General features: G+C 36.8%; 57 protein-coding genes, 1 tRNA gene and 2 pseudogenes (1 of these 60 running past the window's edge). 8 read left to right on the forward strand and 52 right to left on the reverse strand.

The features are described 5' to 3' along the window. The first annotated feature begins 295 nt into the window (after positions 1-295). Positions 296-655, forward strand: a complete 360-nt coding sequence (locus tag OCV57_RS12325) for a WCX domain-containing protein (protein ID WP_449555729.1) — start codon at positions 296-298, stop codon at positions 653-655. 438 nt (positions 656-1,093) lie between these two features. Here the strand turns inward: OCV57_RS12325 and OCV57_RS12330 are convergent, their stop codons facing one another. The 12 genes from OCV57_RS12330 to OCV57_RS12385 all read right to left on the reverse strand — a co-directional run bounded on the left by OCV57_RS12330 (position 1,094) and on the right by OCV57_RS12385 (position 11,634). Then, positions 1,094-2,212, reverse strand: coding sequence for an iron-containing alcohol dehydrogenase family protein (locus OCV57_RS12330; RefSeq protein WP_267301798.1), 1,119 nt, complete (start codon positions 2,210-2,212; stop codon positions 1,094-1,096). Positions 2,213-2,366: 154 nt separating this feature from the next. Continuing rightward, entirely contained in the window at positions 2,367-2,597 is a 231-nt protein-coding gene (locus tag OCV57_RS12335) for a hypothetical protein (RefSeq protein WP_267301849.1), read from the reverse strand. A 787-nt stretch (positions 2,598-3,384) separates the two neighbouring features. Next, positions 3,385-3,846 carry a hypothetical protein gene (locus OCV57_RS12340; protein WP_267301799.1) on the reverse strand — a complete coding sequence of 154 codons (462 nt, stop codon included), beginning with the start codon at positions 3,844-3,846 and terminating at the stop codon, positions 3,385-3,387. Positions 3,847-3,926: 80 nt separating this feature from the next. Further along, a complete protein-coding gene (locus OCV57_RS12345) occupies positions 3,927-4,385 on the reverse strand; it encodes a DUF6557 family protein (RefSeq protein WP_267301800.1) in 459 nt (152 codons plus the stop codon). Between the two features lie 13 nt (positions 4,386-4,398). Then, a complete protein-coding gene (locus OCV57_RS12350) occupies positions 4,399-4,653 on the reverse strand; it encodes a hypothetical protein (RefSeq protein ID WP_267301801.1) in 255 nt (84 codons plus the stop codon). A gap of 32 nt (positions 4,654-4,685) precedes the next feature. After that, a complete protein-coding gene (locus OCV57_RS12355; RefSeq protein WP_267301803.1) occupies positions 4,686-5,039 on the reverse strand; it encodes a hypothetical protein in 354 nt (117 codons plus the stop codon). Positions 5,040-5,220: 181 nt separating this feature from the next. Then, positions 5,221-5,463: a hypothetical protein gene (locus tag OCV57_RS12360; RefSeq protein WP_147340424.1), complete on the reverse strand. Its 243-nt coding sequence runs from the start codon at positions 5,461-5,463 to the stop codon at positions 5,221-5,223. Beyond that, the gene (locus tag OCV57_RS12365) at positions 5,429-5,653 is read right to left on the reverse strand and encodes a hypothetical protein (RefSeq protein ID WP_022287758.1); all 225 of its coding nucleotides are present in this window, start codon (positions 5,651-5,653) and stop codon (positions 5,429-5,431) included. Before OCV57_RS12365 ends, OCV57_RS12360 begins: the two co-directional genes overlap by 35 nt. Positions 5,654-5,709: 56 nt before the next feature. Further along, complete coding sequence (locus tag OCV57_RS12370) at positions 5,710-6,816, reverse strand: hypothetical protein (protein ID WP_267301805.1); 1,107 nt, start codon at positions 6,814-6,816, stop codon at positions 5,710-5,712. A 124-nt stretch (positions 6,817-6,940) separates the two neighbouring features. Then, entirely contained in the window at positions 6,941-7,636 is a 696-nt protein-coding gene (locus OCV57_RS12375) for a PspC-like choline-binding domain-containing protein (protein ID WP_117923216.1), read from the reverse strand. A gap of 329 nt (positions 7,637-7,965) precedes the next feature. Continuing rightward, positions 7,966-9,309 carry a hypothetical protein gene (locus OCV57_RS12380; protein WP_267301807.1) on the reverse strand — a complete coding sequence of 448 codons (1,344 nt, stop codon included), beginning with the start codon at positions 9,307-9,309 and terminating at the stop codon, positions 7,966-7,968. 147 nt (positions 9,310-9,456) lie between these two features. After that, complete coding sequence (locus OCV57_RS12385) at positions 9,457-11,634, reverse strand: transglutaminase domain-containing protein (protein WP_267301808.1); 2,178 nt, start codon at positions 11,632-11,634, stop codon at positions 9,457-9,459. A 589-nt stretch (positions 11,635-12,223) separates the two neighbouring features. Here OCV57_RS12385 and OCV57_RS12390 point away from each other — a divergent pair. Further along, positions 12,224-14,137: a cellulase family glycosylhydrolase gene (locus tag OCV57_RS12390; protein WP_267301809.1), complete on the forward strand. Its 1,914-nt coding sequence runs from the start codon at positions 12,224-12,226 to the stop codon at positions 14,135-14,137. 319 nt (positions 14,138-14,456) lie between these two features. On the opposite strand, the gene OCV57_RS12395 is transcribed toward OCV57_RS12390, so the two are convergent. Both OCV57_RS12395 and OCV57_RS12400 read right to left on the reverse strand, forming a co-directional pair. Beyond that, positions 14,457-15,785, reverse strand: a complete 1,329-nt coding sequence (locus tag OCV57_RS12395; RefSeq protein WP_267301811.1) for an NYN domain-containing protein — start codon at positions 15,783-15,785, stop codon at positions 14,457-14,459. A gap of 31 nt (positions 15,786-15,816) precedes the next feature. Beyond that, a complete protein-coding gene (locus OCV57_RS12400) occupies positions 15,817-15,945 on the reverse strand; it encodes a hypothetical protein (RefSeq protein ID WP_267301812.1) in 129 nt (42 codons plus the stop codon). 174 nt (positions 15,946-16,119) lie between these two features. Here OCV57_RS12400 and OCV57_RS12405 point away from each other — a divergent pair, with 174 nt between their 5' ends. Continuing rightward, positions 16,120-16,722, forward strand: a complete 603-nt coding sequence (locus tag OCV57_RS12405) for a hypothetical protein (RefSeq protein WP_267301813.1) — start codon at positions 16,120-16,122, stop codon at positions 16,720-16,722. 139 nt (positions 16,723-16,861) lie between these two features. On the opposite strand, the gene OCV57_RS12410 is transcribed toward OCV57_RS12405, so the two are convergent. The 4 genes from OCV57_RS12410 to OCV57_RS12425 form a co-directional block, all read right to left on the reverse strand. Beyond that, entirely contained in the window at positions 16,862-17,287 is a 426-nt protein-coding gene (locus tag OCV57_RS12410; RefSeq protein WP_267301814.1) for a hypothetical protein, read from the reverse strand. Positions 17,288-17,302: 15 nt separating this feature from the next. Continuing rightward, a complete protein-coding gene (locus OCV57_RS12415) occupies positions 17,303-18,784 on the reverse strand; it encodes a Y-family DNA polymerase (protein WP_267301815.1) in 1,482 nt (493 codons plus the stop codon). 190 nt (positions 18,785-18,974) lie between these two features. After that, positions 18,975-19,661 carry a metallophosphoesterase gene (locus OCV57_RS12420; protein WP_117865389.1) on the reverse strand — a complete coding sequence of 229 codons (687 nt, stop codon included), beginning with the start codon at positions 19,659-19,661 and terminating at the stop codon, positions 18,975-18,977. A 217-nt stretch (positions 19,662-19,878) separates the two neighbouring features. Beyond that, positions 19,879-20,295, reverse strand: coding sequence for a hypothetical protein (locus tag OCV57_RS12425; RefSeq protein WP_022286817.1), 417 nt, complete (start codon positions 20,293-20,295; stop codon positions 19,879-19,881). Positions 20,296-20,802: 507 nt separating this feature from the next. Here OCV57_RS12425 and OCV57_RS12430 point away from each other — a divergent pair. Continuing rightward, positions 20,803-21,012 carry a DUF7675 family protein gene (locus OCV57_RS12430; RefSeq protein WP_267301817.1) on the forward strand — a complete coding sequence of 70 codons (210 nt, stop codon included), beginning with the start codon at positions 20,803-20,805 and terminating at the stop codon, positions 21,010-21,012. Between the two features lie 107 nt (positions 21,013-21,119). Here OCV57_RS12430 and OCV57_RS12435 read toward each other — a convergent pair whose 3' ends face one another. Further along, positions 21,120-21,953 (reverse strand): transglutaminase-like domain-containing protein, encoded by an 834-nt coding sequence (locus OCV57_RS12435; protein ID WP_267301819.1) that lies wholly within the window; start codon positions 21,951-21,953, stop codon positions 21,120-21,122. 328 nt (positions 21,954-22,281) lie between these two features. Further along, positions 22,282-23,175, reverse strand: coding sequence for a hypothetical protein (locus OCV57_RS12440; RefSeq protein ID WP_267301820.1), 894 nt, complete (start codon positions 23,173-23,175; stop codon positions 22,282-22,284). A gap of 2,006 nt (positions 23,176-25,181) precedes the next feature. Between OCV57_RS12440 and OCV57_RS12445 the strand changes: the two genes are divergently transcribed. Then, positions 25,182-26,276, forward strand: coding sequence for a site-specific integrase (locus OCV57_RS12445; protein WP_267301822.1), 1,095 nt, complete (start codon positions 25,182-25,184; stop codon positions 26,274-26,276). Positions 26,277-26,363: 87 nt separating this feature from the next. On the opposite strand, the gene OCV57_RS12450 is transcribed toward OCV57_RS12445, so the two are convergent. Further along, the gene (locus tag OCV57_RS12450; protein WP_117958501.1) at positions 26,364-27,440 is read right to left on the reverse strand and encodes a hypothetical protein; all 1,077 of its coding nucleotides are present in this window, start codon (positions 27,438-27,440) and stop codon (positions 26,364-26,366) included. Positions 27,441-27,456: 16 nt separating this feature from the next. Continuing rightward, positions 27,457-29,067, reverse strand: coding sequence for a hypothetical protein (locus tag OCV57_RS12455; RefSeq protein WP_117958500.1), 1,611 nt, complete (start codon positions 29,065-29,067; stop codon positions 27,457-27,459). 313 nt (positions 29,068-29,380) lie between these two features. On the opposite strand from OCV57_RS12455, the gene OCV57_RS12460 reads away from it, so the two are divergent. Further along, a complete protein-coding gene (locus tag OCV57_RS12460) occupies positions 29,381-29,791 on the forward strand; it encodes a hypothetical protein (RefSeq protein ID WP_267301823.1) in 411 nt (136 codons plus the stop codon). Positions 29,792-29,795: 4 nt separating this feature from the next. Here OCV57_RS12460 and OCV57_RS12465 read toward each other — a convergent pair whose 3' ends face one another. From OCV57_RS12465 to OCV57_RS12610, 30 genes and pseudogenes are all read right to left on the reverse strand, one after another. Beyond that, on the reverse strand, positions 29,796-30,344 hold the full coding sequence (locus tag OCV57_RS12465; RefSeq protein WP_267301824.1) for an HINT domain-containing protein: 549 nt from the start codon (positions 30,342-30,344) through the stop codon (positions 29,796-29,798). Positions 30,345-30,446: 102 nt separating this feature from the next. Continuing rightward, positions 30,447-31,049, reverse strand: coding sequence for an Imm26 family immunity protein (locus OCV57_RS12470; RefSeq protein WP_117928289.1), 603 nt, complete (start codon positions 31,047-31,049; stop codon positions 30,447-30,449). A gap of 2 nt (positions 31,050-31,051) precedes the next feature. Beyond that, positions 31,052-32,179, reverse strand: coding sequence for a polymorphic toxin-type HINT domain-containing protein (locus tag OCV57_RS12475; RefSeq protein ID WP_267301825.1), 1,128 nt, complete (start codon positions 32,177-32,179; stop codon positions 31,052-31,054). A 168-nt stretch (positions 32,180-32,347) separates the two neighbouring features. Further along, complete coding sequence (locus tag OCV57_RS12480; protein ID WP_171028840.1) at positions 32,348-32,749, reverse strand: Imm44 family immunity protein; 402 nt, start codon at positions 32,747-32,749, stop codon at positions 32,348-32,350. A 13-nt stretch (positions 32,750-32,762) separates the two neighbouring features. Next, positions 32,763-33,242, reverse strand: coding sequence for a polymorphic toxin-type HINT domain-containing protein (locus tag OCV57_RS12485; protein WP_117938533.1), 480 nt, complete (start codon positions 33,240-33,242; stop codon positions 32,763-32,765). Between the two features lie 87 nt (positions 33,243-33,329). Further along, positions 33,330-33,674 carry a DUF7668 domain-containing protein gene (locus tag OCV57_RS12490; protein ID WP_038670967.1) on the reverse strand — a complete coding sequence of 115 codons (345 nt, stop codon included), beginning with the start codon at positions 33,672-33,674 and terminating at the stop codon, positions 33,330-33,332. 5 nt (positions 33,675-33,679) lie between these two features. Beyond that, a complete protein-coding gene (locus OCV57_RS12495) occupies positions 33,680-34,216 on the reverse strand; it encodes a polymorphic toxin-type HINT domain-containing protein (RefSeq protein WP_267301827.1) in 537 nt (178 codons plus the stop codon). Positions 34,217-34,336: 120 nt separating this feature from the next. Continuing rightward, positions 34,337-34,411: transfer RNA gene (locus OCV57_RS12500), tRNA-Gly, on the reverse strand. An 89-nt stretch (positions 34,412-34,500) separates the two neighbouring features. After that, on the reverse strand, positions 34,501-34,941 hold the full coding sequence (locus OCV57_RS12505; RefSeq protein ID WP_267301828.1) for a VanZ family protein: 441 nt from the start codon (positions 34,939-34,941) through the stop codon (positions 34,501-34,503). Next, positions 34,892-36,730: a glutamine--fructose-6-phosphate transaminase (isomerizing) gene (gene glmS, locus OCV57_RS12510; RefSeq protein ID WP_267301829.1), complete on the reverse strand. Its 1,839-nt coding sequence runs from the start codon at positions 36,728-36,730 to the stop codon at positions 34,892-34,894. The genes OCV57_RS12505 and glmS overlap by 50 nt, the downstream gene beginning before the upstream one ends. Before the next feature lie 14 nt (positions 36,731-36,744). After that, a complete protein-coding gene (locus tag OCV57_RS12515; protein ID WP_267301830.1) occupies positions 36,745-37,977 on the reverse strand; it encodes a nucleotide sugar dehydrogenase in 1,233 nt (410 codons plus the stop codon). Positions 37,978-38,019: 42 nt separating this feature from the next. Continuing rightward, positions 38,020-39,162 carry a UDP-N-acetylglucosamine 2-epimerase gene (neuC, locus tag OCV57_RS12520; RefSeq protein WP_117957588.1) on the reverse strand — a complete coding sequence of 381 codons (1,143 nt, stop codon included), beginning with the start codon at positions 39,160-39,162 and terminating at the stop codon, positions 38,020-38,022. 12 nt (positions 39,163-39,174) lie between these two features. Further along, complete coding sequence (locus tag OCV57_RS12525) at positions 39,175-39,855, reverse strand: acylneuraminate cytidylyltransferase family protein (RefSeq protein ID WP_117928081.1); 681 nt, start codon at positions 39,853-39,855, stop codon at positions 39,175-39,177. Then, entirely contained in the window at positions 39,848-40,879 is a 1,032-nt protein-coding gene (gene neuB / locus OCV57_RS12530; protein WP_117957590.1) for an N-acetylneuraminate synthase, read from the reverse strand. Before neuB ends, OCV57_RS12525 begins: the two co-directional genes overlap by 8 nt. Positions 40,880-40,881: 2 nt before the next feature. Beyond that, positions 40,882-41,502 carry an acetyltransferase gene (locus OCV57_RS12535; protein WP_117957592.1) on the reverse strand — a complete coding sequence of 207 codons (621 nt, stop codon included), beginning with the start codon at positions 41,500-41,502 and terminating at the stop codon, positions 40,882-40,884. Positions 41,503-41,520: 18 nt separating this feature from the next. After that, positions 41,521-42,015, reverse strand: a complete 495-nt coding sequence (locus OCV57_RS12540) for a hypothetical protein (protein WP_242989254.1) — start codon at positions 42,013-42,015, stop codon at positions 41,521-41,523. After that, positions 42,012-42,167, reverse strand: coding sequence for a hypothetical protein (locus tag OCV57_RS12545; protein WP_242989253.1), 156 nt, complete (start codon positions 42,165-42,167; stop codon positions 42,012-42,014). Before OCV57_RS12545 ends, OCV57_RS12540 begins: the two co-directional genes overlap by 4 nt. A 154-nt stretch (positions 42,168-42,321) precedes the next feature. After that, positions 42,322-43,785 carry a lipopolysaccharide biosynthesis protein gene (locus tag OCV57_RS12550; protein WP_117957594.1) on the reverse strand — a complete coding sequence of 488 codons (1,464 nt, stop codon included), beginning with the start codon at positions 43,783-43,785 and terminating at the stop codon, positions 42,322-42,324. Between the two features lie 131 nt (positions 43,786-43,916). Next, positions 43,917-44,318: pseudogene (locus OCV57_RS12555) on the reverse strand (IS1595 family transposase); the annotation flags it as partial. Between the two features lie 15 nt (positions 44,319-44,333). After that, positions 44,334-44,729: a glycerol-3-phosphate cytidylyltransferase gene (tagD, locus tag OCV57_RS12560; protein ID WP_117928076.1), complete on the reverse strand. Its 396-nt coding sequence runs from the start codon at positions 44,727-44,729 to the stop codon at positions 44,334-44,336. A 1-nt stretch (position 44,730) separates the two neighbouring features. Further along, positions 44,731-45,912 carry a CDP-glycerol glycerophosphotransferase family protein gene (locus OCV57_RS12565; protein ID WP_117957598.1) on the reverse strand — a complete coding sequence of 394 codons (1,182 nt, stop codon included), beginning with the start codon at positions 45,910-45,912 and terminating at the stop codon, positions 44,731-44,733. Between the two features lie 3 nt (positions 45,913-45,915). Continuing rightward, positions 45,916-47,115 (reverse strand): hypothetical protein, encoded by a 1,200-nt coding sequence (locus OCV57_RS12570; RefSeq protein WP_117957600.1) that lies wholly within the window; start codon positions 47,113-47,115, stop codon positions 45,916-45,918. Between the two features lie 85 nt (positions 47,116-47,200). Then, positions 47,201-48,505: a glycosyltransferase family 4 protein gene (locus OCV57_RS12575; protein ID WP_117957602.1), complete on the reverse strand. Its 1,305-nt coding sequence runs from the start codon at positions 48,503-48,505 to the stop codon at positions 47,201-47,203. 12 nt (positions 48,506-48,517) lie between these two features. After that, a complete protein-coding gene (locus OCV57_RS12580) occupies positions 48,518-49,015 on the reverse strand; it encodes an acyltransferase (RefSeq protein ID WP_117957604.1) in 498 nt (165 codons plus the stop codon). Further along, positions 49,012-50,169, reverse strand: a complete 1,158-nt coding sequence (locus tag OCV57_RS12585) for a hypothetical protein (RefSeq protein WP_267301835.1) — start codon at positions 50,167-50,169, stop codon at positions 49,012-49,014. Before OCV57_RS12585 ends, OCV57_RS12580 begins: the two co-directional genes overlap by 4 nt. Before the next feature lie 2 nt (positions 50,170-50,171). Beyond that, positions 50,172-50,936, reverse strand: a complete 765-nt coding sequence (locus tag OCV57_RS12590; RefSeq protein ID WP_117957607.1) for a glycosyltransferase family 2 protein — start codon at positions 50,934-50,936, stop codon at positions 50,172-50,174. 2 nt (positions 50,937-50,938) lie between these two features. After that, positions 50,939-51,685 carry a sugar transferase gene (locus OCV57_RS12595; protein ID WP_117957609.1) on the reverse strand — a complete coding sequence of 249 codons (747 nt, stop codon included), beginning with the start codon at positions 51,683-51,685 and terminating at the stop codon, positions 50,939-50,941. A gap of 22 nt (positions 51,686-51,707) precedes the next feature. After that, positions 51,708-52,874 (reverse strand): annotated as a pseudogene (locus OCV57_RS12600) (DegT/DnrJ/EryC1/StrS family aminotransferase). 117 nt (positions 52,875-52,991) lie between these two features. Continuing rightward, entirely contained in the window at positions 52,992-54,935 is a 1,944-nt protein-coding gene (locus tag OCV57_RS12605) for a polysaccharide biosynthesis protein (protein WP_267301836.1), read from the reverse strand. Between the two features lie 480 nt (positions 54,936-55,415). Further along, entirely contained in the window at positions 55,416-56,675 is a 1,260-nt protein-coding gene (locus OCV57_RS12610; RefSeq protein WP_449555730.1) for a DegT/DnrJ/EryC1/StrS family aminotransferase, read from the reverse strand. 416 nt (positions 56,676-57,091) lie between these two features. On the opposite strand from OCV57_RS12610, the gene OCV57_RS12615 reads away from it, so the two are divergent. Then, entirely contained in the window at positions 57,092-57,274 is a 183-nt protein-coding gene (locus OCV57_RS12615) for a hypothetical protein (RefSeq protein ID WP_267301838.1), read from the forward strand. A 196-nt stretch (positions 57,275-57,470) separates the two neighbouring features. Beyond that, positions 57,471-57,671, forward strand: partial view of a sugar O-acetyltransferase gene (locus OCV57_RS12620; RefSeq protein WP_195220699.1) — the 5' portion only. 414 nt of this gene lie beyond the right edge of the window; only the first 201 of its 615 coding nucleotides appear in the window; its start codon is at positions 57,471-57,473; the stop codon falls past the right edge of the window.

Here is a 57,671-nt window from a genome sequence, read left to right on the forward strand (position 1 = left end):
TGGATATTTGTTCCATTTCGGAGAGCTGATTCCATACTTATTTTGCATTTTGGGTAGAAAATGTGTCAAGGGATATTGACAATATCATTCTGACGGCGATGATTTTCATGACCCACAATACATACAGCATTTTCGGGATATACTCTCGGCTATCCATGGCAAAAAGCTTATCAGAATAAGCTTTCAGACAAGAAAAGGCAACCGCATCACACACTATTTTCTGCCCACAAAGATAGAATACTCTGCCAAAAACAACAAGTTCAGGGTATATGTGAACCGATACCAAAAGCGCAGAATGGTTGACAGAGGAATTATAAATCTGTCGCAGGTAACACTCACTAAGCTGACAGATATAACGCCTGAGAGTTTTTTAGCAGTCACAGACAAGAAAAAGCAGGCAAAAATAAAGATACTCAACGAGCGAAATGCAGTAAATCGTTTTATGCTTGAATTTGCAGAGCTTGAAAAAGAGTCGGTCTTTGATGAGGACAGCGGTGAATGTATGGTATCTATTAAATATGACGAGCAGAATGAAAATGAGATAATAATACGTTTATTGTCATTCGGACCTGTGGTGGAGGTGCTTTCGCCATATGATTTTCGCAGGAAAATCAAGGAGAGGGTGGACAGGCAGTTGGCTTTGATGAAAGAATAAAACAAAGGCTCTCTGCCGTTTATATGGCAGAGAGCCTTGCTTTTTATCGTTTAAAAGATTTGCCCGTCAAGCAACATCACAAAGTCAAGCTTCGGCACAAAATCAGCGTCATTTCTAAGCTGACTAAGCACATAATGTTCAAGACAGCCGGGACGGTAAACGTTCCAAAAACTCTCCCTTACAAGGTTTTCGACTTCATAGTATTCTTCTTTTTTTCTCTAAACGAATCACAATATTTTTATTCATTGTTTTACCTCCTGAATGTTGTAAATGTCAACTGCTTCTCAGCGGGAGGTTTTAAAAATCGCCGTAAACCTCCCGTCTACGCTGCAATCTCCATTGTGTTGTACTTGTTCAAAAAGCACTCTCCTATTTTTATTATTTATAACAAAGCCATACGGCTCAGTCACCATTTATATATGCTGTTGTTCTTTGTTATTATGCCTTTGCTAGAAATTCCTTTCCTGCCTTATCGGTATCAAGTATCGCCTTGATAAACTTTTCTTCCGAAGGTTCGCCAGGAACATAAGTCCACTCAACAACGCTTGCCGCCTTATGTGCAATGGCTGGGACATCTTCTTCTGTCAGAGCTATCTCTCCTAATGTGCATGGCAGACCTATACTGTGGTTGAACTCAAAAATGTGCTGACGTTCTTCAAACTGCTCGTCATATGTAAGCAGGCAAAGCACGCCGAATGAAACTATCTCTCCGTGGAGGTGATCATGCTCGCACTTTGGAAACAGCGAAGCGCCATAGTAAACGCAATGGGCAAGAGATGAATTATAATAGTAATCGTCCTTTGGATCGGGGTTGTTCTGATGAACAGTAAAATTTGAAACGAGACCTGTTGTAATGATAATATCAAGAGCTATCTGCTCGATATTCTTTGAAGAAACGTTATTTCTGCAATCCTCAAGTGCTTTTTTTCCGTAGGATATAAGCGGTTTTGTGCATGCCTCTGCAAGAACTCTACCAAGCAAAGGCGTATGGGTCATATCCTTATCACGGCAGGCAAAGACCACCTCGTACTCTTTGCTGAGAGCGTCACCGATACCAGCCCAGAAAAGCTTTTCAGGTGATTCTGCGATTATTTTTGTGTTGATGAAAGTATGGAGCGCTGGGGCTTTGAGGTAAGCATATTCCTTGAAAGTGCCGTCAGCGTTGTAGATAACAGATATTGCCGTGCAGGAAGCGCAGTTTGAAGCAAGGGTCGGAAAAGTGAAAAACGGCTTGTCAATTCTGTCGCAAAGTGTCTTTACAGTATCAACGGCACGTCCGCCGCCAACGCCAAAGACCATATCTGCATTTTGCACTTCCGGCATAGCTTTAAGCATTTCAATGTTCTCATAATTTGAGTCGCCGCCATACCATATGAAGTCGGTTATCTCAAGGTCAGAGCCTTTGAGAGCCGCAAGCAGTTCAGGCTTAGCCTTTTCCATAGCGGTCTTTCCACCGATAACAACAGCGGTTTTTCCATAACGTCGGGTAACATAAGGTATTTCTTTGTAGCAATCGTCGCCAATAGAGTAGCTTGGTAAAAATTCGTTGTAAGACATATTCTTTCCTCCGTTATTTTTAACGGCATTTTCTACCGTCATAATTATATGATTTAATAATACAACTATTTATAGAGTAATTTTACGACATTTTGTTAATAATTATTAAAAATATATCAAAAAGCGGCACTCCCACTGAGAGTACCGCCATATATTATTCTTCCTCGCGGATAATCTTAACGCCAAAAACAAAATATACCACATGGCACACCCAAACCACTTCCACTGTTCTGCCTGCGCCCTCGTCACGAAGCACTTTGAGTATCACCGCTTCGTTAAGGCTGTCATGATTGCCTATCGACTCGTCAAGTATAGCGAACATCTTGTCGCTTGCCTCCATGTCGTTCATTGCAACGTGAAAAAGAAAGCTGCCTAACCTTCTCATTTGTATGAAATAAACAGCCGAGAGCATCAAATTACACGGAGCGTCATTGCCCTTAAATTATTACCTGAAAATTATATCATATTTTTGCAGTTTGTCAACTATTGTGAAATTCAGGCTATTTCAACTTTGCTTGTGATAAATTAAAATCTTTGCTTAAGAAAAGACTTAACGAGAAAAGAACAAGAATATGGGAAGGTATAGACATCACTGTCATGCCCAATATTTCCATGCTTTAACTTTATACCAAAACTTATATCATCATATTTATCGGAGAATATAAGTGTTTTCATTGATTTCATTTTTCCATTTTTAGATTTCACTTCAACGGGGACAAGATTATTTGCAGTGCGCAGGAAAAAGTCTTGTTCCAATTAGCAATTATCTTTTCCGTCATTTCATCAAGTGAACTGAACGGTCTGTGATCAAAACCTATTATGTTCTTGTGTCCGATATGCAGGTCTGACGTATAAAATTTTTTGGGTGCTAAAATATTCGACGATTCTGACAAAATATCCACCTGCTTTGGGTCATTATACTGCCCCATTTTCTTCGTGTTCAGCGAAATAAGTATTTATACACTTTCTGAACGTCCCCCAGGTCAATTTCCAAATCACTGGTATATGTACGACATCATCCTTAAATGTAACACTGCCGGGCAAGACCACATAGTCCACCGTCGGGTATCTGTCGTCAGATAGTGCAGCCGACACTCTGCATCTCCTAACAGGTTCATTTTCACACGTTATCTCTACTATACAATTAATGTCAAAACAATCTAAAAATTCTTCTAATCGCATTTTATATTTTCTTTTTTCTTTTCAGCCGTTAGATTTTTTATTGCGTTTATTATTTTTTCAGTTCTTTTATACCAATTTACAAGCTCATTCTTTTCTATAAGATCTCTTATGATCGGCTCGACCACAGGATAATAATCTTTACGTATACATATGTGATTTCCAAAACCTTCATACAGGTGCGTATAATTTTTCGGAGGCTTTGTGTGCTTGAAGTTCCTTTCGTCCTTACTGAGGTAGAACACGAACTCAGTTCTGCAGGATTCATCTGATTCAGGACCATTCCAATAGCAATCATCTAACGCAGGAAAATACTCCTTGACCTTTGAATATGGCATTTCTTCAGAAAAGAAAAGCGAGAACTTCTCACCTTCGGCTGTGATAAATTCCATAAGATTGCCGACCCCCATAGCACCAGGCTCGGCAAGAGTAAAGAACGCTATGTCTTTAAACATTTCCTTTGTATATTCTTGATTTTTTTACGTTTGCCAATTTCATATCCACCTTTCATATCACTATTCATAATCATATGGTTCTAATGGTATTTGCCAGTTCTTGGATAGAGTGCCTCCTCATCATTGAAAGCTTTGATAGTATTCTGTATCTGTTTCTCAGAAAAGCCAAAATACGTCATCTCATATAAAACCAACGCTGTGAATTTAACATCACCATACTTTGCAATGCTTGCTTCATCGACTGCATAACCTAAAACCTCATCCCAAGGAACTGCCTCGATACTGTAGGTTTTTTTATCTGATCTGTCGAGTAAATAAACGTTGTAAAGATTTTCACCTTCGTCCTGTCGGTCTTTCAGTTGTTCAATGAATAAAACTTCATTGTCAGACTTCTTTGGAGTCTTCTGAGATAAAGTCTTTAAAGCATCTCTTATATTTTTATTAACTGAACACTTGTCTTGACATTTGATAATCTCTAATAATTCGCAAACAAGCTTGATTTCATCGCATCTTTTAAGCACTTGTTGAAAATACATCATATCTCCCCAAATATCAATCTGAATCATTCATGTCAATAACATAATCATTTATCGAAAGCCACGCCACTATTTTTTCTTTACCCATATAGAAACACCCCTGCTTGAAATATCCTCTTTCCTCCCCTAGTCTGTATGCGTCCGAATGCCAAGTTGCTACGTCTAACCCGCCATTCTTATATAGCACGACACAGCCTGTCATATCCTCTGGTTTTTTCTCCTTTAAATTTATAAACTCCGACAATGGAATATTCAATTTCTTCTTTGACATAAAAATAACCTCTCCTCTTATAATCACATATCCTACAACTCATTCATATAGTTTTGTGTGTATTTACCCCAACAGCTTAGCATTTCATCATCTGAAAACTTCCCGTCATATAGATAGTCCTTCAGCTTCCTTTCCGCCTTTACAATCTCATCCAGGTTCGTTATATTCTTTGGGTCGCTCTTTATTACTTCAAATATTCTTTTCAAAGCGTGTGTGTAGCCCTTTTGACCATAGGCTTTCCTGCCTTCTGCCCTTATCTTTGGTTGTAAATTATGTGTAACTATATGTGAGACAGTTTCATCTATCCAGGACATCTGGTGATTAAAAGACATTCCAAAAAAGCTATCCTGAACACGACCGCTTTCCACGTTGCCCACTCCTTTCATACTCATCTTCTCTATATTTATAGTATAACACGCTTTCACCGTTACGTCTAGTAAGTTATTTGTCGCATACCAAACTATTTATAATTCAACAAACGACACTTATAGTGCCGTAATAATGATCACGGTATAATCAAAACAAGCGTATACCAAATCGGTATACGCTCGTTTTGTCAAAAAGCTATTACTCTGAAATATATTTTTCAGCCTTTTCCTTGAATCTCTCGTGAATTTCTTGATTTCTTTCTTCGACAACTTCGTCAATAAGCTGTGAAAATGTATTATTGATATTTACCTTGAGAAGTTCCTGCGTCTTTGTTGACAGAAAATAATCAAAGCATATCTCGGAAATGCATTTGAAAATATGTTCGTATTTTTCTTCAGGCTTCATACTATCCCAGCCTTTTTCCGCACACTGCGAAATCATAGCTCATATCGTCCCTGTCAGGAGAACTGTAGCCAAGCTCCTCCGGAACATCAGGCACGCCCTGCTGTGCTTCGCTTTCAAAAGGGGGTGGAACAAACTCTGCTTTGGGCTTTGTCTGCGGTCTGCAAAGTGCATATATCATAACAAGCAGCGTCACCGCAAAGCAAACCGCCAGCACAGATACTATCAATTTGCCGTCATCTTTTTTGCTTATTCATCATGAGACCCCTGAATCGTCAAAACTTATTATCTTCTCTGCGATTTTTCCGCAACTATCCAGTTTTCACCGCTCTGAGTTATAGTAAACTTCTCGCTGTCAACAAAGTCGGTCGGGTCAAAATTATATGTGCCTGCAAGAACGTGAGGAAGATATTTGCTGTTTGGATTTTTGTAGATCGTACTTGAAATATTTGTAGTACCGCTGATATTTACTGTACCTGTATTATTGATAACTACGCTTTTATTCGCATCTTCATTTGTAAGAGTGCAGTCAGTTATATTTGCAGTACCCCTCGAAACATAAACAGGAGTATATTTTGTGGATATCTTACAGCCTATAAGATTTGTTGTGCCGCCCTGCACCATTATCGGACCTTCGTCGCCGTTAAGAGTGCCGTTTTTGATAGTACAATCTGCGCCATTGTTCATTATCTGACCTGTGATAGTGTGACCGTTAAGGTCGAGTTCGATAACAGTGTTCTTTTTGCAGTTTATGCGGCTTTTCAGTGTGATATCATCATCAAGCTTTATCTTTCCGCCTGCTGCCATTGCGCTTACAAGGTCGTTATATGATGAAACTGTTTTTACATCTGTATCTGCATTTTCCGAAGCTTCTGCAATATTTACCGCTACGTTTCCTACTTTTGTAAGAGCGGTAACATTTGATGAAAGCTCGCCGCTTAGGGTAAGAGCCGTGCTTACTGTAAGGCTTTCATCATTAACAGCCTTGCCCTCGGCTGTGGGTATGGTAAATTCGTCATTTGTGAAAGTGCCTTTTACAACGCTGTATTCATCAAGAGGCTGGTATGTAAAATCAACGTCGATTGCCGCATTGGAATGGTTTGTAACGCTTATATCATTGCCCTTTGCAGACCATTCGCACTTGGTATCAATGTCATATTCGTGGGTTTTAGCGTTCCAAGTCTTTGTTCCGTTCACGCTGTATGTGAACTCCATTTCGCCCCACACAACGTCAGCCTGGATAGTTTTTGAGGCTTTGATATCCTCCACATACTTTGCCTTTACTCTGATATTCTTTTTGATGTTTCCGTCATCAGCCTCCGCTGCAAACGCAGCCGTACTGAGTATTGCCGCAAGTGCTAATGCCATTATGATCGAGATCGTCTTTTTCATAAGTAATTAGTCCTTTACAAATTATCATTATTTATGTATTTGGTGCGTCGCCTATTCCGTCCCACCTGCCGTCAAGTTCAATATATCGTCCGTCAATAGTGGTGTTCCTTGCTATTGAACCGTCTCAGTCAAAATAGTACCAATCGTCATTCACTTTGACCCAATCTGAGTGCAATTTTCCGTCATCACCAGAATAACGCCCATCATTTCCACCGTCATTGAACCAACCTCTGACAAGCTTGCCGTCTTCATCGGCATAATACCATTCATTTCCGCCGTCCTTAAACCAACCTGTGACCAATTTGCCGTTCTTATCATAATAGTACCAATCGCCGGTTTCCTCATCCTTATACCAGCCTGTTATCGTACTGTCGCCTGCATCTCCCGAATCATCAGTAGTGACATTCACTGTAATAGTGCCAACGGTCATGCTTTCAAAATGCTCTGTCGGTTTACCTGACAAAGTAAGTTTGCTGTTTCGGCTTTCTGAGATAGGCACTATTAGCTCACTGCTTGAAAATCTGCCTTTTATCTCCTCCATGCCCGTTGCGTTGGCATACGAGAATTTTGCTTCAACGCATACATTACCATTGTTTTTAACAGTAAAATTTCCGCCGCTGTCAGACCAACCGCCACCTTTATATGAGTGGGTCTCAGGATCCCACTGCCCGTCTGTATAGGTAAACTCCAAAGAGTCCCAAGTGATGTCGATGCTCACCTGCACTTTTGAGTCAGAATTATCCGCAGATGCAGAAACAGGCACTAACAACGCCGTGGCAATTCCCATAGCTGCAAAAAAAGCTTTTATCTTTTTATCCATATTTCACCTCTCTTCATCTGACACTATGAAAGCCGCCATAGTGTCCGCCATTGCTCACTCAACTGTTTCAGTATCATAACTCATCGTCTGCACAAGCACTTTTGCTGAGTTTTTCTATTATTCTCATTTTCATTGTTTAACAAGCATCTCTAATTAACAGCATGAATATTTATAATAATTATCTATGATTCTTAACAAAAAGTCAATAATATTTGCACAAACGGCAAAAAAGTTGCACAAGCGGTAGGTGATTTGGTGTACGGAAAGCAAAGCCTCCCACAGAAACAATTCCGTGGGAGGCTTGTTTATTATATCAAATACTTATTATCTCACTCATCGTCCTCTCCCACAGCCGAAAGCTTTTTATATCGGCGGTGTTCGATTATCTGCTGTTTGTGCTGTTCAAAATACTCGTCATATCTGTTTCTGCCAAACTTTGCTATCAGCTTATGATTATAATTCATAAGTTTGGCTGTAAATTCATCACTATCAGCGTAATACAAATTAAGAAAATCATTATGATCATATCTTTGACCCTTTCGGTCAAAGTCAAGCAAGTCAAGAAGCATAGCGGCATTAAAATCTATTTTCAGATCTTTATGGCTAAGGTTTTCTGCCTTTTCATCACCCACCATATAAACATGGTACAATTCCGGTTCAGCAATAAATCTGTATTCATAACCGCCCTCTTTGTTCTTTAATGAAGCGGTGATAATTGCTTTTTTACTCTTGATATCATTATTGAAAAGACCCTTTATACGGCTGAGCAAACGATATGTTTCATAAAACTTCTTCTCTTTTATATCTCCACGAAGAATGTTTTCCTCAGAATCCTCCTTGCTGAAAGACTTATTTCCGGCTTCGCTTTCAAACAATGCCTTTGCCGCAACAGCGTTCCAATAATTTTTCACATATACGCCCTGACCATTGTCCTGATCCTGTTCTACTCTGAAATATCCGCCCTCAGGATAAATAGAAAAGGTCGTTTTGTCAAGCTTTTGCGAGAGGCTGTGCCTTTTTGCATCGGCGGCAGCACCACGGACGCTGACGATAATAACATTTCCAACTATTCTTATAATACCTATGGCAAGATTGGCGGCTATCACAAAAGGCAGGATAAAGCCCCATGTAATAGCAAAGGTCGCACGCAGAGCGATAAGGATTATCCACAAAGGTCCCCATATGGTCATACCTAGATCGACCTCATATTCCTCACGGGTCATCTCATCTTCAAGGAGGACAACTTTTGAAAAGTTATTATACACAGAACCAAACACATTGAAGCCCTTTCTCCCTATCCTAAAAGGAAAGCCTGCCGCAAATATCCAGCAAAGCACGCCTGAGATAAGTGCAGTGAGCCAATAATATTCAAAATATTTTGCCTGCTTGAAGCTTATTTGCCTGTTCAGAATTTTATTCACAGGCTTTTGCAGCGGAGTCACTTTACTAAAGATATTTTTAAGACTGTTGTCAATATCAGTATACGAAGCCTTTTCACCGTCTTTGACAACGCCAAAGGCACTTCCCACAGTGACGGTTTGCTTTGAGTTTTCAGCTATGTACTTATCATATCTGTCATCGTTTCCTGCGATCTTAGGTATAGCAAAGGTCACAATGACAAGTGCGACCACAAGTATCACAAACTGCATCAGGGCTGTAACAATGTTTTTCATTTTCCATATGTTCCTTTCAAATATGATCTTCTAAATACATTATAATATATTGAAAGGGATTTGGCAAGAAGTATCATAAGATTTTTTCGCCATTATAAAACTAAAAAAATGCTCTGCGGAATCACACTCTCCGCAGAGCATTTTGTTTTAGTATAACTTTCCGTTTTTCTTGTAACCACCGTCAGCCTCAGAATATTTAAGGCACATAAACTGCCACTTGTAATTCCATTGTGGACTGTCATAGACCTTTTCTCCGACTTCCAGCAGATAAGTCACTCCGTCTATCTTTATCTCGCCCCAGAAGTGCTGTCCTCCGCCCTGGCGGTTGCCCATAACAAGGTTTGCGTCATAGCCGAGATAAACCATCATTTCCACCAGTGCGCCATTGTAATCAGAACATTGACCTTCTTTGTAAACAAAGATATTCTTGCTATGCGAGCCTGTCGGTATCCTGCCATATTTCAAATTCTTTCTTATCCAATCCGCAGTATATTCGACCTTCTTTGCCGCCGACCAATCTTTCTTGAAATGCTTTGAGGAAAAGTTTTTAAGTATCTTCTTCTCCTCTGCTGTAAGAGTGTGCGTCGAGGTCTTTGTTTTCTTGCCCTGAACGTTGTAGATCTTATAAGTGCTGTGGCTCTTTTTTGTTGCCGCATTAAGTCTTGAAACAGTGTTTATCTTGCATTGGATACCCGTCCAGTTGCTGTAAACCACCTTTCCGTTTATGGTCTTATAAGCCCTCATTTTGAAGTGATAATTCTTTGAACCTGAAAGGTTTGATTTTGTATAAGAGGTCGTGCTGTTCTTTGTTATCTTCTTGAGCTGAACATAATCGTTATAGCAATCCTTTGGCATACTATAGTAATCGTTATGTGGGATAGTCCACTCATCGCCCTTGCACCAGTATATCTGATATCCATCAGCCTTTGTGTTCTTCTTCCAGCTTATTGTGACTTTCTTATTATAAGCCTTTACTGTCATTTTCGGAGTGGATAACTTTGTGTTGCCTTTTACTGTTATATAAGGGCCGGTCTTAGAGTTGTATTCAAGCTTTACGGCATAAGTATAACTCGTTGCCTCTGAAAGCTTCTTGTCAGTATAGCTTGTGGAACTCGTGACCGTCAGACGCTTGTAGGTCTTTTTCTTTGGATCATAGCGATAAACCCTGTATTTGCAATTTCCGATCTTGTTCCAGCTAAGCTTTACAGAAGTGGTAGAGTCAGCGGTAGCCTTAAATCCCTTTGGCTTTCCTAGAACGATCTTGAATGTTGTCGAAACAGGGTACCTGCTTTCGTAGTTTTCACCAAGAGTAACAACAGCGGTCGCTGTGCCTACATTTGTGTTATTGTAATATGTTACAGTATAGTCAGAACTCTTGATCATATTTCCATCCGCCTTGACAAAAAGGCTCGGTCTGACAACTTTGCCAGTATAATCCACATCAGCTATTTTTAGTATCTCGACCTCAGAAACAGCTTTCGGGCTGATAGTGAAAGGCACTGTCACATATCCCGTATAGCCGTTCATGCCTTCTATGGTCATATAGCCTGTTCCGGCATTCACATTGTTTGTGTATGATACATTATAATCAACGTCACGTCTTAGCACCTCACCACTAACTGTAACAACAGGTGCAGGAGTCTGAGCGTAGCCCGTGTAGGTGCAGCTAGTATCCACAGAAATATTCTCGCTGGATATTTCAGCCTCTACAACGCTATACTCAAAGGAATCGGTTCCATTAAAGTTGCCGATACCTTTAATATAAGCATAATGCCAGCCAAGCTCGCCACAGTCGTCCTCATATTCAATCTCATAGTCAACGCCCTCAGCAAGCACAATATCATTGTATGTAACAATAGGTTTTGGCTGAACAGGTTTACCGGCACAATAGCTCTGCTCATACTCGTAGTTAATATTCGCACGGTAAATATCAGTTGGCACGATATTGAAATTCTTTGTAAAGCTTCCTGTGTAATTACCTATACCAGTGAAAGTAGCCGTCGCTGTACCTACGTTTATGTTGTTCTCATAAGTAACAACATAGTCCTCGTCCTCAGTGAGCTGGTAATAGTTGTTGCTGTCCTTAAGAGAATAGCCATAAAGCGTCTTTTCCGTGCCGTCATACGTCTGATCGCCTTCATACCAACTGCTATACATATCCTCAGTCAACTGAATGGCTTCATCGTTTTCCGACGTATAAAGACCGACTTCCTCTCCGCCAGCAGGAATTTGCTCCTCTGCCTCAGCTCCAAAGCATACCACTGCACTTTGCAGTGCAAGACACACTGCCACTGCCGTCGTAAGCGTCCGCTTAAATAACTTCATATTATTTTTTTCCTTTCCACTATAATTTTCCTACATATTACTAATTTTATCACAAAGGTGTGACAATGTCAAGATAAAATACAACAAATAGAAAGCCTCATGACATTCAGTTAGATCGTGAAGTTGAGGATGTAAAATACGGTGATACCACACTAGAATAAGGAGGTCTGATTATGATCTCTGAATTTGTACGAGAACAAAAAAGATATATTCTGACGGCTTGATAGAATCAATATAAAGGAAATTTTATATCGGTATATATGTTCAACGCAGCGTATATACAGATTTTTGTTTCAAAAAGTTTCTTAATTTTCTGAAATTTAAAAGCAGAGTTTTGTACACATACAACATATTATACTGTATATGCGATAAAATTTAGTCATATTGTTCAATTAATCTACGAAAAATTGTGCTAAAATACGAAAATTATTTGTGTAAACGTTTTACTTAAATATTTAAGTTGACTTATTTTACTTTTAATAATATAATGTTTTACGTTGACAGAGTTAAGGCAGCAACGCACGAGGATAATGCAGTGCTGCCTTAGAATACCGGTATTTAAAAAATAATTGTATAAGAGGAGCTTTTTATGGTACAGAACAAAACTTTTTCTGCAAAGGCATTACAGACTTTTGTTGCTGTAATGTTTGCCGTAATAACCTGCTTCGGTTTTATGACAACACCGACCGCAGAGGCGGCATCAGGATTTTATGTAAGCGGTACTAGTATCTATGACGCTAGCGGAAACAAGTTCGTTATGCGTGGCGTGAACATTGCTCATGCATGGTACACAGAGAAGACTGAAACTTCTATCAAGGGCGCTGCAAACAACGGCGCAAATACCGTAAGAGTCGTACTTGCAAACGGCTCAAAGTACACAAAAACAAGCGCACAGGAAGTAAAGAACATCATCAGCTGGTGCAAATCAAACAAGCTGATATGCATTCTCGAAGTACATGACGCAACAGGCAGCGACAGCACTTATGATCTTAACAAGTGCGTTGACTACTGGAAGGAAATGAAGAACGTTCTCAGCGGTACTGAGAAATATGTTATCGTAAACATCGCAAACGAGTGGTACGGCACATGGAACGGAAGCGCATGGGCTGACGGCTACAAGTCTGCTATCCGATCTGTAAGAAACGCAGGCATTACAAATATGCTTATGGTAGACTGTGCAGGTTGGGGACAGTATCCTGACAGCATCAAGGATTACGGTAAGTCTGTTTTCAACGCAGACTCACAGAAGAACACCGTATTCTCCATTCATATGTATGAATATGCAGGCGGAAACGCATCAACTGTAAGAAACAACATTGATAACGCACTCAACATCGGTGTGCCTGTTGTTATCGGCGAGTTCGGCGGTCAGCACACAAACGGCGACGTTGATGAGGCTACTATCATGAGCTACTGCACAAGCAAGGGCGTAGGCTATCTTGGCTGGTCATGGAAGGGCAACAACTCTGACATGAGCTACCTCGACATTGCAAACTCATGGGACGGCTCAAGCCTTTCTTCATGGGGAAATACACTTATAAACGGCTCAAACGGAATTAAGGCAACTTCTAAGACCTGCTCAGTTTACAGCGGTTCAGGAAGCTCTTCCGGCGGTTCTTCTTCAGGAACTTCAACAGATTCCAACGGCGGAGTTCTCGGACTTGACGGAACATATTACATCAAGAGCGCACTCAGCGGCAAGTATCTTGACGTATACAAGGCAAAGGCTGACAACGGCACAAACGTTCAGCAGTACAGAGGCACAGGCGGAAACAATCAGAAATTCAAGCTTGTAAGCGACGGAAACGGCTATTACACTATTTACACAGGTGCATCAAATTACAAAAGCTGTCTTGACGTATACAACTGGAGCAGGGACAATGGTGCTAACATCAACCAGTGGCAGTATCACGGCGGTGACTGTCAGAAATTCCAGCTTGTAAAGATCGGCGACGCTTATGCTATCAAGACAAAGATCTCAGACTGCTACTCATGCCTTGACGTTTACGAACAGAACACAGCTGACGGAGCAAACATTAACCAGTGGAGCTACTGGGGCGGAAAGTGCCAGCTTTGGTATCTTGAATCAACATCAGGTTCTTCCTCATCTTCTTCAAGCAGTTCAGAAAGCAATTACAAATCGATTTTCTGGGGTTCTTCAACTGCTTCAGCATGGGGTCAGGCTGCTTCAGCAATGACTTCAAAGAATGGCGGAAGCTTCAACGCATATGACATTCAGTCAAACGGCTACTTCTACGTTGAATACTCAGGAACACAGAATCAGGTAGAATTTGTCCTTCAGAGCTGGTCAGGCGGAGCAGAGTGGGCAAAGGTTTCACCAAGCGAAACAGGCACAGCAAACGGACACTACTACGCAAAGTATTCTTACAACAACTGCAAGTCAGCATTCGGCACTTCCGATTTCGGCGGAAAGCTGGATCAGATCCATGCAGGTGCAGCAAACGGCACAGTAACGATCTACTCTGTATGCTACTGCTGGTGATCTAAGATTTTTTCAGACTTCATACTGTTTCACAGCGGTATGAAGTCTTTTTTATGCAAAAAAATTTTAACTGTACCTTTGGTTTTCTTCCTTCAAAAAACAAAAAATCAGAGCCTACTGTTATTTATGAGTTGCCTATACGGATCGTTCGCTTTAAAATATCAGATGACAGCTATGAAGTAATTGCTACAAATTTATCTGAAGATCTTTTTTCTTCTGATGACCTTAAATACACCGTGTGGCTTAGATATTTTCACGCAATTTTATTTCTTGATTTTATTAGCTTAATGATATTGATAGAAAGCCATGCGAATTTTTCTTAGATTGTTTGGATCTCTATCACGAATTTTCCTTCGGAGTTCACCTTCAGACGCAATGTCTTGACATATCTATTGCAAAAGTTCTCCATTTCTTTCATGGTAGCGGTCACTTTTGTGGCTTCATATATCTTGTGAGTAAGCTCCAGAGGGTTCTCTCCAATGAGTGAGGGCAAATGCTTTTCAAGCTCTGCAAAGAGTACGGCACGTTTCAACTCCTCCGTGCCTGCGGTGCAGAAATCATCAATGGCACAATAATAGATGCCGTGCTGTGCGAGGGCGTTTTTGATCGCCGTTCCACACTTCTCGTATTCGTACATAACGAGAAACTTTGCTTTCGGCAGGCTCTCGATAAGTCCCCAAAAGTCCGAATCACTTGACACAATAATAAAAGATGTTATCCCGTCACGGTAGAAGTCCGTGACTACGCTTGCGGTCATTCGCACATCGACCAGTGACTTTCTGTCTGTCACTCGGTCGATTTCTATATGTTCAACTGGTATCTGCGTGAATTTAGAGAGCCAATCCCAGCCTGCGGTAGTGTTCGGATCGTCATATAGCGTGATCTTCTCGATCTTAGCAAGTTCTTCCTGATTCAAGCCTTTCAGAACACTATAAAGCTTGTATGGATCAGAGTTCTCACAATCGACAGCTATAGCTGTTTTCTCGGTGCTGTCGATAAAATTATAGATATTGTTTCGTGTTTCATCATCTGCGTCCCGATATTTCGTATAATCGGTGAAGCTGTCATTATGCTGACCGTAGATGATCTTCAAAAACTTACGGTCGGAATAGATGATGCTCCCGACTTCGGCAGGTTGCCAGTGAATATACATTTGAAATGGATAATGCTCGATGTTCGCCATGTACTTGGTGAACTCCTGCTTCATGACACCGTTCTTGTTGTATTTCGGAACAAAGAACAGATCTCGGATATACTCCCAATTCAGCCAATCGTAAAACAAATGAGAGCACTTGTCGATATTTTCATTGATGAGTCTTGTAAACTCCTGCATATACTTCTCTGAACGGCAATTCGCTTGGATAATGGTAAATCCCCATTTTTCAAGCTGTTTGATATTATCCTTATCGTACCATTCTATGTTATGCAAATTTTTGAGCTGAAACCGCATAAGATCATCGGTCTTTTTGAACTTCTGCATCAGTACTGTTCGCAGCTTACATAAATATCTTATCGTAGTGGCGTCCTTATCGGCTTGGAGCTTCTCGATAAGCTCGGAACATTCACCGTAACTCACGGTCAGAGCTGACATTCGGACGCCTATCATATAGGCTATAGTAGTAACTACCTCTTTTGTATCAACGGTCAAGTAAAACCCTCCTATTCATTTAATTTGATAATCAATTGCCGTCATTATCCTGTTGAGCCGATTTTATCATGGTCTTGCTGATAGAGATTTCTGCGATCTCCACCCGCTTGATTTTCTTATATAATACACAGTTTACTAATTCTTCGTTTTCGTTATCCATTGCGATTCACCTCCGCTCTGCTCTATATCCTGATTATAGCACAACTGGCGGTATATTGCAATGAAAAAGTGTGCATAGATTGACTTTTTCGGGGTGGTTTGGTATAATAAGGGCTAGTGAGAGGGCAACTCGGCTTTCTCTGCTAAATCGTAATTGGCAGATTGGAGAGAAATTATGAGTGGAAAAGCTAACGAAACAATATCATTGTTTATAAGTAAACTATCTGAGACTACAGGTTATAAGTACTTGAAGAGCAGCAGATCACTCAAGAAAACGATTGGTCAGATTGTATTTGAAGTCATATTTTTTTCGTCAAAATGGAATGATGACAATAATATTGAGATAAATGCTGACTTTCGGGTTTCATACAAAAAATATGGTGCTGCATCAACCATACACAGTATTGTAGCCTGTAAAAGTTTTCAATCTGGCAAGGAATATTGGTACGATATTTCAAATAAAGATAAGTTTGAGGAGATACTGAAATATTTTGAAATGGAGCTTCAGACAACAGCTGTAGATTTGTCTAATAGATTTGATAAAGATTTTAAAGATGCGTGTCAGTATCTTCTCGAAGAAAAGTTTAGCGAGTATCATGTGTTTTTCGATTTTCTTATAGATGTTCTTGGGGAAGAAAGCGTAATGTATCGAGTGAATGAATTTATAGAACAATTAAGCGATTCTGACAAGCAACAAATAGCTGACTATAAAAAAGGTGTCAGAAATAAATCTTGGATGTTAAATAGGTCTAATATGAGATTTGTTGTGGATAATTGATATATATAAATTCTAATTTAGCTTAGTAACTGAATACACCCAAACACGGATAACCGTCCTCATCAGACGGCTATCCGTTTCTTATTCCGCATTTTCACAAAAAAAGAATGCAAAAACATTACAGCAAATAAGGTTTATTCTACTGTATTTTCCCTCTCTCCTCCACAAACTCCACCAAACACATATCCTCCACAGCTATCCTAGTCTTGTCCATAAAAACAAGCTCATTAGTATAGCTGTCATAAATTCTCACTATGCCTGTTTTACTCTGATAACTGCCACCGCTTTTTCTCTTATCGGGAACAAAATATGTCACCCTTATCTCAGGGCGTTCGTCAAGCATATCAAGCAGGCGGTTGAGATCGTCATTGAGCTTGTTTACCTCGTCCTCTGTCAGCTCCTCCCTGATTTCGGTGTATCTTGCGGTTTCATCAACAGCAGCGTCATAGCCTGTCAAAGCGGCAAAAGGGCTGAACTGCGCCGCCCTGTCTGATATAGACATTTGCGGATGATCGTCATAGTGCGGACGTGAAAACTGCTTTATATCATAATAATTGTCGTACATTGTAAGCCCCACCTTTCATGCCTTGTGACCGCCTATACTGCGGTTGCGCTCTCTTGCCGTAGCTCCCTCGGTATAGTTCGTGCCTTTCAAAATGGCATTTTTCCCATATCTGTGCTTTATCAAGAGCATTGCTTCCTGCAATGCCCTTTCTTTTTCTTCTGCGTTGTTATCAGCATTTGCCGCTTCCGCCATATCAAACAAGCTTATCTGCTCATAGCTCTCAATTTCGGGGATATCCTCTTCTCTTATGACATTACAGGCAGTCAGATTAAGCCGTCTTGCAAGCAAAGTCTTGTCGATAATTCTGTCAAAAAGAGCCATGGCCGCGTCTGTTATTTTTCTGGTCGAGGAAGTGTGCCTGCCTAGATTTTGAGTACCATGGGCGTGCTTTGGTATCTTCCTGCCATAGTGGTCGCAAACCACCTCGCCCGTATAGTGACCGTCCGCCAAGCTTTCTTTATCATACCCCACAGTGAGAACGATTTGATTTGTTACAACGCCCTTATCCACAAGGTCAAGGGACAGCATATCAGCCATTTCCCACAGAATAAGCCTTGTGCGCTCATAATTACACGGCTCTTGCAAGACCTGCCCAGAGGAAATGCTGTTGTTCGAGGGGCGGTATGACTTCACGTCAGGTATGGCGGTAGGCTCGATACCCCATGCGTGGTCGATAAGAAGCTCGGTATTTTTGCCGAAAACCTTGTAAAGCTTCCCTATAAGATAATGATCCAGCGACCAGCGTGAGATATCCCCCATGGTGTAAATACCAAGCTTTTCAAGGCGGCTCGCTGTGCCTGCGCCCACACGCCAAAAGTCCGTGATAGGGGTATGTCCCCACAGCGTTTCTTTGTAAAGCTGTTCGTTCAGCTCAGCGATACGGACGCCGTTTTTATCCGCAGGGATATGCTTTGCCACAATATCCATTGCCACCTTGCACAGATACATATTCGTTCCAACGCCTGCTGTGGCGGTTATACCTGTAGTTTTCAGCACGTCCAAAATGAGCATTTGTGCAAAGCCACGTCCGTCAACGTTATAAAGCCCGAGATAGCCCGTTGCGTCAATAAAGACCTCGTCGATAGAATAGGCGAAAATATCCTCTGGTGACACATATTTCAGATAAATCCCGTATATTTTTGCGCTCACAGCCAAATATTTCGCCATTTGCGGAGTTGCCACGATATAATCAAGCTCGCAGGCAGGGTCGGATAGCTCCGAATAGATATAGCTTTTCTTTGAAAACTGTCTTTTAGGAGCTTTCTGCAAACGCTCCTTATTGACCTGCTCCACACGCTGAATGACCTCAAAAAGCCTTGCCCTGCCTGAAATACCAAAGCTTTTCAGTGATGGTGACACTGCAAGACATATAGTTTTCTCCGTTCGGCTCTCATCAGCCACCACAAGGTTTGTATTCAATGGGTCAAGCTGCCTTTCCACGCACTCAACCGAAGCATAAAAAGATTTCAGGTCTATTGCAACATAGGTCTTTTCCATAGCATCACCGCCTTTTTCCTTTATGTATAATAGTATACCACGAAACTTTCTGTTTTACAATAGAAAATCGAACAAAAGTTCTGAATTTTTAATTAACTCTTTTCATGGCAGTTGACAAAGTAAAAAACGTCCCCGAGGAAAACTTGGGGACGTTAGTGTTATATTGGGTTTTAAGACGGCATACAATAGTCTACCAAGCTTCACTGTCATAAGGCTCAATAGGAATATTGTAATTCTCTGTTACCTTATAATATTTATCAGTGTCAGTGTCTACCATAAGAACATTTATATCTCCTGTGCTGAGCACATCTCCGTCAATGTAGTAGTGACTCGCTCCGTCATAGTAGATATCGTTAAATCTGCGGTCGCCTGAAATCGTGTTGGTATGGACATGCCCTGCCACCACCTTTTTGTCAAGTCCGTGTATCTTGCCAAGCCTGTGAGGGTACTGCTCTGTAAAAATATAATCCTCGGTGCAGTATTCCCAAGCATTGCCAGAATCCTCGTCAATGCCAGCGTGGACAAAGATAGTGTTGCCCTCAACATGGTATCTCGGCAGACGTTCAAACCAATATCTATACGAGTCATCAGAGTCATCATATTCACCGCTGCCTAGCATTTCATTGACCGAAGAAAAACCGCTCATCACCATTTCCTCGTGATTGCCAAGAAGCGCCACCACCTTCCTATGACCATATATATTCTGCAAGCCCATTATCTTTTTAAGCACAGCTATATTGTCCTCACCGCCGTGGATATAATCTCCCAGAAAGATAAGCTTTGTGTCAGGCTCGTCAAGGTGGTCAATGACAAGCTCCAAAGCGTCGCAAAGTGCTGAATAACAGCCGTGGATATCACTCATGCAGTATATTTTCATGCTTTTCTCCTTTTGTATCATTAGTTTGGTCGTATTTAGCTATCAGTTTTTCCATGTCCTCAGATCTTGTTTTGACCTTACGCATAACTAGGTCGAGCATTTTTTCAGGTTTTCAAGCTTATCTTTTATATTTTCCTTTTCTGCCATAGTTTGCCCTCCTATAACAATTATCTCTATAATTATATTGTATCACAGGGAATATATCCCTGTCAATCAGCTATGCCACACGAATTATAGTATTTGAAATTATCTTGAAAAAAATATCTCCTTTCTCGCTTGTTTCAGGGGTGATACTGTTATACACAAAGGCTGAAACACAGCCGTCTATGCCGTCGCCTTTCATATCAAGGCACTCACGCTCGGCTTTCCAATCGTTTTTGTTAGGATAAACGCCCCCGCACATACACAATCTGTCAAGCTTTCTGCCGTCCGTCCTGTTGTAGGCCTCTACTCTCCACTTTCTTGCGTCAGCGTCACAGTACATAGAATAATCATCATATATCACCGTCTTTTTGCCCTCCTCGATCATGATGACCTGTGTACCCTTTCTTTGCTCGTCAAATGGCGGAATGTTATCTGACAATGCCATTCTCTCAATGACCTCTGTGTTAAAAATCTTTGTGTTCTTTTTCATAGCCTTACCTCCGTATCAACTCTGTCTTGACCTTATGTGCTTATTATAGCACCTTTAAGGTTCTGTTTACTGTTCCAAAATGGTCTGTGGTGTGTTTTTTTGATTTTATTCCCTTTTCAAGCTTCTGTATATATTATAGCACCCGCTTAGTACAGTTTACCGAACCAATTCGGCACAATTATGATATATTCTTTTTTTCTTATATTTTTTTGCGAGATATTTGATAGTGTATTTCTCATACAATAAACTTTCCTGCACCTTGTTTTTGCTACAGAAAAATGATATAATAAAAACGACAAAAAAATCGACAAGAAGAGAGGATCAGTTATGATGATAATAAGAGGCATTGTTGCAGGATAGAAAAAATAGTTTGCAAAAATTAATATGACATTTGAATTTTTGAAGCCACATATTTCAGCGTTGATAATCAAGACTTGATAATTCAGTTTGAGATTAAATGTACTGAAATTGCAAGAAAATGTGATTTATGAAAAGAGGTAAAGCGCAGTGCCAAACATATGGTACAAAAACAAAGAAACCGATACTATTTGGTGGAAAGATGACCCTACAGTTATCGGAGTGTGGATATTCAGCTTTGACAAAACCACTGAATTTAATATGTTCCATGATTATCCTTATAAATTAACAAAAGAGCAGAAACAGATTTTTGATAAAGAAAATCCCGAATGGGCGGATTTCATTAAGGATAGAAAATAACAGATACAAGGTATTCATTTTGTAATTAGATAAACCTCTGATATCCAACATAATAAAAAAGCCCACAGACCCGATCACATTGATCGCATCTGTGGGCTTTTGAAATTTTACCACACATCATATATCTTAGCCTTTTCCTCGTTGAAATCATCAGGAAGCGTTCCGATATCCCAGCCGGAATTGGTAGTTTCTATGTAAAGATAATGGCTTCCATTGTAATCATAGTACGTGCCGGGGGCATCGTCTGTTGCCTTTACTCCTATTGCAACGTGTTCAGGAAGCTCGATAAAAATGCAGCCATAGCCAAGCTCTTTGAGCAAAGCTCCCAAAAGTATGGACGAGTCCTCACAATCACCGCACTGGTCATAAAGCGTTTCCAGAGGATATTTAGGAAAATCAGTATATCCCGTTGAGGTCATGTCGTCAACATACTCTATGCTCTGCACGAAATTTGCAGTTTCTCTTATAGTCTCAGATTCGCCATAATCGCATTGGTCGCAAAGGCTTTTTATTTCATCTGCAAGCTGTTTTACGAGCTTATGATTATTGTCGTCACTTACATAGTTATGATAATCTTTCACATATGAGTATCTCAAAAGACTATGATAATATTCATACATATCGTCCTGAATATTCATTGATATTTCAAAGGTATATTGTTTGTCATAGCTCGTCCAGTTAAAAGTCCTTTTCGACCATGTGGGGTCTGCAGGCTGAACATAGTCAGGCTTTCGGTCGTCACGAGGCTCATAACCGTCCTCATCAGTGACTATGGGTGTTTGCTGAGTAACTGCGGTAGTGGTCTGCTGTGTTGTTGTGGTGTATGTATCGTATGTATTCAATCCCGGTCTTTTCTCTGGATACAGAAATTCATCAATTGTATTGCTAAATGCAAAATATACGCCCACTGCCACACAAATAGTAATAAGTATTTTCTTCATATATTCGTCCTGTTTTTAGTTGGTTTACGGCTTTTGTCATATGTACATTATACTACAAGATGGTATAAAATACAATACTATTAGATATACTTTACGAATTTGTTCTTATTTTTGCTATAGTTTGATATTTTGCGAAATAGTTGGAATTTGTGTGGTGGTGAATTTCATTCTCACCTTTCGTGAATTTCTGTTATATTCATAGCATCTGATCTAGCGGAACATTTTTTGTGACAATGAAGATATTAATTCCAACACTTTTCAAGAAAGTTAGTTTAACATCGGTGCTACATTATATTTTATGTAAATAGTTGCATCTTATATTATTTGATCATCTTTTTTCATACTCACTAATATCCTCATCAAAAACAAGATAAGCCGAACACTCATTGTTCTTTATCATATCATTTATGTTTTTCAAAGCTTCAGCGTTTTTGGTTCTTTCTTTTTTAGAAAAATTCTGCTGGAGCTTTATTATATCTTCTATATCCTCACAAGATAAAAGCTTAGGCTCATTTCTTCTGTCCAGCATACCGTATGTACACTTTGTTTTTGATATCTTATTTACCTTTTGTTTTATAAGCTTCATTTCAGGATCACTTGTCCAAGCAATAGAGTGCTTATGATCATATTGATGATTTATTTCACAGCCACAGTGTTCACATTTTATGTTTTTATCTACATACAGCGTTAGCCGTTCACCGCCAAAAAGAAGAACATTCTTTGATTCTTTTATTGTGCTTATACATTTAAGACACATTTTAAATGCTATACTGCCGGTCAAAACACCATAAGCTAAAATAAAATAAATTCGTTCTGCTTTCAATGCCACAAATAAGATACCTAATATTGAACATATAACTAAAATGCTCTTGTGTATCCTATCAAAGTCTGGTCTTTCGACAAGTTCCATTTTTACAGACTTTACCCTTGCTCTTATCCTGCTGCCAAGGTGTGTCATTTTATAATCATACATTCTATATATATCAAAAGTATGCCAAGAGCGTTGTTCCTCAAAATATATTCGGATATCGTCTATCTCTTGGTTACTTAAAGTTATCTCGGTGGTTTCGCCCTCTTTTATACCAATATCTCTCCGCAGTAACTCAGGAACGATCTTTACAGGTGTTTGTTCAATACTTACTCTTTCCCATCCAATATCTTTTCCACATTCACTGCATCTTATCGGTTCTTCTGCCCACATTGTTAAACAATAATTGTTCATTCAAAAACCCCTTTCTTTATATAATGTTTACTTCATTACATTTTGACATTTATTTGCCAAATATATTGTATCACACATCAAAACGAACTGTCAAATTTAAAAGCGAACAAATTCGGACAGTTGCACTTTTGTATAATACACATTCCTTAAAGTATACAGATTTCTGGAATATAACAAAAAGAGAATTAATTAAAAAGGCGCAAAAAGTGATATTTGAAGATAGCCAAGAATTCTTGCAAATGCTTTTTGACATAGCAAAAAAAAGAAAGCATATATATTTATCAACGAAAGGTACCCAGAAAAAGATACAAGCAGCACCACGACAGATCACCATAACACTGTTTATAATTATAAATAAAATTTTATTACTTGATATATTTTTTCAACTTATAAGATAAGAAAATAAATGACATATTATATATTCAAAATTAAGAAGATATATCGTTTTAACGCAAATAATAGTTGTTTATTTTCCATATCACGTTCACCCTAAAAAAGCAATAGTTCAAGTAGTTTTAAAGATAAAATCAGCGGATCGCACAAAGGTGTTAGTGTTTCATTGGCGGTATTGCTGTAAAATCTGAAGATAACGCATTATAAAACAACAATTTTTCATTTATATAAACATAAAGCTATAATAAGTAAGCAAAAAAAATAAGAAATAAGGATAAGTGGCTCAGTTTTATTTTAGCATATATACTCAGTATGTTTACTTATTCTTGTTATAAGATAAAATAAAAAGAAACAACACATCTTATATTACAAAGAAAGAATGAATGAAAATAATAGTTGTTTCTTTTCCATATCACAGTCGCTCTAAAAAAGCAATAGCTCAAATAGTTTTAAAGATAAAATCAGAGGATCGCACAAAGGTGTTAGTGTTTCATTATTTTTTTATCATAACTGGCTCACTTTTTTATTGACAAAGCACCTATAATTAGCTGCAATATAAAAAAAGATGTAATTGACTTATATGTTATATCTATCTCTTTTCTTATACTGCTCATAATAAAATAAAATAATAAGTTACTCGGTATCTTTACTTATTCAAGCTTATAACAAAGATACTATCAATAGTGAAATTCACTGTCTTTCTTATTATATAATGAGTGTTCAACTTAGATAGTTGATATTTTCCGCCAATCAGTTTGTACATTATATCCGAATACGCTTGTTATTCCTTGTTGAAAACGCATAAACTTCAGATAAATTTTTATTTTATTGATAAAATGCATTGACTTTTGAATAAAAATATGATAAAATTGAGCTGTTAGAAGAAGTATAAGTTTAGTGTATCTAAATCATTTAGATGCTCTTTTTTTGTATCAAAAAATAGAGAGCTCACATTCGTTAAAAAAAGAATGTGGGCTCTCTTTTTGCTTTTTTGTGGTTTTTGCTAAATGTGGCAAAAAAATCACCTCAGCAATTCCAACAGGTAATACTTGTTTAAAAAAGTCCAACATTGCATTCCTGATTTTCGGAAACGCAAAAAACAGTTTTGTAAAAAATATGTAGTTGAATAAACAGTTAAGACTAATAACGTCTTGTATAGCATATATGATCGTTTTTTAAAATATTGGCATATATGAAACCTATTCCATTCAAAATCTAATAAAGGTCTATTCCATAGATCTTTATTATAAATGCACTGACCCACTTTGTTATAGTTTGCATTATAAATCATACGGTTTGTAGAAGCTTTTGGCATTTTACAAATTTATTAATAAAAAAATATAATACTCCCAAAATGGTTCCACTAATTGTTTTTTAGATCAATTAGTCTACCTGACCAGTAGCGCGAGGTTCGGCGTAAGAGAGCCACTAACACTATAAAGGTGTCCACTGAGTATGTCTTTTTAAAGACATACGTCTTCATTTGGTGGTCGGACTATTATCCGATTCACTGGCCTAAGCGTGCTGCTAAATAACACCTTTATAACTGTTAGTATCACCTGCACTTGTCCCCACCCACACACAAAGCAAGAACCATAAAAAGGAGTATCACGATGAGCAAATTCAAAATAGTAAATAGAATTATTGACGGTAAAAATGTAGAAGTAGAAATTGGTAACAACACGTTGCAGTATGTCTTAACAAATAGGCTAACTGGAATGCGCTCATTCGGTCAAAAGAAACACCGATTCAAGGTTTTAAAAAAGAGAAAGAAAGCTAAGGCTGTTAAAAGTCTAAAAAACAAAGGCTTTAAAGATGAAGAAATCAAAGAAATCTTGAAAGGAATAAACACTTTTAAATGGAAGATATTCTCTGAAGGCACTTTCAATCGATATCTCGGTGTATTAAAACAATTTTGCAAATATCTTAAAGAAAAGTTTCAGACAAGTCACCTAACAATGTTCGAGGCTGAAAAATATATACAGGAGCACATTGATGTACGAGAAGCAAGGGGGTTATCAGCTAATACTCTCAACACTGATCTATCTGCGTTATGCAAGATTTTCGGTCAAAAAATAAGTGACTACAGACACCCTCCTCGCCATGGGGTTCATTTAAAGAATGATCCGACAAAATACAATACTGAAACGGGTGAAACAACTCGTGATGTTGCATTAACCACAGGTTTAAGACGCCGTGAGCTTGGGCACTTAAAAGTCGATGATATAAAATTCATTGACTTTGAAACTGTTCACATATTCAGTGTGGGCAAGGGCGGTAAGCATAATCGCACAGTGTTGAAAGGAATAGTCGCAGTGGCAAAGCTAAAAGAATATATTGGCCGTGCTGAAAAAACGGGCAATGATTTTTTGTTGACAAAGGCAGAAGCTCACGTTCCAGATGGGCTCCACTATTGCAGGGCAATGTGCGCTCAGAATACATACTATGCCGTTTTGCGGGAAATGGAAAATGATCCTGCAAAGCGTGCAGAATACATTCAGAAAATCAAGGATGAGTTTAAACGCTGCGGTAGAAAACTCAAAGAGAATCTCGACAAACCTTATCGACTTCGAGGATATAACAGAGAAGCAGCATTATCAATCGGCAAGCCAATTGTCTACGATCGTGTTGCGGCGATGTATGTGAGCTTGTTCATACTCCACCACTTCCGCACAGATACTACTATCTTGCATTATTTGGTGAAATAACATCTTATATATGCAAAAAGCAAAGCCTGTTCATTATGGGCTTTGCTTTTTTATTATAATATTTTCGAAATTATCTCTAGCCAAATGTCAATCCCACTCATCATTTTTTATCAATTTCCTTGCATTTATAACACTTTGATACGCATCATTAAAGTCACTCATATCCCCATTGTATTCTAAACCATTTTCCTGAAAAAGTGGCTGGTTAAGTATAACATTTACATTATGCACTATTGATATCGTAAAAGCGATCTCACCTATTTCATCATGTGTAAATTTATTTAAAGATATTCTTCTGAAATGTATCAAGCTGTCTTTTTCTTTTATTAGATCAATAGTTTGCTGAACATAATTTCGCATTACCTTATCACACTCATAAAGCGCTTTTATTTGCAGGCTGATCATCTTCAATGTATTGTCAAGCATAGTTTTAGCTAATTTCAGCTTTTCAATTTCTTCATCGCATTTTTGAGAGAAAAGCCGTGCATTATCTACAAAAGATTTTGATGAAAAAACATTTTTAATACTATTTAAAGAAGCTAAAACCGAACAAGTGCAGGCTTCTAACAGATTTTCTACGTTATTTAGTTTTATTTCATCAATTCTTTCTTTGTATTCGTCTTTTTCTTTATTTTTCATTATATTAAGTATTTCTTTTCCATCATCATAAAGCTGTGCTAACTTATGTTCTGAAAAAAGGTCCTGAAGTAAATAGTTAAGATCACTGTTATCTCTATTTTGCTCTATTATTGTATAATTATTGATATAGATGTCAATGTTTGATAAATTTACGTCGATATTATTCAAACAAGTTTCTATCTCAGTTATCCAATTTGTTTCGCCAGAAATTGTACACTCAAAATTAGGAGACAACCTTTTTAACGCTTTGAAAAATCGTTTTTCTTCTTTTTTATATATAGATTTTCTAAGCTCAACAATATGCAATGCTTTTTCTTTTATAGTATCTAACGCTAATTGATAATCACTTTGTATCAGATCATATCGTTTTTGAGCCTCATCTATGATAGCTTTTCCTTTTTTCTTGAATACTCCAGATACTATATTTCCAATACCACCTACCACTACATTAGCAGCCGTAAATATTAAACCACCTATCAGAAAAATATTACTTTTTTCGTCATATTTGTTTTTATTAGTATCCATATCTCACATCTCAACATTAAATTTTGATTTTTTCTTTTTTCGTGATTTTCTGTATAAGATCTTCTGTGCTTTCTATTGCTGGTTTTCCTCCAAATGCAATTGTCACGCTATTTGACGCAGCGATCGCATTATCATACTCCTTATTTTTCAAGAAAATATCCATTGCTTCAAACGATTCATCAAAAAACTCTCTAAGATCCTCACAATACCGACTTGCATACTCATCAAGTCTTTCTCTATAATATCTCAATCTCAGCATGACGTCGATGCTCATAGCAATTTCTAACTCAATTTCTGCATGATGTACAAAATAAGACTTGATCTCGATTATAAGTTCTTTGAATGTTTCACTTTTCAATATAAATATTAATGAATTTTCAATAGCATTAATAGATGTGCTTTTAAATATCTCCTGAAATTCCTTTTGTCGTTGCAATTCTAATGCAGCCTTAAGTTTTAATTCTTCAATGCGTTCCCTTTCTTCACGTTTTACTTCTGCATATTTGTCTGTCAGACTCGTTACCCAATTATACACATAATTGAATAATGTACCTCCTAACATACAGCCAACAATTTCGTCAAAAACAGGAATAGGGATCAGCCAGTTTCCAACCACTGAGCCGATTTTTGAGCCAACAAAGGTTGAACCGTTTTTCCCAACTTCCCTAATACACTCTTCGTCAGATATTGTTCCGTCTGCCCATTTACAAACTGTTTCTCCTGTAACTGACACTGCAGAAATAATTTTGCCAGGCACATTATTTTTACCCAAAAATGCAATAAATTTTGAGGTCGAACTTGACATGAAATGATTTAATGTAGTTGTGCCTGCGCCGTAAGCATACCCTTTTGTTGTCGCCTTTACTGTATCCTCAGTGATTTCAAGCAAAGCATCATCTAGATCTTTTTCACCACTTACAACAGCCGATATATTACTTATTGTTGATGTTGTACCGGTATATGCCGCAGAAAGTCCCGCCGCATATAAACCTGATGAATTTGCAGTTTTAATAACATTTTCTCTTACTCTGGCTTTTTTCCGCTTATCTATTATCTCCTTGGCTCTTTCGCCCTCTTCAACTATCTGTTCTGATACTTCCGAAGATGAACGTCCGCTATCTTTGCCAAGGCGCTCCATTTCCTCTTGATCCGTACTCCATTCTTTTTGAGTTTGACCGCCTTTACCGCCTGTCTGATTATTCTTCCTTGAAATAATCTGAATATTATCTTCACTATTCATGATCTCTTTTATGTCATCGGTCTTTAAGAATGCGTCATCTTGAAAATCTTTTACACCCTTATTTAGCGGATATATATGATCAGATTCAGCAACATGAGCTTGCCAATCATCACCATAGTTTGCAACAGCCTCTTTTTGTGTTTTCACCAAATTCTTACCCGAATAAGGATCAATTGCATTTTCACCATTTTTAAAAGCTTTGTCTTTTGCGTTATTTAACGCCGAATGATTATCATAAAACTTTTTCCTATTTTGAGATGAATATTTGGGTTTATGATACTCCACATTTGCTTTCTCTGTCATTTCCACAGCAGCATGATCAGCTACAACAGCAGAACCTATCAAATGTTTCTTATCTTTCTTTTTCTTTCGTGTTGATTCAAACATATTTATCACCTTTACTGTCTATTTCTCTTTACTCAGCCATAAAATAAATCCCACTGATCTTTCTGCACTTTGTAAAGTTTTCGGAAGAAGGACAATTGAATTTAGACACCCTCCTCGCCATGGGGTTCATTTAAAGAATGATCCGACAAAATACAATACTGAAACGGGTGAAACAACCCGTGATGTTGCATTAACCACAGGTTTAAGACGCCGCGAGCTCGGCCACTTAAAAGTCGATGATATAAAATTCATTGACTGCCAAACAGTTCACATTTATAGTATTGGAAAAGGCGGAAAACATAATCGTACTGTATTGAAAGGAATAGTTGAAGTTTCGAAGCTAAAAGAATATATTAGAGAAGCAGAAGAGAAAGGTAGTGATTCTTTGTTAACAAAGACAGAAGCACGCGTTCCAGATGCACTCCATTACTGTAGAGCAATATGTGCACAGAATACCTATTACACAGTTTTAAAAGAAATGGAAAATGATCCATCAAAACGTGCTGAGTATATTCAAGCAATCGAAGATGAGTTTAAACGCAATAAGAGGAAACTCAAAGAGGATCTTAACAAACCTTATCGATTAAGAGGATACAACAAAAAGGCAGCCGAATCTATCAACAAGCCAGTTGTCTACGATCGAGTAGCAGCAATGTATGTGAGCTTGTTCATACTCCACCACTTCCGCACAGATACTACTATCTTGCATTATTTGGTGAAATAACATCTTATATGTGCAAAAAGCAAAGCCTGTTCATTATGGGCTTTGCTTTTTTTGTATTTAAACGTGCTAAAGTCCAACCAAGTTTATCAACATAGAATGGGTGTGTCGGCGTAGCAGAAATAGTTTCGCCGTTTACACCAATATGGATAAGCTCGTCTGTTTCATTGATATAGGTTTCAGTAACCGTTTTAACTGCTACTTCACCAGTTGTTTCGTCCTCCGAAAGAACCTTATCGCCGACTTCGATTTCTTCAATCGGTTCTTGCCCGTCCTCAGTAGTCACAAGTGTACCGGCAACAAAGCAATACGAAGTGCCGAAGTCCTTTGCAGACCCCCACATTGACGTTCCTGTCATTGCAACTTTAAATAAGTCGCCCTTTATCTCTTCCCAGGTGAAACTTGCATCTCCACTTATGTATTTATCAGCCGTTTTTCCCAATTCATATGAGCCGATCATAAGATTTCCTGCTGATCCTGTTTTATGGAATGCAGTTAAAAGCCTGCATGATTTTCCGGCTTTTGAAAATGCTCCTGTGCCTACAATATACTGCATTCTTATCGTGATTTAGAGCAATAATTCACTAAATTACTGCCCTAAATTTTTAATAGATTGTATCAACAACCTTTATGTATATCAGAATACCATCCATTTTTTCTAATCGTCGAACTCCAATAATTTCTTGTTGATAATCAGTTCCTTATTAACTTTATATCCTACGCCTACAGAGGTTTGAGCACCAGATGACAAATATTCGGGACGTTGTTCAAGCGGTTCGTCAAATTCATTCCAAAATGGTTTTACGCGTGCTATTTTGAAAAAGCCATAACTTGGGGGCGTTCCTAAATTGTCAATATGACTAACATTGTAAAATAGTCCCTTTGTCCAATAAAACCTATCAACCATAAGCGGCGCAAGCAAAAGTTCAGAATAATCTAATTTAAACGAAAGCTCATCAACACTTTTTGATTTACTTCTGAACAATGCAACAACATACATATCTTCACCCTGCATATTATTTACATGGGCATTCAAAACCAATCCATAAAAAAATATATTTTGCCGTGGCTGGAAAACAAATATGTCACCTTTTTCGGGATATTTATATGACCTTTTTATTTTCAGCAACTGAAAATTATGATTTTTGCCTTGAACTAAATCGTCATGCAATCTGTCTAATTCTTTTTTTATAGGCTCATTTTGTTTGTTATATCTCTCATGCCATTCTTTTAGCAAAATATTATTATCATTATATTTCATAATTAAAACCTCGGCAAATTATAATCAGCAATATATTTCTCAGCCCATTCATTTGCTTTATCATAATACCTATGATTATTACTAATACTATTAATTTTATTTAATTCATTAGGTCCATTTTCTATGTAATATTGTTCAATTGCTCTCGCTTGATTTCGAGTTAATCCACTTGTTTGTATATCAAGATCATCAAAATTTTTAGACATATGCTTTGATTTACTTTTTGATGTGGGAGCGTAATTGTGCTGTTGAAGTCTTGCTTTCTTAGACTGCTTAGTTATTCCTGTGTATTTATAATCACCGTCGATCTTTCCAAAATATACACTATTATCGGAATCACCTTTACTTAGCCATGTATCAAAATCATCACAATCATTATGTACCAGCACTCCACACTCACCAACAAAGTAAGTATGGAAATCCTCAACCTCAAAGTTATAAACCTTGATAGGTGATTCAAGTATTTCGTGCTGAACCCATTCAACTGTAACAAGTTCGCCATTTGAAAGAACAAGTATATCTCCTGCTCTCAGGCTTCTTGCAAGTGTCCAACCAAGTTTATCAACATAGAATGGGTGTGTCGGCGTAGCAGAAATTGTTTCGCCATTTACACCAATATGAATAAGCTCGTCTGTTTCATTGATATAAGTTTCAGTAACCGTTTTAACAGCTACTTCACCAGTTGTTTCGTCCTCCGAAAGAACCTTATCGCCGACTTCGATTTCTTCAATCGGTTCTTGTCCGTCCTCAGTAGTTACAAGCGTACCCGCAACAAAGCAATACGAAGTGCCAAAGTCCTTTGCAGAACCCCACATTGACGTTCCTGTCATTGCAACTTTAAATAAGTCGCCCTTTATCTCTTCCCAGGTGAAACTTGCATCTCCACTTATGTATTTATCAGCCGTTTTTCCCAATTCATATGAGCCGATCATAAGATTTCCTGCTGATCCTGTTTTATGGAATGCAGTTACAAGTTTACATGACTTTCCTGTTTTCGCAAACACGCCTAATGCGTCGCCCGCTCCTGGCAATGCTGACACAAGGCTGCAAGCTGCGTTGTAATAATCTCCCTCTTGGGCATACCAAGCAGCGTTGATTCCATCAAATACAAATCCAATACCCGGAAGCATTCCAAGCAGATCAAGAATATCATGTCCCGTAATTCCGTCAAGCCAGTTAAGAAACGGACTTAGTCCGGACGGGTCGTTCAGGCTTATCGGATTGCCGTTGACATATGCGTATCTGTTGAAAAGTAACAGATACTAGCTAACTTATACCTTTGTAAACAGTGTTTCTTTTTATTTCAATTTTTCTTCTATATCTGATATCATTCGTTCCCCATCAAATTTACATCCATTTTTCTTATTTAGCTTACTATCAATAATTCGAATAGATTCATATATGTTATTTTTGACCATATCAATTCTTTTATCTTTATCAGCTTCCATAAACTCTTCGAACGGGATATTTAATCTAATATCAGCATAACGATTTTTATAACTAATGTACTTTCTAGTCTTCCCAAAACCAACTGACAAAAAGTTTTTATCAAAACAGTTGATTATTATACCAATACTATCTAAATCATTTGTGTAATTTGTAACTTCTATATTTCCAATTCTACTTTCAATCTGATTGCGTATATTTGAAATAATATGTCCTGATGATGATTGAGCTTCAGTAGATATAAATAATCTCAAGTTATTCACCACCTTACCATAAAGATTTATTTAATAGAGGGTGTTGATCTGTCACATACATGTAATCTAATATTTTTTCATGTTGCCAGTTATGAATTTCTCTTTTACTTCCTTGAACTTGTATATACATATCTGCGTTGTAACGATCCAATTCAGCTTGAGAATATCTTTTTTGCGGATCAATGGATTCTCCATATTTCAAAGTTTCACCAGTAGTCCTATCCTTTAATTCATATCCATAATTAGTACCCTCATAATCAAGAGAGTTCCCATGAACTTTACCTTTACTATTAGTAGATTTAACAGGTTTAGTAGCATTATATTCAGCTGCGAGTTCTGACCTGTTCTTACCTTCACCAGCATGTTCTTTCTGATAATCATTCCAAGAATTATCCCCACACCCATTATGAACAAAAATCCCATTTTCGCCCACAAAGTAAGTATGGAAATCCTCAACCTCAAAGTTATAAACTTTGATAGGTGATTCAAGAATTTCGTGCTAATTATGGCATTTCTCACTAAAGCCCCAATTTCTCAAAAGTTTAACCCCACCTAGCCATTAATCACAACTAGCATTCATTCAAAAAACATGAACTTTATTAAGCGTGATGCTTTTTAATAATCTACCATAAAACTCTGCATAACATTCCATAGATAAATCACTTTGCTCATTATCATACCAAAAATCGATTGTAGCGTAAATGTTAAATCCATCGAAATCTCCCAAAACTAATGTATCAAAAAAATCATTAATGTTTTCACAGCATGTGATTTTTCCTGGATATTGATTTATTTCATAAAGAATCTCCTCAACTTCACACGCTATTTTACATGTTTTTTTCAGTTCGTCCCAATTCTGTTCCACTATTAGTCTTTGAATTAGATACATTTTTTCAATAAGTGTTCGTATTTGATATCCATGCATATTTTTCATCTCCTATTTTTCGGAATACTTGTAATAGTAGTGAAATCCCAACCCAACTCACCAACAAAATATTTATCAGCGTAATTAATTGCTTGAAAAGCTTCTTCTTTAGTTTTTCCTGCTTTTCTTAGTGAAATATATGCAACTTTTCTCTCATCACCATAAGTACCTCCATAATTATTATGACTTTGGAATTGGGTTGCTTTGTAGTGCTCTGTTCCCATCCTCGTCGAAGGTCCCTCTAAAGAAATAGCTGGAGCGTTACTACTGCTATATCCAGGCATATCTTTTACAGAAGCATTTTGAATAATATGGTGGGATTCTTTTCCTTCCTCGCCCCGTAATTCTTTATATTTTCCTGTATTACAATCATTATGTACCAGCACCCCACACTCGCCCACAAAGTAAGTATGGAAATCCTCAACCTCAAAGTTATAAACCTTGATAGGTGATTCAAGAATCTCGTGCTGAACCCATTCAACAGTTACAAGTTCACCATTTGAAAGTACAAGAACATCGCCTGCACGAAGTGAACGTGCCAAAGTCCAACCAAGTTATTGATAGCAATTATTTTTACAATCCTAATTATACTATAAAATCTGTAAAAAATCAATAACCGAATACAGAAAAAGCAGACGTGGCAAAACGTCTGCTCAGCTATTTGGAGCAAGCAACGGGAATCGAACCCGCATCCCAAGCTTGGGAAGCTTGTATACTGACCATTGTACTATGCTTGCAAAAAGGCAATACTAAAATATATTGCCTTAGAGCAAAGCCTGTTACCACGGACTTTGCTCATTCTTGTATTTTTTATTGTATCTCATCTTTAAACGCCAAGATGTGAACCCCACGCATGCCCCAAGAGTGTTGTTGAAAACATCATCAAATTCTCACAAAGTCCTCTGCCTGTGATATACTGAGTTATCTCAATACCTGCTGAAAAGGCAAGGGACATAAGGAAAACTTTTTTGAACTTCGTGATACCGCAAAGATACGGAAGCAAAACTCCCAAGGGTATAAACATTGCAATGTTTCCGAATATCTGTAATAGCCAAAAATCCCGCAGATACTTGATGCTTATGTTCTCCAAAAGGTTTCGCACCTCCCAGAAGGGCACAAGCTCCGCCCGACGTTCTCCCCACTGTCGGTCTAAAAGTGTGAGCCAGAGGACGGCAAAGATGTACACTGCAAACAGCGATGTAAGTATTTTTCTCTTTTTACTCCACCGTAACGCTCTTTGCAAGATTTCTCGGCTTATCAACGTCATAGCCCTTTCCTACTGATACATAATATGACAAAAGCTGAAGCGGTACTACTGAAAGGCTTGCCGCAAAAAGGTTATCTATCCTTGGAGTGTAAACTGTGAAGTCAGCAACGTCCTCCATAGCATAGTTCCCATAGGTAGTAAGTCCGAAAAGCTTTGCTCCACGGCTCTTTACCTCGACCATATTGCTTATGGTCTTTTCATAAAGTGCAGACTGAGTTACCACGCTGAACACGACAGTTCCGTCCTCGATAAGGCTGATAGGGCCATGCTTAAGCTCACCTGCCGCATAGGCTTCGGAATGGATATAGCTTATTTCTTTGAGTTTAAGGCTTCCCTCCATACCTACTGCATAGTCGATACCTCTGCCAATAAAGAATGCGTCCTTTATATTCACTACCTTTGAAGCGAACCACTGCAAGCGTTCCTTATCCTCGAGAATTTTCTCTATCTTTTCAGGGATAGTATTGATCTCCTCAACGAGCTGAGCAAATCTTTCGTCGGATATCTCCCCTCTTGCCTTTGCAAACTGCATTGCAAGGAGATATGCGGCAACGAGCTGACAGCTATAGGCTTTAGTGGTTGCGACAGATATTTCAGGGCCTGCGAGGGTATAGAAGACATTATCGGCTTCTCTTGCGATCGATGAGCCAACCACATTTACGATACCGAGAGTTCTTACTCCTTTATCCTTACAAAGTCTTAATGCTGCAAGGCTGTCGGCAGTTTCGCCTGACTGGCTTATGATGATAGCGAGGCTATTTTTTGCAAGCTTCATTTGTCTGTATCTGAACTCAGAAGCAAGCTCCACACGGACAGATAGTGAAGTCAGCTCTTCGATAACATACTGAGCCACCATACCCACATGGTAGGCAGAACCGCAAGCAACTATATACACCTGCTGGATATTTTTCATATCCTCGTCAGAGAGTCCGACGCTTTCAAAGCTAATATTTTCATCTGTAAGTACAGAATTGATAGTATCCTTTATCACCTTTGGCTGTTCGTGTATTTCTTTGAGCATAAAATGCTCATAGCCGCTTTTTTCTGCAGCTTCTGCGTCCCACTCGATAGTTTTCATTTCTTTCTGTATTTCTTCGCCATCGAGGTTGTAGAAAGCAACTGCGCCCTTTGTAAGTTTTGCAAGCTCCATATTGCCTATATAGTAGACATTTCTTGTATACTTAAGAATTGCAGGGACGTCAGAGGCGAGGTAGCTTTCGCCGCCTGTAACGCCTATTATCATAGGGCTGTCTTTTCTTGCGGCATATATTTCCCCGGGATAGTCCTTGAACATAACAGCGAGGGCATAAGAGCCACGGATACGGACAAGAGCATGATTAAGGGCGTCAACAGGAGTACCCAGGTACTTTTTGTAATAATAGTCAATAAGCTTTACGGCAACTTCTGTATCAGTTTCAGACTTAAAGGTATATCCTTTTTTGATAAGCTTTTCACGAAGCTCCTGATAGTTTTCGATAATACCATTATGTACGGCGATAACATTTTCATCGTCGCTGCAATGAGGGTGGGCGTTTACAGTTGACGGCTCGCCATGGGTAGCCCAACGGGTATGGCCTATACCGCAGGCGCCTTTTACAGCTTTTCCGTCGTTAGTCATTTCCTTTAGGACTTTCAGCTTACCTTTGGCCTTTACGATCTCAGGCTCTGCGTCACCGTTTCTTACAGCGATACCGGCAGAGTCATAGCCTCTATACTCAAGCTTTGACAGGCCGTCCAAGAGTATTGGGGCTGCCTCGTTATTTCCAGTAAATCCAACAATTCCGCACATAAAAGTGTCTCCTTTTAATCTCTTCTAAATATATCTCTTGTATACACCTTGTCCTCAACATCATCAAGGCAAGAATCATATCTGTTTGCAATGATTGCGTCAGACATTTCCTTGAATTTTGCAAGATCATTCACCACAACGCTTCCGAAGAAAGTTTCTCCGTCTTTTAGCGTAGGCTCATATATGATGACTTCCGCACCTTTAGCCTTAACACGCTTCATAACACCCTGTATTGAAGACTGACGGAAGTTATCACTATTGGATTTCATTGTTAAGCGGAATACTCCAATAACGATCTTCTTCTCAAAATCTGCATTCCATTCGCTATTTGAACTATAATAGCCAGCCTTATCAAGAACTCTGTCAGCAATAAAGTCTTTTCTTGTTTTATTAGATTCAACTATAGCAGACATCATATTCTGCGGTACATCTTCATAGTTTGCAAGCAACTGTTTTGTATCCTTTGGCAGACAATATCCACCATATCCAAAGCTTGGATTGTTATAGTGTGTACCGATTCTTGGGTCAAGGCACACACCGTCAATGATCTGCTGAGTATTAAGTCCCTTCATTTCAGCATAAGTATCAAGTTCATTGAAATATGAAACTCTGAGTGCGAGATATGTATTTGCAAAAAGCTTAACGGCCTCGGCTTCCGTAAAGCCCATAAACAGCGTATCAATATTTTCCTTTATCGCACCCTGCTGGAGAAGCTCTGCAAATGTATGAGCAGCTTTCACAAGTCTTTCGTCATTCATATCGGTGCCAACGATAATTCTTGACGGATAAAGATTATCATAAAGAGCCTTTGATTCTCTCAGAAATTCAGGGCTGAATATGATATTCTCACTGCCCGTCTTTTCACGAATACTCTTTGTATATCCTACAGGGATCGTTGATTTGATGACCATAATTGCATTTGGGTTATATTTCATTACGAGGTCGATAACAGCCTCAACTGCACTTGTATCGAAGAAATTCTTCTTACTATCGTAATTAGTTGGCGCTGCAATAACTACAAAATCGGCGTCTTTATATGCTGATTCTGAATCAAGAGTTGCTGTCAGGTCAAGTTCCTTTTCTGCAAGGTATTTCTCGATATAGTCATCTTGGATCGGTGACTTTCTGTTGTTGATAAGTTCTACCTTTTCGGGAATAATGTCAACTGCTGTTACTGTATTATGCTGTGCAAGCAATGTTGCAATTGACAGTCCTACGTATCCTGTTCCTGCTACTGCAATTTTCATGTCCGTATACCTCCTGCTTTACACTTCTATTTCTACTGAAATTTAGAATATATCATAAAATTCCTTTAAAATCGATGTTCCGTTTTCTAATATTTCTTTTGTCTTTTTATAATAATTTTCTGCAGTATTTTCTACATAATACGGATTAATTATTTCTTCATTTTTTCCAATAATCTCTTTCATTGCCTGACCAATCATACCACTGTCGCAAGTGACATCAATAACACTGTTACCGTGCACTCGTCCTCTTTGTCTATCGCCGATATTAATTGTATACCTTCCTAATGATGGTGTTTCAATAATTCCAGATGACGAATTTCCAATTAACGCCATAGAATTTTTCACCAAATATAAAAAAGAATCCACATTCAAATTTTCATAGTAATACGCATTTTCATGTTCATTCACATAACTAAGCCATGAAGAACGTATGATATCAGAATTTGTGTCTGCATTTGTCCCCATAAAAACAACGCTCATTCCATCCATATTTTTCTGCAATGCAGTCAAGATTTCTCTTACTTGTTCTTCCATTTTCACAGCAGTTAGTGTTTCTGGATGAAAAGCTACAACCCAATATTTTTGTGCGGTAAGTTCTTTTACCTTTTCAATTACTTTTTCTTCATCTATCTTGCAACAATTTTCTGCACCCAATGCCCCAAGATAAAATACTCTTTTAGGATCTTCTCCTAACTGTATTACACGTTTTCTATACACTTCTGTACTGGTGAAATGATACTGACTCATTTTAGTAATAGAATGACGTATAAATTCATCATAATTGCCATATGTAACTTCTCCGCCATGCAAATGCAAAATTGGGATTCTTTGCATAGCTGCTGCAATTGCAACCGCCATCATTTCATATCTATCTCCAAGTATAATTAATAAATCAAATTTATTATTTTCAAAATAATTTCCAAAACAATCTAAAGCTGATGCCATGCAATGCATCACATTCGCATTACTGTCATTCTCTATGTTTAGTGGAATCTCCAAATCGATTTTAAATCCATCCTGCCGTATTATGTCTACAGAGTGACCAAACTTATCTTCCAAATGTGAACCTGTAACCAATACTGAAAACTCAATATCTTTGTCTTTATCTAATAATCCTAGAAATTTTTTTACTATTCCATAATCTGCTCTTGAACCAGTCGCATACGCAACTCTATACTTTCCCATACTAACCTTCTTTTACTGATTTATAATAGTTTCGGCAATTTTAAAATCAAGTTCTGTATCTATATCTATACTGCGCTCTGTAGGCATTTTATATGCATAACAATCTTCTCTATACAGATTTGTATTTTTCAAAAAAGCCTTTACAGCCGCCATATAAATTGCCCCATTTATCCTATAATATGTTTCCAGCTTCTGTCTTTGCTTATTACTGTCTGCCCGCAAAAAACCGGATAACGAATTATTTTCTGGTAAAGTATTGCTCCACAATGGCGAATGCTCCATTTCGCAAACTGATACAACCGCTATTGCCTCTTTCTCTTTAAATAACTCATAAGCTTTTTTTATATCTTCGTACTTTCGCAATGGAGATGTTGGCTGTAAAAGTGTAAATGTATCAAATTCTATTCCCATCTCCTGATATTTTTTCAATACTTCTTTTACAACATCCCATGATGATGCTACATCTGACGCATTTTCTTCTGAACGATAAAAAGGTACTTCTGCTCCATATTTTATTGCAATCTTGCCATATCTTTCAGAATTCGTAGAAACCAATATATGTGAATAAATTCCTGATTTCTTCGCTGCTTCTATGCTATATGCAATTAGCGGTTTTCCATTTAATAATTTGATATTTTTATCTTTCAAACCTTTTGAACCACTTCTCGCAGGTATTATTGCTAAATTATTCATTTTCTCTATTCACTCCTTTACAAGAAATCAACTCATCTAATTCAAAATCTTTTTCAGCTTCTTCCCCCAACACCTCATACCAATGAATTGGAGAAATTCCATTTCCCGGCCTTTTGCAAGTGATATTCTCTTCTGAAAACATTTCACCTCTCATGATTTTTCTTTTTGCTACAATAGATTTTCTTGCAACGAAAATATTGCTTCGTTCAGATTCAGTCACTTCTTTCGTTTCATTTCCAAGCATAATTTCAGCTTTATGCACACCTATACACAATTGTTTTAGTTCTTCCGGTGTAATTGACGCTTTATGATCAGGCCCTGGCATAGTTTTATCTAAAGTAAAGTGTTTTTCAATAAATTTAGCCCCCAATCCAATAGCCACAAGAGAAGCAACAATTCCTTCTGAATGATCTGAAAGTCCAATTTTCCAATCTGGTGCTAATTCTTGAAGCTTATTCATAGCACGTAAATTCATATCTTCCGGTTTTGTTGGATATTGTGTGTTACAATGCAATATCGTAAAACTTGTATCTTTACTTTGTCGCAAAACATTTATTGCATATTTAACTTCATCAATCGTAGACATTCCTGTTGATAAAATAATTTGTTTATTTTGACATTCAATTGCTGCTACCCTCTGTAAATAAGGAAGATTTGTAATCTCTCCTGATGGTACTTTCCATATATTCTGACCGATTTTTTGCAAAAATGAAAAAGATTCAAAATCAAATGGCGTAGAAAAAATCTGAATATCTAAAGTAGAAGCATACTGTACCAATTCCAAATATTCAGTTTCCGTTAATGTCAATTTTTTTAACATATCTAGCTGCGAACCATTTCCATCATTTTTTTTCTGATATTCGGCTTTAGGGGCATATCTTGAAACAAGATTTTCTGGCACAAAACTTTGGAATTTAACTGCATCTGCTCCAGCTTCTTTCGCTTTTTTCATCATTTTTTTTGCCAATTCAACACTTCCATTATGATTGCAGCCAATCTCTGCAACAATTTGAATATCACTCATTTCTAATCTCTCCTCTTTATAACTCTAGCAGGTACACCTACTACAGTTACTTTCTCCGGTATATCTTTAATAATCACACTACCTGAACCAATAATTGCATTGGAACCGATTTTCAATTGACCGTTACACACAGATGAACTGCCCAAAAAAACACTATTTCCTACAATTACATTTCCATTTATGACAGAATTTGTTGATAAATGATTGTGATCACCCACTTTACATTCGTGTTCAATCAAAGCCTTTGTATTTATAACATTATTATTTCCTATCTCTGCATCAGCATTTATTACTGCCATTTTACCTACAAAATTCCCTATTCCCATTTTTGCACTGGCCGATATAATTGCTGAAGAATCAATAATATTGATTATGTTCAATCTTCGTTCTCTAACTCTGTCAAACCATAACTTACGGTATCCAACATCTCCAATAGAAACAAAATAACTATATTTTTCACAATTTGGAATATCTTTAAGTCCCGTACCCAAGATTGGTAATCCCATATGCATACCTTTTTTGTTGCTATCTATGAATCCACATAATTCATATTCTGATTTATTAATTGAATCTGCAACTGACTTTGCATGTCCACCAGCTCCTATTAAAATCAGTTTTTTCATCTAAAATCACCTCAAATACTATTTTAAACACTCACTTAAAGGAACTATCTCCGCACCATCTTTGATTACATAATTATATATTTGTTCAATTAGTATTTTTGCCCTCTCATCCGTATTTAATTGCCAATAATGAGTATATATAACAAATGGCACATTTTTCTCTTTGCAAATATGATATTCATATATCAAACGTTCGTAATTATCTACTGTATATGCATTTAGCTCCTTATGTTTTCCATAATTCATCACACCTGGATATTGCGCTTTCTTTATTGCTCGAAATCCCCATCGTCTAATAAAATTATGTATATATTTCAAATTTATTTTTCTATCCATCACTCCAATAATGCCTGAGTAATCCATTTGAAGATCCTCTATCACTGAAATAGCCCTTTTATCAATACTATTATTCGGCGCAACAAACACCGTTATATTCATATCCAGTAAACTTTCTAAATGTTTTTTTCCTTTTGGTATTTCATTTTTCAGTTGTTTACTGCTTTTCCATTTCATTTCAGCACCCACTTTTTTTGATTTAACTGATATTCATGGGAGTATCCATGTAATAAAATATCAATTTTTCCCTGCTTATACTTTTCCTTTAAATATTCTAATAGCTCTGTATTTTCAGCTATATCATAATAACCCATTTCTATTTTTTTCATATGGAAACACATCATCTCTATGAATAGGAAATGTATATGGCACCACTGAAAATGATACACAATCATCCTCGTTTAAAAAATCATACGCCTTCTGTAAATCTTTCGGTTTTGTAAAATATGATGTATCATCATCTCTAATAGCAACTTTCATCTTTTATCCTTTTCTAATAATTAATATCTTCTTACAATATTTAATAACTTTTTTCCTAAACAATAATCCTATAGCGACAAATCCAACAAGGACAGAATATCTAAGCCATCTATTATAATATGTAAATAATAAAGCAAAACCACATACTATAAAAATGCTACTTATACCCAAAATAATTTTTATGTTATATGGATGAATACCATCACAGCATTTATCACAAACAATATTCATAAAAATATAATGTCCAATTGAAAATATAATATAACAAACTAATGTTGTATATCCTGCTGCCCTATATCCAAACATACCAATAAAAATATAATTCAAAACAATATTTAATATTGCACCAATAACACTTCCTATCATTACGAATACTGTTTTATCATAATAAAATGCAAACTTTGCAAACAAATCATAGCAATACATAAAAAACACACTCATGGCTACTGGTGGAATAACCCAAATTGCATCATAATATTCTTCTGGGGCAAAAAACGCAACTGCTTCTGGGGCAAGTGCAATTAACAATAAATTAGCACCTGCAATAACAATTAATGTTATATATGCTATAGAAGAAATATCATTTACACGTTTTTCTTTTATCTTCTGAAACATCCATGGACTTATTGTTTGCATTAAAGATGTATTAAAAAGTGTCATTATAAGTGCCAGCGAATATGCCAAACTATATATTCCGGCTGCATTATCTGAAATCATATTGCTTATCATTATTCGATCCGCACTATTCAACACAGTTTGAGATAAATAATGTGGCACTAGTGGAATATTAAATAATAATGCATATTTCCAATAAGCTTTATTAAAAAAAGTATGCCCTCTTCGCATTTGACTGATAAAAAGTCCCAAAAAGCAAACTACTTCAACAAGCATTAAACTAATAATTCTTGCTGTCACTTTATCCGTTGCCACCTCAATAAAAAGAATCCCTAACACCGGCTTAGCAATTGATACAATTAACGTCAAAATAACCAATTTTTTGTATTTATAAAGAACCCTTTGTTCTGCCGCCCAAAAATTAAATATTTGAGTAGTCCAAATTAATATCAGCATTGACAGCATTTGAAGAGTATTTAATCCAAATAATTCATTCCACTGGTTATGAAATAATATATAAATAATAGTCCAAAAGACACTCAATATAGATGATAAACCTTGCATAGAAGATGAGAAAACATATCTATCTTCCGAAAATTTCACAAGTCCTTGCGCATACACACCAAAAGACAAATTTAAAGAAATAAAAATCTGTAAAATGCTAAGCCATGAATTAAATACATTAAACTGTCCATATTCCGCTGCTGTTAAAAGTCTTGTAAAAATCGGCGTCGTTAATACTGATATTCCCTTTTGCAAAAAGGCACATATTAAAAACCAAATTGATGCTTTTGCTTGTACAGGTAATGATCTATATTTTTTCAATAGGCTCATTTTTAAATGTATATACATATAATAATCTCCTCTTCTTGCCTATTTTATTATTTAATATTATGACTATAACCTTACCTCAGCAACCCCTCAAGTCTGCACTCAGGGCAGTTAACGCACGTCAAAGCCAGACGCTCGAACAGGTTTTCATGTTATGAGCGCCTGTTGAAACGGTAGCAAAATTCATCGAGATAAAGCTGGATATGCTTGCGTTCCATGCCATGATAAGTGCCCTCAACAAAGGCTTTTGCATTTGAAATTATGGTGTGCAGCCATTTCAGCATATTCTTATCAGGTGCAAATGTCTCGTAGCTGTGAAAGGATTTCTCTGCCAAAGGCTTGCGGAGGGGACGGTAATTATCCGTTTCTACCCTCGAAAATTCTGCAATTTTTTTCTTTGCGAATTTGCCAATGGTCACACCTCTCACGTCGGGTAGAACCTTCATTTTTACGTACTTTGAAGCACCATTGGTCGTCTTTGAAACAGCCACCATTATCTTCGTTTTGGTAGTGCCTCGACCACGCTTTTTGCCATGATCTGATGTGCCGATATAGGTATCTTCAACACATTAGCGATTATTTAAATCGTTTTTAATTTGTGAAGAGCTTATTTCTGGCGTACGTTCTAAATATACCACTTCAACATTTTCATCTTTTAAAAAATCGAATTTTCCTTTCCAATCATCACCCATAACAAATGTATCTACATGATATTCATGTACATCTGTTTTCTTTTGTTCCCAGTTTTCTTCTGGTATAACTAAATCAACATATCTAATAGCCTCAACTAATTGTTTTCTCTGTTCATAGGAAAAATAACATTTCTTATTTTTTTCGTTCCAATTGAATTCATCTGTTGAAATTGCAACAATCAAATAATCACCTAACGCTTTCGCTCTTCTCAACAAATTTATATGTCCATAATGTAACAAATCAAAAGTTCCATACGTTATTACTCTCTTCATATTAATCCTCCATTATTTTCTTTATTACTTTCATAATTTTTACTGTTGCATTACCATCTTCTATATTACCTAATGACTCCAGAAAACTATCTATATTGTATTGATATTTATTCATATCAAAATCTTTTATACATTGATATAATGCATCAGGATTCATAGCTAGTGGAAAAGGCAAATCATCCATTGAAAAATATAATCCTCTTTCAACATTTTTGTAATGTTCTAAATCTGGGCAATATAAAAAACATGGTCTTTTACATAACGAATAATCAAAAAAACTACTCGAATAATCCGTTAAGAGGACATCTGAAACATACAAATACTCAGCCATATCATCCCCTTTATTTCCTAATTTAAATGTTTCAGTTTCTTTAATTCCTCTTTTATTAATTAATTCAACAACTGAATCATGTGCCCTGAAAACAAAGCACCACTCTCCATTAAATTTTTCTTCTAGAGCTGAAAACAACTTTTCAAAATCAAAAGATTCTATTTGTGAAAGCCCACCCATTTTAAGATTATCAGCTCTAAAAGTTGGAGCATAAAGAATTATTTTTTTATTAACAGGTAACTCTAATTTTTTTCTTAATTGGATATTTCGATCTTTTTTATTAATAAAAAGAATATCGTTTCTTGGAGTTCCACTCATTAAGATAGGAATTTTTCTAAAGTTAATCCTATCATATAATTTTTTCATAAAGAATGAATTACACATTAATAAATCTGCCGTAGAATAAAACATCACATTTTTTCCTATATATTGTTTTTCATCTATACTAATATGTTTTAGAGGGGTTCCATGCCATGTAGCGATTCCAAACTGCCCTTTCTTTTTTTGTTTTTCCAAAAGTTTTAATTTGAAACTATTTACATTTTCGTACCCGTAACTCCATCCCAAATAATTGTCAATGGTTATTTTACTCATACTTCGATATAAAACTGATTTTGTTGAAAATGGTTTTACTTTTACTATGTAATCTGGAATAATCTCATTTGATTTCATACCGATTTCCCATATAATACGCACATCTGGATATTGTTTTTTTAGTTCTTCAGAAATTCTTCTTGGGCTATCTCCATATTGACCATGAAAACTACAACAGTATATTTGTTTTTTCCTAATAGGCAAAAGTTTAAATGCATAATTCAGCAAAATATTTCTATACGCAATAAATTTATTCACTTTTTACACTTTCTCCTCTCTTTTCGGGTTACATTGATCAAAAAAACTTATAACCATAACAATCATTGTAAAATATGCCGCATTTAACAGCATTGTTTGTGCAAACGTTGCAACAATTATCATTATTATATACGACTTTGCTGAATATTCAGGTGTGCGTAGAGCTTTAATTAGTGGCAGATAGAATAGTAAAATGCCAACAAAGCCATACATAAATACCACTCTTGAAAATGTGTTCAAAAAAACAACCTGCGCCCTATAATACACCAACACACTAGAAGTAGAAGCAAATTTATTAATATTTTGTGCAATATAACTAGATGCTTCGCTATAATTAGTGCCAAAGAACAATGTTTCTATTGGCTGTGTTTTTATTATATCAAAACCAACAGCAATTCTACTTTCAAATGTACTTCCTCCCGAAGATACATCTAACAATTTCGATAAAGATGCACTGAAAATATCCAAATTAGTGAATAAAGCAATAATAATTATTGCACTTACAAGTACTGCTATTTTTGTTTTAATCGTTTCAGTCCGGCTAAACAGAAAACAAGACCATAGTACAACTGACAAAATAATTCCCACAGTAGATGTTGAACACAAAGCAAAAAATGTTACTATTATCGCCCATTTAATTTCTTTATTTTTTAGAGTCAAAAATTCTAATGGAAGTATTGCAGACACAAAAGCTGCTGGTTCAGAAAAAAATGATGATGGCCTAAAGGTTGCTACCATATCTTCAGCTCTCAATGAGTAACTTGGAATAATTGAAATCGGCATAATAGGGTGACCCAAAACATATAATTTAATCATTTGAAAAATCAAACCTAAAAAATATATACTTGCCGCAATTTTCCAGGTAAAATATAATTTATCTTCATTAAATTCCTTATTACACACAATTAATACTGCAAAAAAAACAATCACATATTCCGTAATACGATTAACATATGTTCGAGAATAATCCATCATAATAATCATTTTTAATATATCTCTAAATACAGCATAAATAATAAATAGTATAAAATATTTGTATTCTGGCTTTATTTTAATAATACACTTTTGTTTTATAAGCGTGTATAACGCTATGATTATTAAAATTATATTACCTAATGATGTTGGTCCGATATTGTACTGAACCAACAACGGATAGAAAGGCAAAAAATATTCTATTCCAAATTCATCTTTATATTTTTCCATTCTTTTTATTCCTTAACATACTATTTTTTCAGCTTCATTTCAATAACTGAATATAAAAATCAAAAGGCTAAATATTCCTAATTTATCAAATTAAAGTTCTATACCAGTTTACATATTTTTCAGACATGCTATCAATTGAAAACATATTTCCGATTTCAGCAATCTCTTCATGATTCCAGTTTTTATCTAATGAAGTTCTCAAAGCATTTGCAACTGATTCAATACTTCTATCCTTTACTTTTAACATTGCCTCTGGATAATATAAATCCTGTGTTGCATCTAAATCCTCAAAGGTAACGCATGGTACTCCATGCATATATCCCTCAACAATAGGCAAACCAAATCCATCATTTAAACTCAAAAATAAATTTATATCACAAAATTTCCAAAAAATATCCATTTGATCATTAAATCCGCCTAAAATAACATTTTTATGTAATTGATACTCCACAATTTTTCTTCGGACTTCTCCATTATCTACCTCTCTTCCCCAAAGCACCAACAGGGTATTTTTAAATACTTTTGTATTTTTTAATATTTCTACTGCTTGCATTTGATTTTTGTTTTTGGTTATATTCCCCACAAAAAAGAGAATTTTCTTACCATTTTTTTTGCTATACTGCAAATAAGCATATGTATCATTCAACTTTGGATATAAATCATTCTGCTTCAAACAATCACTATAATATTCCTGAAACTTTTCTTGCGTTAAAGTGCCTTCTTCTCGAATAAACTTTGTATCATTTTCGTTGCTTTTTTTAGTTCCATTCGTGATAACAGTGATATTGTTTGCTTTTTTCCCTAAATACTTTTCTTCTATCCTGGCTTTCATACCACTACTAATCACACTAACTGGTATGTTGTTTTTTTCTGCTTTTATTAAAAAATCACGTTCTATCTGCTTTTCGTATGCCGGTGCAGAAACTGAATCATTCAAACCAATTAAACCATGTAAAGTAACTGTATACCTTACTTTCATTTCCTCACAAATTCTAATATAGCTTTCTGTAATAGTTCCTATACCATGTATATGAACTATGTCCGGTTTTTCCTTTTGAATTTGTTTTCTAACATATCCGCCATCCACTTCATAAAAAACATGTCTGGCTTTATCTTTTACTGTAACACCATTCGCAAAAAATGCTTTTATTCCTATTAACCAATCCTTTAATTTTGCATTAGAAAAAAACTGTCCCCATGTATGAGAAAGAATTTTAAATTTCTTTTCATTTTTTCCCTTTGTAATAACTCGTGTTAATAAAACAACATTTTCTAATTCAGCCACTGAACTTACTATATTTTGAACCATCAATCCAAATCCAGTCTTATTTTTAGTAAATTCAATCATATTGTCATCATATATATACGGAGCAATAATCATTACTTTCATTTATATCGTCACCTAAAAAAATTTATTTTCTGATTTCAAATCATAATAATGTTGTTCATTTCTCATTTTAAATACTTTCGCCGGATGTCCTCCTGCAATTGAACATGCTGGAATATCCGATACAACAACACTTCCAGCTTGAATAATAGCCCCTTCACCAATTTTAACCCCTTGTAAAATTGTAACATTTTGCCCAAGCCAAACATTATCTTCTATCACAACATCACCGTCTATAGTCGTATCATCATAAGGAATAGATTTTCCCTCATAGTTATGATTAGATGTTAATATTAATATTCCTCCTCCAGAATGAAAATTATTCCCAATAGTAACATTTCCATTTCCTGTAACTTTCATCCCGTTGAAATGACAGTTATCTCCGATATGAGTCTTAGAAGTAAATCTACTCCAATGATTTACATGTAATTTCTTTCCATATTGCTTAGCTGCTTTTTTACATAAATTTGTATAAAAACCTGTTCGTATTTTTTTTATAATTGTTCCTATCATACGCTTTTCTCCAATACTTCTGATAAAAGTCTATGTTCCTTATAAAGACAAACATATCCCAATTCTTTCAGTTTGTTAAAATTTTCAGGATTACTCATATTATCTATTATTATTGGAATTGAATTGCATAATGCCTGATTCAATACCGTTGAATAAAGCGAAATTGCAGCACCAGATTGTAATAAGGATTGCTCTATCGAAATTTTTGCTGTATCCTCTACATTTGCAAAATCAAATATCTTTTTAACAAGATCCATATTAGAATATCTCGGATGCGGACGTATTGAAATTTTCTTTCCACTCTTGTTCAACTGTTCCAATATTTTTGATATTTTCTTTAACACCTCTTCCGATTCTGCGCCTAAATAATATGTATAATCATATTTCTGTGTTCTGATCAGTTCTCCATCGAATTTAAGAGAAGCTGGAACTTCAACAACAAACTGATTTTTATCTGCCTTCATAGAAGCTAATATTTTTCCGTAGTATTCATCCCAAATATAGCATTCATCAAATTTAAAGAACGAATCTCTCATATAGTACATTTTTTCTCCATGCATTACATCTATATGCTTGATATTTCTTTGTTTACAGTAAGCAGTCAGTACTGAAGACGTAAAAGAGTATTCCGCACAAACTGCTATTGCTTCAGGTGAAAATTCTTCAATAGCAAAACTATATCTTCCAATTTTAATCAAACATTTTAAAATAAACTGCCAAGAAAATGGATATCTACATATTATTCCTTTTATAAACTTTTTATCTTTTGCAGTTAATAAAATTCCTTCTACCGGATTACTTTCAATAGCTTTATACCTTTTTTTCAAAGACTTTGGCAAAATGTTTTCCGGTTTACCATCTCTAAAAAATACCAAGTTTTTATGCTCTAGCCGATTCACCTGAACCTTTTTTCCATATTTGAACCAATAGAGAATCGCCACTGGAAACGAAACCAGATTTAACAAAAAAGTGATTCCTTTTCCATTAAACTGCATCTGACACTTATACTGAAAATACGATCTTTCAATCTCATCTCGTGGATTTCCTAATTTAGCAATGTATTTTTTTTGTTTACTGACACCATATGAGAATAATGCGTCTTGCCTTCTTTCCAAAAGAACAGCCATTTTACGCATCATATCATTCATACCCATAATTAACTCACCTTTTTAACGTATCGCACCTTTTTCCAGCATCCATAAATTAAATTTTGTAAAGTCAAAAATAACGATGCAACACTATTCTTATTATCTGCTTCCTTGAATAACTTATAGTGCCATTTTACTAATTTTAAATAGCCATGATTTGATATTGAACCCGATCGTTTTCTATACTGTGCCAACACTTTATCATAATGATAACAGTCTGCCTTTTTGATCACTTTCAACCACATGGCATAATCGTTATTCTTTTTAATGTCTGCGATCTGTATTTTACCAACCTTCTCCGCATCATACATTACGGTCAAACACCCCGGCCAACAATAACGATACATTCCCATTTTTGTAATCTTCTTAGGACCGGTTACTTTTACTCCATTCACCACATCATTTTCATCAATTTCCTCGTAACTGGTATACGAAAAGAAATGTCCATTTTTTTTCATAAACTTTATCTGCTTTTCCAACTTAGTTGGATGCCATAAATCATCGCTGTCTAAAAAAGCAATCCATTTACCTTTTGCATTTCTTAATGCTCTATTCCTTGATATAGCAGCACCAGAATTTTTTTCATTTTTTAAATATACAATTCGTTTGTCATTATACTTCGACACAATTTCATCTGTATCATCGGTTGAGCAATCATCAACTATAAGCAATTCCCAATTTTTGTAGGTTTGATTTAATACAGATTCTATTGTCTTACTAATAAAACTTGCTGTATTATACGATGGCATTATTATTGAAACTAATTCATTCATTATCACTTCAATCCTTTTAATAATTCTTTTGCTTCGTTCTGTTTTTTATCGTATTCTTCTTTACTTATCCGTTTTGTCTGAAGAAGATAATCTCCATAATCGGCTGCAGTTAAACTACCTTCTTCTGTAATTCCCTCCTGCTTAATAAATGCTTTTTCAACAGTTTTAATTATAATTTTCAAATCATGTCCAAAAGAAACATGTTCTATATACTCCAAGTCATAATGCAATTTTCTATCCCATGAAATTGCATTTCTTCCACTTACTTGTGCAAGTCCGGACAAGCCAGGTTTTGCAGTATGACGCATTCTTTGTTCATCTGACATAAACACCATATCTCGAACTAACTGCGGACGTGGTCCTATCAGTGTCATCGTGCCATTTAAAATACAAAATGCTTCTGGCAACTCATCCAAAGAAGTTGATCTAAGCCATATGCCAAATTTTGTCAGGCGCACTTCATCGGGCAACAAGTTTCCCTCTGCATCTTTCTTATCTGTCATAGTCCGAAACTTATACATTTTAAAGATTCGTTCTTTCCCCGTTTTCGGATCAATTAACCCTGGTCTATATTGGGTAAATAATATTGGACTACCCAGTTTAATCCGAACCAACAAAGCAATGATCGCATACAGCCAGCAGAATACAATAATCGCCAACCCTGAGCAAAAAATATCAATCGCCCTTTTTATGTATCTTTCATAAAATCCCATCTTACGGTACAATTTATGACTTTTTTCTTTCTTCATAATTCTCTCCTAAAACACTTTCTTATTCACAACAAGCTTTTATTACTTCAATAATTCTATCCTGCTGTTCCGCCGTCATTTTATTATCACTTGGCAGGCACAATCCTCTTGTAAAAACATCCATTTTCATCTCTAACCAAAAAGGATTCGAACGATATATCTGCTACATATGCATTGGTTTCCAAATCGGACGTCCTTCTGCATTAATAGATGAGATAGCTTCCAGAATCTCTGTCGGGCAAGACTTTCCTGGTTCTTTTACATAGCACACATCCTGTTCACTATGGACCTGTTTACACATTGCTTTCTTATCAATAATCAAGCAAGATAACCAGTAGTTTTGTTCAGAGTTTTCCAGATCCATTTGATTCATAGATACCGGCAGTACTTTTAATCCATCTTTATATCCCTCATAAATTGCTTTCTTATGTGCGATATGCTCATTCAGGTAAGGAAACTGCCCCCGAACAACACTAGCAACCACATTACTCATACGATAGTTGTATTCCAATTCTTCATGTTGGCACCATGCAGCATTTTCTCCCGCCTGAGTAGACCACCTACGAACCTTATTTGCAGCTTCTTCACTAACTGTAAGGAAACATCCACCAACACTACCAGTAATGATCTTATTTCCGTTAAAAGAAATGGTATTATATTTTCCAAATGTACCAATCTGCACGCCTTTATATGTAGCTCCCATAGATTCTGCTACGTCTTCTACCAAAATAGCACCATGTTTTTTATAATTTCATTTAACTGATCTACTTTTCCCGGAGTTCCATAAAGATGTGCGATGACCACAACCTTTGTATCTGGATAAATTTCAAATGCTTTTTCTAATGCAACCAGATCCATATTCCAAGTGTCATACTTTTTATCAATAAATACTGGCTCTCAACCATCATAAACTACCGAATTTACAGTTGCGTCAAAAGTCATATCAGAACAAAAGACTTTCTTTTTTCTCTAATGCACCATGCCCAACCTTTGGCATACAATATGCCTCAATTTCTGCCAGTCTCATCGCCATATGCAGGGATGCTGTTCCTGATGATAATGCAACTGCATATTTACAACCGATATATTCACATGCCATTCTTTCTACTTCATTGATATTCTTACCAACTGTGGACATCCAATTTGTTTTATACGCTTCTTTCACATATTCGATTTCTGAACGATGCATAGTGGGACTACTCAACCATACTTTAGACTCAAACTTTTCAAATTGATTTTTTCTTTAAACATGATTTTCTACCTCTTTTCTCCCAATTTTTATTTTTTTGAATGTATTACCTTATTATTAAGCAATCTCTTTATTTACGTCTTCCGGTCTTTTAAATGTTGGAACAACACTTCGTAGAGCCTCTTTGGCAATTAAATCATCACCTGTATTACATGCATCTCTAAGTACATCAATCTTTTTGTAGATTTCTTCCTTACTCAATGCATTATCCCTTTCAATGAAAATCATGCTGTTATCAGTTTTGTCAAGTTCTTCTGTCTTAACTAACAGTTCTTCATACAACTTTTCGCCTGGCCTTAATCCCGTTTCAACAATCTCAATTCCCTGAACACCAGATAAACGAATCATATTTTCTGCCAAATCTATAATCTTAACTGGCTGTCCCATATCTAAAACAAATAATTCTCCATTATTCGCAATTGCTCCACTCTGAAGAACGAGCTGTGAGGCCTCTGGAATTGTCATAAAATATCTGATAATTCTCTTATCTGTAACAGTAACCGGACCACCATTCGCAATCTGACGCTTAAATAATGGAATAACTGATCCTGCGCTACCTAGTACATTTCCAAATCGTGTAGCACTGTACTTCACTTTTCCGTGTGTACTTGCACTCTGCACAATCATTTCACACATTCTCTTTGTAGCACCCATAACGTTAGTAGGGTTAACTGCTTTATCTGTAGATACCATCATAAAGCGTTCTGTTCCAAACTTCTCACAAAGCTCTACTAGATTCTGTGTACCGAATACATTATTGTAAATAGCTTCCACACAGTTATGTTCCATTAACGGAACATGTTTATGAGCAGCTGCATTAATAATTATCTGAGGATGGTATTTCTCAAATACTTTCTCAAGAGCTTTCCTATTTGTGATAGAACAAATTTCGATCTGCAGATCAAGACAATCTCCGTACGCGATCTTTAACTCCTGTTGAACATCATATGCACCATTTTCATAAATATCCAAAATGATAATCTTTCTTGGATTCATCTTTGCCAGTTGTCTGCAAAGTTCTGAACCAATGGAACCACCACCACCAGTGATAAGTACAACTTTGTCTTTATAGTAAGCATTTGTTCTTTCATCAGAAACCACTAATTGTTTTCTAAACAAAAGTTCCTCAATATCAAATTCTCGAAGATGCCTCTTTCCTCCTGCGGTATACATAGTCGGATAATCATAAACCTTTAACTTATATCCTGCATCTTTGTAATATTCATAAAGCGCCTTTTTCTTGCCAGCATCCATTGACGGTATTGCAAAAATAATCTCCTGTACTTCAAATTCACCCAATCTGTTAAATGTTGCCTCATTCTCTGACCAAACTGGGATTCCATGTATTTCACGACCAACTTTTTCTTTGCTAATATCTATAAAACATCTCGGAATATATGCTGTTTCCTCATTATTTATTGGTTCCTCTGCCAGACTTACACCAACACGTCCTGCACCAATAATTGCAACTTTGATTTTCTGAACTTCTTTTTTATTTTCCGCTTCTATGCCAGAAAACATATGTAATAACGCGGAAAGAATTTTTCCTTTTGTAGTTTCCCGATTTCCGCACTTATACGCATAGCGATACATCATACGAAGCGCTAATGCTCCTAGAAGGTTCAAACTGACAATTGAAAGCATTCTAGCAAATGTAATTTTTTGAATTGGAAGTAATAATTCCAGACACAGATAAGCTACAAAAGCAATAAAATCGGTAAATAGTAACCGGATATAACATTGTATTCCACCATATCTCCATACCTGCACATATACTTTACCAATAAGACGTGCTACAAAAATACACAGTACCGAAAGGCATACTTGCTGAAGTATTCCTATAGTTGATAACTTATCAATTCCTCCATACAGTAATAACAGTATTGCTGCTACCACTGCATACATAATCAAATCATACCCGATAAGCAACCACCTGATATTAGATGTGCTACTCAGTTTTGTACGACTCAAATTAATATTATTATCATTTGCTCTATTCATTGCTTTCTCCATGAAAAACGGATGGTTTCATCCTTTCATAATTTTTTCTATCTTGTGGTTTACTGCTTTTCAAATGGCATAAATAAAAAATTTTTGCTCTGTTTCAATTCTTATTTCAAGTATACTTGTTAATTTCACAAGTGTTATGGATTTTAACGCACGGCCATATAAAAAAAACATCTGATTATTCCAATTTCCAATAGAAATTTTTCTAACACAACAACTAGCCTGTGAATGTTCTTTTTTGAAGAGCATCCGCAGACTAGTTCAAATCTCCTTATCATAAATTTTCAGCCTACAGTGTGATTCCAAATAAGCATCCAAGAAACCATTCAATTTTCATATTCTCGCCGCTCACCCGACACAACCATACAGAAAAATCATCATACCTAGATTCAACTAAATCAGTGAAACTCTTGTATAATCAAGGCTTTAAACTCAAAACAAAGTCAAGTATTCTCTTTATGTATTTCGCATACATTACTCAAAACAACTCCTGATAGCCCAAATAATTCTCTCCTGCTGTTCCTCAGTCATCTTATTATCACTAGGCAGGCAAGCGCCTCTGTCAAAGATATCAGCGCCTACATCTTCTGCACCGCCTGCAATATAAGCATTTGTGCGGCATCTGATACTGCCAGCACGTCCAACGCACTCGTGCATTCTGTACATAGGCTGCATATGCATTGGCTTCCATATTGGTCTTCCCTCTGCATTTATGCTCGCAATCGCTTCCAAAATTTCAGTAGGACAAGTCTTGCCGGCTTCTTTGATGTACAAAGCCTCGCTGTCATTTCTGACCTGCTTGCACATTGCGTCTTTATCTATGATAAGTGCAGACAGCCAATAATTTGGCTCTGTACCCTCAACGATAGGATTCATCTTAACGGGAAGCCCTTTAAGACCCTCTTTGTATCTCTCGTATATTGCTTTTTTCTGCGCAATATGCTCCTCAAGATGCGGATACTGACCACGAACGACTCCTGCAATAACATTCGACATACGATAGTTGTACCCGACCTCTTCATGCTGATACCATGCCGCATTCTCACGAGCCTGCGTTGACCACTTACGAGCCTTGTTTGCATCTTCAAGGCTGTTCGTCAGCAAACATCCGCCGCTAGAACCTGTTATTATCTTATTGCCATTGTAACTTACAGCGCTGTAATCGCCAAAGCTTCCACACTGTCTGCCGTCAATGGTAGCACCCATAGCTTCAGCAGCGTCCTCGATCAAAAGCGCACCATGCTTCTCGCATATCTTCTTTATCTCGTCCATTCTTCCAGGAAAACCGTATAACTCAGCGCTTACTACCAGCTTGACTTCAGGATACATCTCAAAAGCCTTTTCAAGCGCCACAGGATCCATGTTCCAAGTATCTCTGTCAGTGTCGATAAAAACAGGAATACCGCCCTCGTAAACAACTGGGTTGAGAGTAGCGTCAAAGGTCATGTCGCTGCAAAAAACTCTCCTGCCCTCAAGAGCGCCATGAGATATAGCAGGCTTGCCATAAAGCCTCTCGCCAGCAAGCTTACAGCACAAGTGAAGCGCAGCCGTGCAGCATGAAAGGCCAACAGCATACTTGACTTCAGACTTCTCCGCCGCTATCTTCTCGACCTCATTTATATTCTTACCGACTGTAGACATCCAGTTGGTATTATAAGCCTCAGTAACATATTCAAGCTCCTCACCATGCATTGTAGGTGACGCAAGCCATACTTTTTGTTTAAAGGGTTCTATTTTTCCCATTATTTTTCCCTCTTCCATATTTACTTCATATAAGTAACCATAATTACACTTATTCACGTTAATAATTTTATCACAAAATTTTAATCTAGTCAAGTATTCGCCCCATATTTATGTATATTTTTTCAAGAATCGTACATTTTCAGTGTAATATACAATGCTAACCATTTACAAAAAGCTCAGTTTGTGCATTTTTATACTAAGCTGACAGCTATAATTTTCTTCATTTAAAATTGTTAAATCATGAAACGTTTTGAAATTTTTTTACCACAAGATTTTTGATGCAGACAAAAGCTGACTTGATTTTTATCTGCATTTTACACGGCTTTTATTGATTATCAGGCAAAACCAGCATATAATCATAATAGTAATTATGGCGAAGTATGAGAAATATGATTGGAGCGGTGTTTATGATAGTAAAAATTTTCTGTGCGGTTTTGGTAGCCCTTGGAGTGAGCGTTGCAATTGTTCTAGGCGGTCTGATAGTGTTGGCTTCTTGTGTTAGTGGCAGAAAAAAGCCTGCTGGTGACAATACCGCTGATGACGAGGACACATTTATGTACACAAATTATATGCAGGGATTTTACCTATAACTTTTTCTACCCTGCCAAGCTTTTTAAATAGTATACCAAAAGTGGAGAGTGCTTTGCCCATAAGCATTCTCCACTTTTTGTATACCATTTTTTATTCTATCACTCGACCCCCCAAAAAACGATTGACACAGCCCGAAACTTGTGCTATACTCTCAACAAAATCAAATGAAACTACACGCAGAAAGGGCGTTTTATAATGACTGAAAAAGAAAAAATGCTTGCGGGCAAGATATATGACTCCTCCGACAAGGAGCTTGCAGAATTGAGGACAAAGGCTCACAAGCTTTCACAGCAGTACAGCAGTTTGTATGAAGATGATGAGAGAAGAAAAGCCATCCTTGACGAGCTTCTTCCCGACCATGGCGAGGGATTTTTTCTCCAAGGTCCTGTGTATTTT

This window comes from Hominimerdicola aceti, assembly GCF_025567495.1.
Classification (GTDB): Bacteria; Bacillota; Clostridia; order Oscillospirales; family Ruminococcaceae; genus Hominimerdicola; species Hominimerdicola aceti.

What these genes read in the sequence shown, in the direction of transcription:
- OCV57_RS12325 (WP_449555729.1), top strand. Translation starts at nt 296, where the DNA reads ATGGTTGACAGAGGAATTATAAATCTGTCGCAGGTAACACTCACTAAG.
- OCV57_RS12330 (WP_267301798.1), bottom strand. Translation starts at nt 2,212, where the DNA reads ATGTCTTACAACGAATTTTTACCAAGCTACTCTATTGGCGACGATTGC.
- OCV57_RS12335 (WP_267301849.1), bottom strand. Translation starts at nt 2,597, where the DNA reads ATGAGAAGGTTAGGCAGCTTTCTTTTTCACGTTGCAATGAACGACATG.
- OCV57_RS12340 (WP_267301799.1), bottom strand. Translation starts at nt 3,846, where the DNA reads ATGTTTAAAGACATAGCGTTCTTTACTCTTGCCGAGCCTGGTGCTATG.
- OCV57_RS12345 (WP_267301800.1), bottom strand. Translation starts at nt 4,385, where the DNA reads ATGATGTATTTTCAACAAGTGCTTAAAAGATGCGATGAAATCAAGCTT.
- OCV57_RS12350 (WP_267301801.1), bottom strand. Translation starts at nt 4,653, where the DNA reads ATGTCAAAGAAGAAATTGAATATTCCATTGTCGGAGTTTATAAATTTA.
- OCV57_RS12355 (WP_267301803.1), bottom strand. Translation starts at nt 5,039, where the DNA reads ATGAAAGGAGTGGGCAACGTGGAAAGCGGTCGTGTTCAGGATAGCTTT.
- OCV57_RS12360 (WP_147340424.1), bottom strand. Translation starts at nt 5,463, where the DNA reads ATGATTTCGCAGTGTGCGGAAAAAGGCTGGGATAGTATGAAGCCTGAA.
- OCV57_RS12370 (WP_267301805.1), bottom strand. Translation starts at nt 6,816, where the DNA reads ATGAAAAAGACGATCTCGATCATAATGGCATTAGCACTTGCGGCAATA.
- OCV57_RS12375 (WP_117923216.1), bottom strand. Translation starts at nt 7,636, where the DNA reads ATGGATAAAAAGATAAAAGCTTTTTTTGCAGCTATGGGAATTGCCACG.
- OCV57_RS12380 (WP_267301807.1), bottom strand. Translation starts at nt 9,309, where the DNA reads ATGAAAAACATTGTTACAGCCCTGATGCAGTTTGTGATACTTGTGGTC.
- OCV57_RS12385 (WP_267301808.1), bottom strand. Translation starts at nt 11,634, where the DNA reads ATGAAGTTATTTAAGCGGACGCTTACGACGGCAGTGGCAGTGTGTCTT.
- OCV57_RS12390 (WP_267301809.1), top strand. Translation starts at nt 12,224, where the DNA reads ATGGTACAGAACAAAACTTTTTCTGCAAAGGCATTACAGACTTTTGTT.
- OCV57_RS12400 (WP_267301812.1), bottom strand. Translation starts at nt 15,945, where the DNA reads ATGGATAACGAAAACGAAGAATTAGTAAACTGTGTATTATATAAGAAA.
- OCV57_RS12405 (WP_267301813.1), top strand. Translation starts at nt 16,120, where the DNA reads ATGAGTGGAAAAGCTAACGAAACAATATCATTGTTTATAAGTAAACTA.
- OCV57_RS12410 (WP_267301814.1), bottom strand. Translation starts at nt 17,287, where the DNA reads ATGTACGACAATTATTATGATATAAAGCAGTTTTCACGTCCGCACTAT.
- OCV57_RS12415 (WP_267301815.1), bottom strand. Translation starts at nt 18,784, where the DNA reads ATGGAAAAGACCTATGTTGCAATAGACCTGAAATCTTTTTATGCTTCG.
- OCV57_RS12420 (WP_117865389.1), bottom strand. Translation starts at nt 19,661, where the DNA reads ATGAAAATATACTGCATGAGTGATATCCACGGCTGTTATTCAGCACTT.
- OCV57_RS12425 (WP_022286817.1), bottom strand. Translation starts at nt 20,295, where the DNA reads ATGAAAAAGAACACAAAGATTTTTAACACAGAGGTCATTGAGAGAATG.
- OCV57_RS12435 (WP_267301819.1), bottom strand. Translation starts at nt 21,953, where the DNA reads ATGAAGAAAATACTTATTACTATTTGTGTGGCAGTGGGCGTATATTTT.
- OCV57_RS12440 (WP_267301820.1), bottom strand. Translation starts at nt 23,175, where the DNA reads ATGAACAATTATTGTTTAACAATGTGGGCAGAAGAACCGATAAGATGC.
- OCV57_RS12445 (WP_267301822.1), top strand. Translation starts at nt 25,182, where the DNA reads ATGAGCAAATTCAAAATAGTAAATAGAATTATTGACGGTAAAAATGTA.
- OCV57_RS12450 (WP_117958501.1), bottom strand. Translation starts at nt 27,440, where the DNA reads ATGGATACTAATAAAAACAAATATGACGAAAAAAGTAATATTTTTCTG.
- OCV57_RS12455 (WP_117958500.1), bottom strand. Translation starts at nt 29,067, where the DNA reads ATGTTTGAATCAACACGAAAGAAAAAGAAAGATAAGAAACATTTGATA.
- OCV57_RS12465 (WP_267301824.1), bottom strand. Translation starts at nt 30,344, where the DNA reads ATGCAGTATATTGTAGGCACAGGAGCATTTTCAAAAGCCGGAAAATCA.
- OCV57_RS12470 (WP_117928289.1), bottom strand. Translation starts at nt 31,049, where the DNA reads ATGAAATATAATGATAATAATATTTTGCTAAAAGAATGGCATGAGAGA.
- OCV57_RS12475 (WP_267301825.1), bottom strand. Translation starts at nt 32,179, where the DNA reads ATGCTTCCGGGTATTGGATTTGTATTTGATGGAATCAACGCTGCTTGG.
- OCV57_RS12490 (WP_038670967.1), bottom strand. Translation starts at nt 33,674, where the DNA reads ATGCATGGATATCAAATACGAACACTTATTGAAAAAATGTATCTAATT.
- OCV57_RS12505 (WP_267301828.1), bottom strand. Translation starts at nt 34,941, where the DNA reads ATGACGTTGATAAGCCGAGAAATCTTGCAAAGAGCGTTACGGTGGAGT.
- glmS (WP_267301829.1), bottom strand. Translation starts at nt 36,730, where the DNA reads ATGTGCGGAATTGTTGGATTTACTGGAAATAACGAGGCAGCCCCAATA.
- OCV57_RS12515 (WP_267301830.1), bottom strand. Translation starts at nt 37,977, where the DNA reads ATGAAAATTGCAGTAGCAGGAACAGGATACGTAGGACTGTCAATTGCA.
- neuC (WP_117957588.1), bottom strand. Translation starts at nt 39,162, where the DNA reads ATGGGAAAGTATAGAGTTGCGTATGCGACTGGTTCAAGAGCAGATTAT.
- OCV57_RS12525 (WP_117928081.1), bottom strand. Translation starts at nt 39,855, where the DNA reads ATGAATAATTTAGCAATAATACCTGCGAGAAGTGGTTCAAAAGGTTTG.
- neuB (WP_117957590.1), bottom strand. Translation starts at nt 40,879, where the DNA reads ATGAGTGATATTCAAATTGTTGCAGAGATTGGCTGCAATCATAATGGA.
- OCV57_RS12535 (WP_117957592.1), bottom strand. Translation starts at nt 41,502, where the DNA reads ATGAAAAAACTGATTTTAATAGGAGCTGGTGGACATGCAAAGTCAGTT.
- OCV57_RS12540 (WP_242989254.1), bottom strand. Translation starts at nt 42,015, where the DNA reads ATGAAATGGAAAAGCAGTAAACAACTGAAAAATGAAATACCAAAAGGA.
- OCV57_RS12545 (WP_242989253.1), bottom strand. Translation starts at nt 42,167, where the DNA reads ATGAAAAAAATAGAAATGGGTTATTATGATATAGCTGAAAATACAGAG.
- OCV57_RS12550 (WP_117957594.1), bottom strand. Translation starts at nt 43,785, where the DNA reads ATGTATATACATTTAAAAATGAGCCTATTGAAAAAATATAGATCATTA.
- tagD (WP_117928076.1), bottom strand. Translation starts at nt 44,729, where the DNA reads ATGAAGAGAGTAATAACGTATGGAACTTTTGATTTGTTACATTATGGA.
- OCV57_RS12570 (WP_117957600.1), bottom strand. Translation starts at nt 47,115, where the DNA reads ATGGAAAAATATAAAGATGAATTTGGAATAGAATATTTTTTGCCTTTC.
- OCV57_RS12575 (WP_117957602.1), bottom strand. Translation starts at nt 48,505, where the DNA reads ATGAAAGTAATGATTATTGCTCCGTATATATATGATGACAATATGATT.
- OCV57_RS12580 (WP_117957604.1), bottom strand. Translation starts at nt 49,015, where the DNA reads ATGATAGGAACAATTATAAAAAAAATACGAACAGGTTTTTATACAAAT.
- OCV57_RS12585 (WP_267301835.1), bottom strand. Translation starts at nt 50,169, where the DNA reads ATGGGTATGAATGATATGATGCGTAAAATGGCTGTTCTTTTGGAAAGA.
- OCV57_RS12590 (WP_117957607.1), bottom strand. Translation starts at nt 50,936, where the DNA reads ATGAATGAATTAGTTTCAATAATAATGCCATCGTATAATACAGCAAGT.
- OCV57_RS12595 (WP_117957609.1), bottom strand. Translation starts at nt 51,685, where the DNA reads ATGAAGAAAGAAAAAAGTCATAAATTGTACCGTAAGATGGGATTTTAT.
- OCV57_RS12605 (WP_267301836.1), bottom strand. Translation starts at nt 54,935, where the DNA reads ATGAATAGAGCAAATGATAATAATATTAATTTGAGTCGTACAAAACTG.
- OCV57_RS12615 (WP_267301838.1), top strand. Translation starts at nt 57,092, where the DNA reads ATGATAGTAAAAATTTTCTGTGCGGTTTTGGTAGCCCTTGGAGTGAGC.